Source organism: Comamonas aquatica, from assembly GCF_018064205.1.
Taxonomy (GTDB): Bacteria; Pseudomonadota; Gammaproteobacteria; order Burkholderiales; family Burkholderiaceae_C; genus Comamonas; species Comamonas aquatica.
In genome coordinates this window covers 3,400,172-3,456,640 of the sequence record NZ_CP072916.1, presented here as the reverse complement: position 1 = coordinate 3,456,640, position 56,469 = coordinate 3,400,172, and the positions used below count along the sequence as shown (strand labels likewise).

At 67.0% G+C, this 56,469-nt stretch carries 49 protein-coding genes (2 of these 49 only partly in view); 28 read left to right on the top strand and 21 right to left on the bottom strand.

The annotated features are described in order from the left end of the window. From purB to glnE, 3 genes are all read right to left on the bottom strand, one after another. On the bottom strand, positions 1–105 hold the 5' portion of the coding sequence (gene purB / locus KAQ61_RS16235) for an adenylosuccinate lyase (protein ID WP_210929826.1). Its footprint begins 1,275 nt before the window's first position; 105 of the gene's 1,380 nt are visible here — the first part of the coding sequence; it begins with the start codon at positions 103–105; the stop codon falls past the left edge of the window. 309 nt (positions 106–414) lie between these two features. Continuing rightward, positions 415–1,614, bottom strand: a complete 1,200-nt coding sequence (locus tag KAQ61_RS16230; protein WP_210929825.1) for an HD-GYP domain-containing protein — start codon at positions 1,612–1,614, stop codon at positions 415–417. A gap of 80 nt (positions 1,615–1,694) precedes the next feature. Continuing rightward, positions 1,695–4,433 (bottom strand): bifunctional [glutamate--ammonia ligase]-adenylyl-L-tyrosine phosphorylase/[glutamate--ammonia-ligase] adenylyltransferase, encoded by a 2,739-nt coding sequence (gene glnE, locus KAQ61_RS16225; protein ID WP_210929824.1) that lies wholly within the window; start codon positions 4,431–4,433, stop codon positions 1,695–1,697. A 153-nt stretch (positions 4,434–4,586) separates the two neighbouring features. On the opposite strand from glnE, the gene KAQ61_RS16220 reads away from it, so the two are divergent. From KAQ61_RS16220 to KAQ61_RS16205, 4 genes are read left to right on the top strand one after another with little or no spacing between them, the layout of a single operon-like run. Then, positions 4,587–8,537 (top strand): YhdP family protein, encoded by a 3,951-nt coding sequence (locus KAQ61_RS16220; protein WP_210929823.1) that lies wholly within the window; start codon positions 4,587–4,589, stop codon positions 8,535–8,537. Continuing rightward, positions 8,534–9,352, top strand: coding sequence for a carbon-nitrogen hydrolase family protein (locus KAQ61_RS16215; protein ID WP_210929822.1), 819 nt, complete (start codon positions 8,534–8,536; stop codon positions 9,350–9,352). Before KAQ61_RS16220 ends, KAQ61_RS16215 begins: the two co-directional genes overlap by 4 nt. Continuing rightward, positions 9,343–11,394, top strand: coding sequence for a two-component system sensor histidine kinase NtrB (locus KAQ61_RS16210; RefSeq protein ID WP_244982921.1), 2,052 nt, complete (start codon positions 9,343–9,345; stop codon positions 11,392–11,394). The genes KAQ61_RS16215 and KAQ61_RS16210 overlap by 10 nt, the downstream gene beginning before the upstream one ends. Positions 11,395–11,399: 5 nt before the next feature. Continuing rightward, complete coding sequence (locus tag KAQ61_RS16205; RefSeq protein WP_210929821.1) at positions 11,400–12,038, top strand: response regulator transcription factor; 639 nt, start codon at positions 11,400–11,402, stop codon at positions 12,036–12,038. Positions 12,039–12,146: 108 nt separating this feature from the next. Here the strand turns inward: KAQ61_RS16205 and KAQ61_RS16200 are convergent, their stop codons facing one another. Continuing rightward, complete coding sequence (locus KAQ61_RS16200; protein WP_043378535.1) at positions 12,147–12,809, bottom strand: YiaD family glycine zipper/OmpA-like lipoprotein; 663 nt, start codon at positions 12,807–12,809, stop codon at positions 12,147–12,149. Between the two features lie 129 nt (positions 12,810–12,938). Next, the gene (locus KAQ61_RS18990) at positions 12,939–13,067 is read right to left on the bottom strand and encodes a hypothetical protein (RefSeq protein ID WP_255446749.1); all 129 of its coding nucleotides are present in this window, start codon (positions 13,065–13,067) and stop codon (positions 12,939–12,941) included. On the opposite strand from KAQ61_RS18990, the gene mltA reads away from it, so the two are divergent. Then, positions 13,015–14,241 (top strand): murein transglycosylase A, encoded by a 1,227-nt coding sequence (gene mltA / locus KAQ61_RS16195; RefSeq protein ID WP_244982920.1) that lies wholly within the window; start codon positions 13,015–13,017, stop codon positions 14,239–14,241. The two genes, KAQ61_RS18990 and mltA, sit on opposite strands and share 53 nt — an antisense overlap. A 343-nt stretch (positions 14,242–14,584) precedes the next feature. Here the strand turns inward: mltA and KAQ61_RS16190 are convergent, their stop codons facing one another. Next, positions 14,585–16,273 carry an MFS transporter gene (locus KAQ61_RS16190; RefSeq protein ID WP_210929819.1) on the bottom strand — a complete coding sequence of 563 codons (1,689 nt, stop codon included), beginning with the start codon at positions 16,271–16,273 and terminating at the stop codon, positions 14,585–14,587. A gap of 43 nt (positions 16,274–16,316) precedes the next feature. Next, positions 16,317–16,799, bottom strand: a complete 483-nt coding sequence (locus tag KAQ61_RS16185; RefSeq protein WP_042418590.1) for an Lrp/AsnC family transcriptional regulator — start codon at positions 16,797–16,799, stop codon at positions 16,317–16,319. A gap of 260 nt (positions 16,800–17,059) precedes the next feature. On the opposite strand from KAQ61_RS16185, the gene KAQ61_RS16180 reads away from it, so the two are divergent. From KAQ61_RS16180 to secF, 4 genes are all read left to right on the top strand, one after another. Continuing rightward, a complete protein-coding gene (locus tag KAQ61_RS16180; protein WP_210929818.1) occupies positions 17,060–20,683 on the top strand; it encodes an indolepyruvate ferredoxin oxidoreductase family protein in 3,624 nt (1,207 codons plus the stop codon). Positions 20,684–20,974: 291 nt separating this feature from the next. Then, positions 20,975–21,310 (top strand): preprotein translocase subunit YajC, encoded by a 336-nt coding sequence (gene yajC / locus KAQ61_RS16175; RefSeq protein WP_042418583.1) that lies wholly within the window; start codon positions 20,975–20,977, stop codon positions 21,308–21,310. 86 nt (positions 21,311–21,396) lie between these two features. Continuing rightward, entirely contained in the window at positions 21,397–23,277 is a 1,881-nt protein-coding gene (secD, locus tag KAQ61_RS16170) for a protein translocase subunit SecD (protein WP_210929817.1), read from the top strand. Between the two features lie 11 nt (positions 23,278–23,288). Next, positions 23,289–24,239 (top strand): protein translocase subunit SecF, encoded by a 951-nt coding sequence (secF, locus tag KAQ61_RS16165; protein ID WP_043378545.1) that lies wholly within the window; start codon positions 23,289–23,291, stop codon positions 24,237–24,239. A gap of 67 nt (positions 24,240–24,306) precedes the next feature. On the opposite strand, the gene dprA is transcribed toward secF, so the two are convergent. Together dprA and KAQ61_RS16155 are read right to left on the bottom strand one after the other, a co-directional pair. Beyond that, a complete protein-coding gene (gene dprA / locus KAQ61_RS16160; protein ID WP_210931958.1) occupies positions 24,307–25,455 on the bottom strand; it encodes a DNA-processing protein DprA in 1,149 nt (382 codons plus the stop codon). Between the two features lie 26 nt (positions 25,456–25,481). Next, positions 25,482–26,672 carry a LysM peptidoglycan-binding domain-containing protein gene (locus KAQ61_RS16155; RefSeq protein ID WP_210929816.1) on the bottom strand — a complete coding sequence of 397 codons (1,191 nt, stop codon included), beginning with the start codon at positions 26,670–26,672 and terminating at the stop codon, positions 25,482–25,484. A 160-nt stretch (positions 26,673–26,832) separates the two neighbouring features. Here KAQ61_RS16155 and def point away from each other — a divergent pair, with 160 nt between their 5' ends. From def to KAQ61_RS16130, 5 genes are all read left to right on the top strand, one after another. Continuing rightward, positions 26,833–27,342: a peptide deformylase gene (gene def / locus KAQ61_RS16150; protein WP_043378551.1), complete on the top strand. Its 510-nt coding sequence runs from the start codon at positions 26,833–26,835 to the stop codon at positions 27,340–27,342. Then, on the top strand, positions 27,342–27,851 hold the full coding sequence (locus KAQ61_RS16145; protein ID WP_210929815.1) for a hypothetical protein: 510 nt from the start codon (positions 27,342–27,344) through the stop codon (positions 27,849–27,851). Before def ends, KAQ61_RS16145 begins: the two co-directional genes overlap by 1 nt. A gap of 71 nt (positions 27,852–27,922) precedes the next feature. Then, complete coding sequence (gene fmt, locus KAQ61_RS16140; protein WP_210929814.1) at positions 27,923–28,891, top strand: methionyl-tRNA formyltransferase; 969 nt, start codon at positions 27,923–27,925, stop codon at positions 28,889–28,891. Between the two features lie 2 nt (positions 28,892–28,893). Next, entirely contained in the window at positions 28,894–29,730 is an 837-nt protein-coding gene (locus KAQ61_RS16135) for an AzlC family ABC transporter permease (protein ID WP_210929813.1), read from the top strand. Beyond that, positions 29,727–30,071 carry an AzlD domain-containing protein gene (locus KAQ61_RS16130; RefSeq protein WP_225890643.1) on the top strand — a complete coding sequence of 115 codons (345 nt, stop codon included), beginning with the start codon at positions 29,727–29,729 and terminating at the stop codon, positions 30,069–30,071. The genes KAQ61_RS16135 and KAQ61_RS16130 overlap by 4 nt, the downstream gene beginning before the upstream one ends. A gap of 102 nt (positions 30,072–30,173) precedes the next feature. On the opposite strand, the gene KAQ61_RS16125 is transcribed toward KAQ61_RS16130, so the two are convergent. Further along, complete coding sequence (locus tag KAQ61_RS16125) at positions 30,174–30,587, bottom strand: DUF3717 domain-containing protein (protein WP_210929812.1); 414 nt, start codon at positions 30,585–30,587, stop codon at positions 30,174–30,176. A gap of 386 nt (positions 30,588–30,973) precedes the next feature. On the opposite strand from KAQ61_RS16125, the gene KAQ61_RS16120 reads away from it, so the two are divergent. From KAQ61_RS16120 to KAQ61_RS16110, 3 genes are all read left to right on the top strand, one after another. Continuing rightward, positions 30,974–31,741 carry a TerC family protein gene (locus KAQ61_RS16120; RefSeq protein ID WP_042418560.1) on the top strand — a complete coding sequence of 256 codons (768 nt, stop codon included), beginning with the start codon at positions 30,974–30,976 and terminating at the stop codon, positions 31,739–31,741. A gap of 145 nt (positions 31,742–31,886) precedes the next feature. After that, positions 31,887–32,342 carry a hypothetical protein gene (locus tag KAQ61_RS16115; RefSeq protein ID WP_210929811.1) on the top strand — a complete coding sequence of 152 codons (456 nt, stop codon included), beginning with the start codon at positions 31,887–31,889 and terminating at the stop codon, positions 32,340–32,342. Positions 32,343–32,529: 187 nt separating this feature from the next. Next, positions 32,530–32,880: a phage holin family protein gene (locus KAQ61_RS16110; RefSeq protein ID WP_043378824.1), complete on the top strand. Its 351-nt coding sequence runs from the start codon at positions 32,530–32,532 to the stop codon at positions 32,878–32,880. On the opposite strand, the gene KAQ61_RS16105 is transcribed toward KAQ61_RS16110, so the two are convergent. Then, positions 32,851–34,395: a M48 family metalloprotease gene (locus tag KAQ61_RS16105; protein ID WP_210929810.1), complete on the bottom strand. Its 1,545-nt coding sequence runs from the start codon at positions 34,393–34,395 to the stop codon at positions 32,851–32,853. The two genes, KAQ61_RS16110 and KAQ61_RS16105, sit on opposite strands and share 30 nt — an antisense overlap. Positions 34,396–34,603: 208 nt before the next feature. On the opposite strand from KAQ61_RS16105, the gene moaC reads away from it, so the two are divergent. Further along, positions 34,604–35,125 carry a cyclic pyranopterin monophosphate synthase MoaC gene (gene moaC / locus KAQ61_RS16100; RefSeq protein ID WP_244982918.1) on the top strand — a complete coding sequence of 174 codons (522 nt, stop codon included), beginning with the start codon at positions 34,604–34,606 and terminating at the stop codon, positions 35,123–35,125. A 127-nt stretch (positions 35,126–35,252) separates the two neighbouring features. On the opposite strand, the gene KAQ61_RS16095 is transcribed toward moaC, so the two are convergent. From KAQ61_RS16095 to sucC, 4 genes are all read right to left on the bottom strand, one after another. Then, on the bottom strand, positions 35,253–35,807 hold the full coding sequence (locus KAQ61_RS16095; RefSeq protein ID WP_210929809.1) for a pilin: 555 nt from the start codon (positions 35,805–35,807) through the stop codon (positions 35,253–35,255). 400 nt (positions 35,808–36,207) lie between these two features. Further along, the gene (locus tag KAQ61_RS16090; protein WP_210929808.1) at positions 36,208–36,891 is read right to left on the bottom strand and encodes a TerC family protein; all 684 of its coding nucleotides are present in this window, start codon (positions 36,889–36,891) and stop codon (positions 36,208–36,210) included. Between the two features lie 326 nt (positions 36,892–37,217). Continuing rightward, positions 37,218–38,117, bottom strand: a complete 900-nt coding sequence (gene sucD / locus KAQ61_RS16085) for a succinate--CoA ligase subunit alpha (protein WP_042415991.1) — start codon at positions 38,115–38,117, stop codon at positions 37,218–37,220. A gap of 21 nt (positions 38,118–38,138) precedes the next feature. Continuing rightward, positions 38,139–39,299: an ADP-forming succinate--CoA ligase subunit beta gene (gene sucC / locus KAQ61_RS16080; protein ID WP_042415987.1), complete on the bottom strand. Its 1,161-nt coding sequence runs from the start codon at positions 39,297–39,299 to the stop codon at positions 38,139–38,141. A 320-nt stretch (positions 39,300–39,619) separates the two neighbouring features. On the opposite strand from sucC, the gene argC reads away from it, so the two are divergent. The 3 genes from argC (at position 39,620) to KAQ61_RS16065 (ending at position 42,976) form a co-directional block, all read left to right on the top strand. Beyond that, positions 39,620–40,552 carry an N-acetyl-gamma-glutamyl-phosphate reductase gene (argC, locus tag KAQ61_RS16075; RefSeq protein WP_210929807.1) on the top strand — a complete coding sequence of 311 codons (933 nt, stop codon included), beginning with the start codon at positions 39,620–39,622 and terminating at the stop codon, positions 40,550–40,552. Positions 40,553–40,718: 166 nt separating this feature from the next. Beyond that, positions 40,719–41,645, top strand: coding sequence for an aromatic amino acid DMT transporter YddG (gene yddG / locus KAQ61_RS16070; RefSeq protein WP_210929806.1), 927 nt, complete (start codon positions 40,719–40,721; stop codon positions 41,643–41,645). A gap of 86 nt (positions 41,646–41,731) precedes the next feature. Beyond that, entirely contained in the window at positions 41,732–42,976 is a 1,245-nt protein-coding gene (locus KAQ61_RS16065; RefSeq protein ID WP_210929805.1) for an MgtC/SapB family protein, read from the top strand. Between the two features lie 60 nt (positions 42,977–43,036). On the opposite strand, the gene recX is transcribed toward KAQ61_RS16065, so the two are convergent. Beyond that, positions 43,037–43,498, bottom strand: a complete 462-nt coding sequence (gene recX, locus KAQ61_RS16060) for a recombination regulator RecX (protein ID WP_043378583.1) — start codon at positions 43,496–43,498, stop codon at positions 43,037–43,039. Between the two features lie 76 nt (positions 43,499–43,574). Beyond that, positions 43,575–44,687, bottom strand: a complete 1,113-nt coding sequence (gene recA / locus KAQ61_RS16055) for a recombinase RecA (RefSeq protein WP_042415972.1) — start codon at positions 44,685–44,687, stop codon at positions 43,575–43,577. Positions 44,688–44,827: 140 nt separating this feature from the next. On the opposite strand from recA, the gene KAQ61_RS16050 reads away from it, so the two are divergent. From KAQ61_RS16050 to KAQ61_RS16040, 3 genes are all read left to right on the top strand, one after another. Continuing rightward, positions 44,828–45,331 carry a MarR family winged helix-turn-helix transcriptional regulator gene (locus KAQ61_RS16050; RefSeq protein WP_210929804.1) on the top strand — a complete coding sequence of 168 codons (504 nt, stop codon included), beginning with the start codon at positions 44,828–44,830 and terminating at the stop codon, positions 45,329–45,331. Positions 45,332–45,523: 192 nt separating this feature from the next. Next, on the top strand, positions 45,524–46,198 hold the full coding sequence (locus tag KAQ61_RS16045; protein WP_042415966.1) for a response regulator: 675 nt from the start codon (positions 45,524–45,526) through the stop codon (positions 46,196–46,198). A gap of 69 nt (positions 46,199–46,267) precedes the next feature. After that, the gene (locus KAQ61_RS16040) at positions 46,268–47,740 is read left to right on the top strand and encodes a sensor histidine kinase N-terminal domain-containing protein (protein ID WP_210929803.1); all 1,473 of its coding nucleotides are present in this window, start codon (positions 46,268–46,270) and stop codon (positions 47,738–47,740) included. 22 nt (positions 47,741–47,762) lie between these two features. On the opposite strand, the gene KAQ61_RS16035 is transcribed toward KAQ61_RS16040, so the two are convergent. Continuing rightward, positions 47,763–48,749, bottom strand: coding sequence for a LysR substrate-binding domain-containing protein (locus KAQ61_RS16035; RefSeq protein ID WP_154163118.1), 987 nt, complete (start codon positions 48,747–48,749; stop codon positions 47,763–47,765). A gap of 124 nt (positions 48,750–48,873) precedes the next feature. Here KAQ61_RS16035 and KAQ61_RS16030 point away from each other — a divergent pair, with 124 nt between their 5' ends. Then, positions 48,874–49,842 carry a tripartite tricarboxylate transporter substrate binding protein BugE gene (locus KAQ61_RS16030; protein ID WP_154163119.1) on the top strand — a complete coding sequence of 323 codons (969 nt, stop codon included), beginning with the start codon at positions 48,874–48,876 and terminating at the stop codon, positions 49,840–49,842. 155 nt (positions 49,843–49,997) lie between these two features. Further along, positions 49,998–50,969 (top strand): Bug family tripartite tricarboxylate transporter substrate binding protein, encoded by a 972-nt coding sequence (locus KAQ61_RS16025; protein ID WP_210929802.1) that lies wholly within the window; start codon positions 49,998–50,000, stop codon positions 50,967–50,969. A gap of 81 nt (positions 50,970–51,050) precedes the next feature. Here KAQ61_RS16025 and KAQ61_RS16020 read toward each other — a convergent pair whose 3' ends face one another. The 3 genes from KAQ61_RS16020 to KAQ61_RS16010 are packed head-to-tail and all read right to left on the bottom strand — an operon-like array spanning position 51,051 to position 53,196. Beyond that, positions 51,051–51,800 (bottom strand): SPOR domain-containing protein, encoded by a 750-nt coding sequence (locus tag KAQ61_RS16020; RefSeq protein WP_210929801.1) that lies wholly within the window; start codon positions 51,798–51,800, stop codon positions 51,051–51,053. 17 nt (positions 51,801–51,817) lie between these two features. Beyond that, positions 51,818–52,675 carry a biotin--[acetyl-CoA-carboxylase] ligase gene (locus KAQ61_RS16015; RefSeq protein WP_210929800.1) on the bottom strand — a complete coding sequence of 286 codons (858 nt, stop codon included), beginning with the start codon at positions 52,673–52,675 and terminating at the stop codon, positions 51,818–51,820. Further along, entirely contained in the window at positions 52,672–53,196 is a 525-nt protein-coding gene (locus KAQ61_RS16010; protein ID WP_154163122.1) for an SET domain-containing protein, read from the bottom strand. The genes KAQ61_RS16015 and KAQ61_RS16010 overlap by 4 nt, the downstream gene beginning before the upstream one ends. A gap of 143 nt (positions 53,197–53,339) precedes the next feature. Between KAQ61_RS16010 and KAQ61_RS16005 the strand changes: the two genes are divergently transcribed. Both KAQ61_RS16005 and KAQ61_RS16000 read left to right on the top strand, forming a co-directional pair. Then, positions 53,340–56,270 (top strand): DNA topoisomerase III, encoded by a 2,931-nt coding sequence (locus KAQ61_RS16005; RefSeq protein WP_210929799.1) that lies wholly within the window; start codon positions 53,340–53,342, stop codon positions 56,268–56,270. A 138-nt stretch (positions 56,271–56,408) separates the two neighbouring features. After that, on the top strand, positions 56,409–56,469 hold the 5' portion of the coding sequence (locus KAQ61_RS16000; protein WP_045265867.1) for a tyrosine-protein phosphatase. Its footprint extends 716 nt past the window's final position; 61 of the gene's 777 nt are visible here — the first part of the coding sequence; the start codon lies at positions 56,409–56,411; the stop codon falls past the right edge of the window.

Below are 56,469 nucleotides of genomic sequence, written 5' to 3'. Positions count from 1 at the left end.
GCGGTGCATGTAACCCTGCTCGCTCATGATGGGGCGCAGGGCAGAAAGTTTGGCGGCGTAGCGGCCGTCGAGCGGGGAGAGGGCGGAGATGGTGGACAGACTCATGGGGCGTGATTGTAGGTGGCCCGGCTTTGATCTGCACTGCCGGGTCTCCACATCCCATGGACGCGGCCCCGGAAAAAACAAGGGCACCGCGGCGGGTGCCCTTCGTCGAAATAAAAAGGTTGCGAAGCGTCCTGAAGCGAATTAAGAGAGGGAGGGAGGAGATGCACCCCAAGACGGACAGCCACCGCTCAAGTCGGGGCAGGCTTCGCAACACTAAAACTGGCAGGATCCAATCCCTGTCAAGCAGTCAGAGCAGGCAGTTCGGGGAAAGTTCCCAAAATTTTTCTGCCTGGGTGTTGCTTCGGGCCATCATAGAGCCAGCAGTTTTTCCAGTGGTAGGCGAACACGCACTTCTTTGTGTGCGACGGGGCTGACAATCTTCCAGGCCGCCTGGGCGGTGTCGCGCGGGATCGGCTCTCCGGTGGCCATGCCATCGCGATTGAGCAGCACCGCCACGCGCGGCGTGGCCGCCGAGGCACCGCGGCGGATGACCACGCCGGTCTCCCCGCTGGCCAGCCGGACCCAGGCGCCGGGTGGGTAGATGCCCAGGGCCTTGACCAGGGCGGCGCCGGCTTCGTCCATGGACTTGGTCTCGTCGTAGTAGCTGGCCTGCATGGCCGAGGTGACGGACATGGGGTCGCGGTTGGCGCGCGGGGCGATCCGGGCGCCGAAGATGTCGGCGCGCTGGATCAGCCGGGCCATCTGCTGCCCCAGGGTCTTTTCCGCCAGCTTGCCGGGCGCGCGGTGGTGGTGGGCGCGGATGGCGTCCAGCCACAGCGGGTCGCTGATGCCCATGCGGCGCAGGATGGCGACCGAGCTGTCCGAGTGGGTGTCGATCTCCTGGGCCTGCTGCGGGCTCAGCGGCGCGGTCTGCTGCGCCAGGTCATCCTGCAACTGGGCCATGCCGATGTTCATGCTCAGCGCGGCGCGCCCCAACGGCAGCACCCGGTTGTCCGGCCAGCGCAGGGTTTCGCGGGCGGCCGTCATGCAGACCACGGCCGTCAGCATGGCATGCGTGGCGCTGTAGTAGCGCGTTTCCTCGGCCGACATCTGCATCAGGGCCAGCAAGGTGCCGTCCGTGGTTTTGAGCAGGTACTGGTTCAGTGCGCTGAACAGGTCTTCAAAGCGCTGGGCAAAGTCGCCGGGCTGGGGGTTGCGCAGCAGCTGGGTCAGGCCCAGCTGCCACTCACGCCAGGCCGGAGGCCCGGAATCACGCAGACTTTCCACGGGGGGCGCGGTGGTCTGCATGGTCATGTTGGCGATCTGGTTCAGCGGCTTGTCCGACAGCAGCAGCGACTGGATCTGGGCCAGAAAGGCACGGTAGCTGTCGCCGGACTCGTCGGTGTCGACGAACAAGGTTTGCCCGCGGGCCAGCAGGATGCGCAGATCCTCGGCCGAGCGGATGACGAAGCCCTTGTTGGCCAGCAGGCTGCCGCCAACGCCCCGCAGTGCGAACGGGATGGGCTGACCAAAAGGGATGGTCGCTAAATTGAGTTCAACGAGTTTCATTGCAACAACAAACAGGGTTGAACATATTTTTACATTTTTGGGCGAGCGTCTTTAGCGGGCAGACCCCGCAATGCCAGGTTTCAACGCTGGAAGACGGCATGCCACAGCGCCAGGATGGCGTCACGGTGCTGGGCCACGGTGGCCTCGGGGACCTGGCCATTGCCCTCATCCAGGCGCGATTTGTGCTGGATGCGGCGCAGTTCGCGGTATGCGGTGGCGGCGTGCTGGCCCACCCCTTCGGGCAGCAGCCCGGCTGCTTCGGCGCGCTGCAACAAGGCAATATTGCCGACGTTGCCGATCAATTCAGGGTGTTGGCCCGACTGGGACAGCACCAAGTATTGCACGGCAAATTCCGCATCCACCATGCCGCCCGGGCTGTGCTTGACGTCGAACAGGGCGCTGCGCACCGGGTGGGCGCCACGCACGCGTTCGCGCATGCTGACGATTTCTTCCTGCAGCGACTGGGGATCGCGTGGGGCAGTGATCACGGCCTCGCGCACGGCATCGAAGCGCTGGCGCAGGTCATCGCTGCCCAGCACGAAGCGCGCGCGGGTCATGGCCTGGTGCTCCCAGGTCCAGGCGGTGTTGCTGCCGCGCTGCTGCTGGTAGTCGGAGTAGGACTGGAAGCTGCTGACCAGCAGGCCGGAATTGCCGTTGGGGCGCAGCGCCGTGTCGATCTCGAACAGGTCGCCCTCACCGGTCTTGACGGTCAGCCAGTTGATCAGTTTGCGCACCCAGGCGGTGTAGATCTCCGGGGCGTTCTCATCGGCATCGTCGAAGATGAAGACGATGTCCAGGTCGCTGCCGTAGCCCAGCTCCTTGCCGCCCAGCTTGCCGTAGCCCACGATGGCGAAGTTGGGGGTGTCGCGGTGGCGCTGCTTGAGGCGCTTCCAGCACCACTGGGCGGTCACGCGCAGCACGCTGTCGGCCAGGGCGCTGAGGTCGTCGGCCACCTGCTCCACCGTGATGGCCCCTTCCACGTCGCGGGCCAGGGTGCGGAAGGTTTCCGCATGGTGGGCGCGGCGCAGCAGGTTCAGCAGGTTCTCGTCGTCGTCCTCGCCGGTGCTCTCCAGGGCGGCCAGGCGCAGCGCCATCTCGTGCTCGAAGTCGGCGGCGACAAAGCGTTCGGTGAACAGCTGCTCGCTGGCCAGCTCGTCGATCACCCCGGGGTGCTGCAGCAGGTAGCGCGCCGGCCATTTGGCGGCCCCCAGCAGGTGCAGCAGCCGGTCGATGACGGAGGGACGTTCGAGCAGCAGTGCCAGGTAGCTTTCACGGCGCAGCAAGGGCTCCAGCCAGTTGATGAAGCGGATGGCGGCCGTCTCCTCCAGCTGTCCCTGGCTGACGCGCTGGGCGGTTTGTTGCACCAGGCGGAACAGGCGGCTGCGGGCTTCGTCGCGCAGGCCCCGCACCTTGGGGTGCTCGCGCCATTCGGCCACGCGCGCGGCCATCAGCGGCGGAATCTGCTCGATCAGGGTGTCCAGCTCGGGGGCCGGGGTCTTCTGCGGCGCGCGCGGTCCGCCGCACATGCCGCTGCTGCAGCCGTCGGACTGGTTGCTGCCCAGCAGGGTGTCGAACTCCTGGGCCACCAGCTCGCGATGGGCATCCAGCTGCAGCAGGAAGCTGCGGGTGTCGGCATAGCCCATGGTGTGGGCGATCCATTCCAGGTCTTCGTCGCGCGTCGGCAGCACGTGGGTTTGCTGGTCGTCCAGGTACTGGATGCGGTGCTCCACGTTGCGCAGGAAGGTGTAGGCCTGGGCCAGCTGGTCGGCGGTGTCCTGCGGCATCAGGTTGGCGCGGGCCAGGCGCTGCAGGGCTTCGAGGGTGGGGCGGCAGCGCAGTTCCGGGAACTGACCGCCGCGCACCACCTGCAGCAGCTGGACCGTGAATTCGATCTCCCGGATGCCACCGCGCGAGAGCTTGACGTCGTTGGCACGCTCCGGGTGGCCGGCACTGCGGCGGGCCGCATGTTCGCGGATCTGGCGGTGCAGGCTGCGCAGCGCGTCAAAGACGTTGTAGTCCAGGTAGCGGCGGAACACGAAGGGCAGGACCACGGAGCGCAGGGCCTGGACATTAGGCGCCTTGATGCTGGCGGTCGGCGCCACGACGCGGCTCTTGAGCCAGGCAAAGCGCTCCCACTCGCGGCCATGGACCTGGAGGTAGTCCTCCAGCGCCGACAGGCTGATGGCCGCCGGGCCGGAGTTGCCGTGGGGCCGCAGCGCCAAGTCCACACGGAAGACGAAGCCATGTTCCGTGGTGTCGCCGATCAGGCTGTAGATCGCCTTGACGGCCTTGCCGAAGTATTCGTGGCTGCTGATCTTGCCGCGTCCGTCGGGCTGGCCCTGGGTCTCGCCTTCGTGCTCGTAGACATAGATCAGGTCGATGTCGCTGGAGACATTCAGCTCGCGGGCGCCCAACTTGCCCATGCCGATGATCCACAGGGGCACGGCCTGGCCGTCGGCGCCCAGCAGCGGGCCATGGCGCTCGTCAAGTTCCTGGCGCGTCTGCTGGCAGGCGCGGTCCAGCGCCAGTTCGGCCAGGGCGGTGACCCCCTGGGTGATGGTGGCCAGGTCGGCCTGCTGGCTGCAGTCCAGCGCCATGAGGCGCTCCATCGCCAGTTGCCGCAGCATGCGCAGGGCGGCCGACAGCGGGTGGCCCTGCGCCTGCAGCGCCTGCAGCGCCTGTTCCAGGGTCTGCCGTGTGGGCGCCCCGGGGGGCAGCAACGCCAGCACGTCGCCATAGCGGCGGTGGAGGCGCTGCCAGAAGCGCGAATGGGCGGCGGGGCTTGTCGCGGGCGTCGGAATATGGTCGGCGATCTGCATGCTTGGCGCTGGTTGTGCGAGTTCACGGCGTCCTGTGGACGTTACCCGGGATGTCCTGCCCTGGTCGGAGCAAGCGGGCGATAATTCCAGCCACTGGTGAACCCACGAATGATCGATCTGAGCCCTCCCCCTCCTTCAAGAAAGCTGCACCTCGTGGCCCGCGTGGCTCGCTGGACCCAGGGGCTGGTGCTGGCGTTCTGGCTGGTGCTGGTCGGCGTGTGGGGGACTCTGCACGGATTCATTGTGCCGCGAATTGGTGAGTGGCGCGGGCAAGTGGAACGTTTGGCGACGCAAGCCCTGGGGGCTCCGGTGCGCATCGATGCTCTCACGGCGCACTCGGAAGGCCTGTTCCCGACCATCGAGCTGTCCGGTGTGTCCATCCTGGACCCGCAGCAGCGCCAGGCGCTGAAGCTGCAGCGCGTGGTGGTGACGGTGTCGGCGCGCTCGGTGCTGCGCCTGGGGCTGGAGCAGCTGTATATCGACGCCCCCGAGCTGGACGTGCGCCACCTGCAGGACGGGCGCTGGCAGGTCGCGGGCCTGGACGTGGTTTCCAGCGACGCCACGCAGGACAACCGGGCCCTGGAGTGGCTGCTGGAGCAGCCCGAGCTGGTGATCCAGCGTGGCGTGGTGCAGTTCACCGATGAACAGCAGTCCCCCGAGGCCACGCAATGGCGCGATGTGGAGGTGGTGGTGCGCAACCGCCACTGGCACCACGTGCTGCGCATGGACGCCACCCCCGTGGCAGGGGAGGGCGAGCGCATGCAGGTGGTGGGGGAATTCCGCCAGCCGCTGCTGCCTTCGTCCCTGCCCCCGTGGCAGCGCTGGAATGGCCAGTGGTATGCCGCCTTGCAGATGCGCCAGGTACCGGCCTTGCCCTGGCCCCAGGCCTGGGGCATCCAGGCGATCGAGGCCCGCGGCGCGGTGCGCGTCTGGGTCGATGTGGCCCGCGGTCAACCGGTGGGCGTGTCGGCCGACGTGGCCCTGCCCCAGGCTCAGATCCAGTGGCGCGACCGCCAGGTACCGGCCTTGCAGCTGCAGCAGTTGCACGGCCGGCTGCAGGCCGACTGGCAGGACCAGGCCTGGCGGCTGTCCGGCCAGAATTTCAGCTTTGTCCAGGTGGATGGCCAGCACTGGCCCAGCAGCAACTGGGAGGTACGCACCTCGGGGCCTGCGGCACAACCGCGCACCCAGGTGTCCCTGGACTATGCCGACATCGCCATGGCCGCGCAGGTGGTTCAGGCCTTGCCGGTGCCGGCCGAGGTGCTGGCCCCTTTGCAGCGCTGGAAGCCCGAAGGCGCCGTGCGGCAACTGCAACTGGAATGGGCCTCGCCCACCGACTACCAGGCGCGTGGACGTGTCAGCGGCCTGGTGGTCCAACCGCAGCCGGCTGAGCATGGGACCGGATTGCCCGGGGTCGAGGGCTTGAATGCCACCTTTGAGCTGGACGAGCGCGGTGGCAAGGCCAGCCTGGATCTGCAATCCGGGGTGTTGCACTTCCCCGGGGTGTTCGAGGAGCCGGCGATCCCGATGGACACGCTGCAGGCGCAGGTGCGCTGGCGGGTGGACCGTGGCCACCTCCGGCTGGATGTGCCCACCCTCCGCTTTGCCAATGCCGATGCCCAGGGCCAGGCGCAAGGCAGCTGGCGCATGGGCGAGACACCGGAAGACCGCCTGCCCGGCTACCTGCAGCTGACTGGGGAGCTGGAGCGGGCCGACGGTGCGCGCGTGCACCGCTACCTGCCGCTGGAGGTGCCGGAGCTGGCGCGCCACTATGTGCGCGACAGCGTGCGCCAGGGCGAGGGCCGCAAGGTCCAGTTCGAGGTGCGCGGCAACCTGCACGACATGCCGTTCGAGCAGCCGGGCAGCGGGCGTTTCTACATCCAGGCGCCGGTGCGCAACGTGGTCTACGACTTCGCCCCGCAGCGGCTGCTGGGGGCGGGTCACCTTCCGTGGCCGGTGCTGCAGGATCTGAGCGGCACGCTGGTGTTCGAGGGCAACGGCATGGTGGTGCAGCAGGCGCACACCGGCTTCCAGGGGCAGGGCGCCTTGCGCATGGACAGCATCGAGGCGCGCATTCCCGATCTGAACCACCCGCACCTGACGCTCAAGGTCGCGGGCCAGGCACCGCTGCAGGCGCTGCTGGGCGTGGTGCAGACCTCGCCCCTGGCCGCCATGACCGAGCATGCGCTGGACACGGCCAAGGCCCAGGGTCCGGCCAGCCTGGCGTTTGAGCTGGACCTGCCGATTGACCACCTGGAGCGCACCCGGGTGCAGGGGCGCCTGGGCTTGCGCGGCAACAGCCTGCAATTGACCGCCTCCACGCCGCTGCTGCAGCAGTTGGGGGGCGAGGTGCGCTTCAGCGACCAGGGCTTTGCCCTGGCCGGGGTGCAGGGGCAGTCATTGGGCGGAACGATCAAGCTGGACGGCGGCATGGCCTCGGTGAAGGACGGCGTGCGCATCCAGGCCCAGGGGCAGGCCACGGCCCAGGGGCTAAAGAAGGATGGCAGCTTGCCGGTGGCCACGCAGCTGGCGGAGCATGCCGAGGGCCGGGCCGCCTACAGCGTCAGCGTGGTGGCCAAGCAAGGGCAGCAGACGGTGGTCGTACGTTCGGACCTGCGCGGCCTGGCCCTGCGTTTGCCGGCTCCGCTGAACAAGCCTGCCGAGGACAGCCTGGGGCTCGAAGTGACGCAGACGCTGGATGCCGCCCATCGCCAGGAGCTGCGGGTGGAGGTGGCCGGGCGCGGCCAGGTGGTGTATGCCCAGGACGTGTCCGTCGAACCGGCCCGGGTGCTCGCCGGGCGCATCGTGCTGGGCGACTGGCCCAAGCAGGGCCTGCCCGACAGCGGTGTGGTGGCCCAGGTGCAGTGGCCCACGCTGGATGCCGATGCCTGGCTGGCGGTGCTGGACGCGGGCGGCGGCAGTGGCGCCAGCGCCGTGCCGGCACAGGCACAGGGCTACCTGCCCCAGCGCCTGGAGCTGCGCGTGCCGCGCCTGCTGCTGCGCCAGCGCGAGCTGGTCGGCGTCCAGGCCGACCTGGTGCACAGCGGCGACACCTGGCGCGGCCAATTGCAGGCCCAGCAGTTTGGCGGCTATGTCGAATACCGCTCCGCCAGTGCGGGCGGCAGCACGGGGCGCTTGTTTGCGCGCCTGTCCCACTTGTCGATCCCCAAGGCCGAGGCGCAGCGCCTGGACCAGGCACCGCCCGACGACGTAGATCCGGACAGCCTGCCGGCCCTGGATATCCAGGTGGAGCGCCTGGAGATTGCGGGCAAGGCCCTGGGGCAGCTGTCGCTGCAGGCCCGCAACCGCGCCGGCGAGGCAGGGCGGGAGTGGCTGCTGGAGCAATTCCAGCTCACCACCAAGGAGGCCCGCTGGAAGGCGAATGGCTATTGGGGCGCGGCACGCCCGGGTGCTGCGCGCACCACGCACCTGAGCTTTCTGCTGGACATGGACAGCGCCGGGCAACTGCTGGACCGCTTCGGCATGGAAGGTGTGATCCGCGATGGCCGCGGCCAGCTGAGCGGCCACATCGCCTGGCGCGGTTCGCCCATCACGCCGCATTGGCCGAGCATGGACGGGGCAGTGCACCTGCAGGTGGACAAGGGGCAGTTCCTGAAGGCGGAGCCCGGCATGGGCAAGCTGCTCAGCGTGCTCAGCCTGCAGTCACTCTCGCGCCGGGTGACCCTGGATTTCCGCGATGTCTTCAGCCAGGGCTTTGCCTTTGACTTCATCCGCGGCGACGTGAACGTGGTCCAGGGCGTGGCGCGCACCAACAACCTGCAGATGAAGGGTTTGAACGCCGCCGTGCTGATGGAAGGCCAGGCCAGCCTGGTGGACGAGACGCAGGACGTGACCGTGGTGGTGGTGCCCGAGATCAACGCCATGACGGCGTCGCTGGCGGCCACGGCCATCAACCCGGTGATCGGTCTGGGCAGCTTCCTGGCCCAGGTCTTCTTGCGCGGGCCGCTGATGGAGGCGGCCACGCGCACCTTCCACCTGCACGGCACCTGGAGCGACCCCGTGTTCGATCCCGTGCGCAAACGCCCGGCCGCCGCCCCGGCGGCCAGTGAGGCCCCTACCACCCCACCCGGAGGACGCCCATGAAAGTCGCGGTCTTGCAAATGGTCTCCACCCCCGACGTCGCGGAGAACCTGCGTGCGGCGCAGCAACTGGTGGCCCAGGCCAGCAGCGAAGGGGCCGAGCTGCTGGTGCTGCCCGAGTATTTTTGCGGCATGGGCTGGCGCGACACCGACAAGCTGGCATGGGCCGAGCCGCTGGGCACCGGCCCGGTTCAGCAGGCGCTGGGGCAGATGGCCGCCACGCACGGCGTGTGGCTGGTGGCCGGCACGGTGCCGATCCGCGGCGCGGACGCCCGCAAGGTGCGCAACACCAGCCTGCTGTACGACCCGCAAGGCCGGCAGGTGGCGCATTACGACAAGATCCACCTGTTCCGCTTTGCGACGGACAGCGAGCGCTACGACGAGACCGCCGTGATCGAGCCCGGGGCCACGCCCGTGGTGGCGGCGATCACGGACCGCAGCGGCCAGATCTGGAAGCTGGGGTTGAGCGTGTGCTACGACCTGCGCTTCCCTGAGCTGTACCGCCAGCATGCGGCCCTGGGGGCCGACATTCTGCTGGTGCCGGCGGCCTTCACCCACACCACGGGCCAGGCGCACTGGGAGGTGCTGCTGCGCGCGCGGGCGATTGAAAACCAGTGCTGGCTGCTGGCGGCCGCCCAGGGCGGCAAGCACCCGAACGGGCGCCAGACCTGGGGCCAGAGCATGGTGGTCGATCCCTGGGGGCAGATCGTGGCCCAGCAGGAACAAGCCGGGCCGGGCATCAGCTACGCCGTCTTGGAACTCTCATTTTTGCAGCAGGTGCGCCAGCGCCTGCCTGCCCTGGAGCACCGTTGTTTGTAAATCCGCTGCAACCTTGGCCCTGGCAGCGCTGGCACAGTGCCTGGCGCCGCTGGTCCCTGTGGACCCTGCTGGTCGTGCTGGTGGCCGGCATGCTCATCATCATGGTCTGGCTGGCCGGGCGCTACGAAGCCTCGCAGGTGCAGGACAAGCTGGAGCGCGACGCCGCGCAGGCGGTGGTCGAGATCCGCTCCGCGCTGGGGCGCAACCTGCAGGACCTGCAGGCGGTGAACGCCCTGCACGTCACGCCCGAGCAGTGGAGCGTGCGCGTGGCCGAGATGCTGCAGGTGCGCCGTGAACTGCTGCGCGTGGAGTGGCGCGGCGAGGACATGGACATCCGCCAGGTGGCGGAAACACCCTACCGCTCGGTGGTGTGGGACACCGACCTGCGCGAGGAATCCTTCAGCCACGCGGTGACGGCCTGCGCCAACGCCAAGCGCACCAGCAGCCCGTCGTATTCGCCCAGCTACTTCCAGATCCTGGGCGAGGCCATGGGCGCCGAGCTGATGGAGGTGTGCCTGCCGCAGATGGAGGCCGGCCACATCAAGGGCTACATGGTGGGCACCTATTCGCTGCAGAACATCCTGACCACCCAGGTCAGCAAGAACCTTACACAGAGCCAGGAAGTCTCGTTCACCGAGCCCGACGGCACGCGCCTGGCCCTGGTCGGCGCGGCCTGGCGCGGCTCGCGCGTGTTCACGGCCCAGCACCTGCTGGACCTGCCGGGTAACACCATGGTGCTGCGGATGGACAGTTGGCACCGTGCGCCCAGCGTGTTCCCGAACGTGCTGACGGCCCTGGTCACCGGCATGGCGATTGCCCTGGGCTCGGTGCTGGTGGTGCTGGTGCGCGACAACCGCCGCCGCCTGCGGGCCGAGCGCGACCTGGGCGACGCCCTGGCCTTCCGCAAGGCGATGGAGGACTCGCTCATCACCGGGCTGCGCGCGCGCGACCTGCAGGGCCGCATCAGCTACGTCAACCCGGCGTTCTGTGCCATGGTGGGCTTCAGCGCTGAAGAGCTGCTGGGGCAGAGCTTTGCCCCCTACTGGCCGCCCGAGCTGGCCGAGGAATACGTGCGCCGGCAGGCGCGGCGCCTGGCCGGGGCCATTCCGGCGGCGCGCGAAGGCCATGAGTCGGTGTTCATGCGCAAGGATGGCACGCGTTTTCCGGTGCTGATCTTCGAAGCCCCGCTGATCAATGCCCAGGGCCAGCAGACCGGCTGGATGAGTGCCTTCATCGACATCACCGAGCAGCGCCGCATGGAGGAGCTGACCCGGGCCTCCCACGAACGCCTGCAGGCCACGGCGCGCCTGGCCACGGTGGGGGAAATGGCCTCGCTGCTCAGCCACGAGCTGACCCAGCCGCTGATGGCCATGTCCAGCTACGCCAATGGTTCGCTGAACCTGCTGGCGCAGGATGGCGACCTGGACCGGCTGGAGGCTGGGGCCCTGCGCCAGCGCCTGCACGAGCTGCGCTCGGCCATGCAGCGCATCGCCTTCCAGGCTGACCGTGCGGGCAAGGTCATCAAGAGCGTGCGCGACTTTGTGCGCCGCCGCAGCCAGACGCACGAAGGCATCACCGCCACCGAGCTGCTGGATGCCGTCATGCCCCTGGTGCGCATGCAGGCCAGCAAGCTGGGCGTGCAGGTGCAGGTGGACATCGAGCCGCGCCTGCCACCCGTGGTCTGCGACGCCACCATGATCGAGCAGGTGCTGCTGAACCTGGCGCGCAACGCCATGCAGGCCATGGAGCAGGCGCCGCCATCGCACAAGGCGCTGCACATGCGCGCCTTGTGGGACGACGCCGCGCAGCGCGTGGTGTTCGCGGTCGAGGACCAGGGCTGCGGCATTCCGCCCGAGGTGGCCGAGCAGCTGTTCACCCCCTTCTTCACCACCAAGGACGAGGGCATGGGCCTGGGGTTGAGCATGTGCCGCACCGTGCTGGAGCAGCACGGTGGAGAATTGCGCCATGCCGCGAATGCCCCACGGGGCACGGTGTTTACCTTCAGCCTGCCGGTGGCGGGCCTTCAAGACCAGTTAAGCTGATTCCCATGGAACCTGTGACCAATGCCACGGTGTATATCGTGGATGACGATGCGGATGTGCGTGACGCCCTGGCGTGGCTGCTGCGTTCGCGGCGCCTGTACAGCGAGAGCTTTGCCAGCGCCGAAGACTTTCTGTCCATGCTGGCCGAGCGCCCCGTGCCCCGCCATCCCCAGTGCCTGTTGCTGGACGTGCGCATGACGGGCATGACCGGCCTGTCGCTGTTCGACCTGCTCAAGCAGCGCGAGGGCCTGATCCAGACCGTGCCCGTGATCTTTCTGACCGGCCACGCCGATGTGCCGACCGCCGTGCAGACCGTCAAGCAGGGCGCCTTCGACTTCTGTGAAAAACCGTTTTCGGACAATGTGCTGGTCGACCGCATCGAGCAGGCGCTGCAGCAGTCGGCCCAGTACCTGGAGGCCACGGCCCTGCGCCATGTGCTGCTCAGCCGCCTGAGCGAGCTGACCGACCGCGAGCGCGGCGTGATGCAGCTGGTGGTCGAGGGCGTGCCCAACAAGCTGATTGCCGACCAGCTGGACATCAGCGTGCGCACGGTGGAAGTGCACCGCGCCCGCGTCTTCGACAAGATGCAGGTCAAATCGGCCGTGGAACTGGCCAACCTGCTGCGCGCGCACGGCCAGCTGTAACGCGGCCTGGGGCGCCCCCGCCATCAAAAAAGGCTCTGAAATCATTCAGAGCCTTTTTGCTGTCTGGCGCTTGTCTGTCAAGCGCCAATAGCTATGCTTTTTGGTGCGTTACTGCGCGCGCTCGCCGACAAAAATTTCCACGCGGCGGTTGCGGGCGCGGCCTTCGTTCGTGCTGTTGGAGGCAATCGGCTGGTAGGAGCCGCGGCCCTCGGTGTGGATGCGGCTGCCGCTGACGCCGCGCATCATCAGGTAGTCGCGCGTGCTGTTGGCACGGTTGAGCGACAGCGGGTTGTTGATGGCGTCCGAGCCGGTGCTGTCGGTGTGGCCGACGATGCGCACTTCGGCATTCGGGCTGGTGCGCAGGCCTTCGGCAAAGCGGTCCAGGATGGGGGCGAAGTTGGTCTTGATGTCGTAGCGGCCGGTGTCGAACGAGATGTCGCTGGGGATCTCCAGCTTCAACTGGTTGTCCGCGGTCTGCACCACGTTGACGCCGGTGCCCTGGGTGGCCGCCTGCATTTCCTGCTTGCGCTTTTCCTGGTTCTGCGACCAGATGTAGGTGCCAATGCCGCCCACGGCGGCGCCCGCCACGGCGCCGACACCGGCCTTGCCCCCGGTGGCCGCGCTGATGGCGGCGCCGGCGAGTGCGCCCACCCCGGTGCCGATGGCGGTGCGTTTTTGGGTGTCACTCATGCCCGAGGTGCCGTCCGCGGCACAGCCGGAGAGGATGAGGGCGGCCGCCACGGTGGCGGCCAGGGTCAGATTCTTGCGCATGGTTGTATTCCTTTTCATGGTGGCACGGCGGTGTCGCGCCGTGCGTGGGACCATTGTGTGAATCGCCATGGTCAGGTCTATCGGTCACACCTGATGCCGGGCGTAGGAATTTGCCCTCGCCGTGCGGCCTCAGTGCGGGTCGCGGGGCTCGTCCTGGGGGGGCAGTTCCCCCTTGCTGCGACCCTGGAACATGGTCCACCAGACAATGCCCAGCAAAATCACCAAAGCCAGCAAAGCTTCAAGCAAAATCAGGCCCATGACCGTATCTCTCCTGCTTCGTGTGTCGATGGCGCTGATTGTAGGCACCCTCGCCGCCTGCTCCTCCGGCCCCCGCGTCCCCCCTGCCACCTCCTCCCAAGACGGTCCGAGCACCAGTTTCCCCACGGGGGCGGTCATTGATACGGCCCCGCTGGGCCCGCCCTCGCAGCGCGCCAAGAGCCGTTGGCTGCCGGTGCGCTGGGCCGAGCTGCCGGGCTTTGACGACGATGCCCTGCACGAAGCCTGGAACGCCTGGCTGCGCAACTGCGAGCGGCCCCACGCCGCCCTGGCGGGCCTGTGCAAGGACGTGCGCCGCCTGAGCATTGCCAGCCCGGCCGAGCAGCGCCACTGGCTGCAGACGCAGCTGCAGCCGTACCGCGTGGAGTCGCTGGATGGCCGCTCGGAAGGCATGCTGACCTCGTACTACGAGCCCGAGATGGTCGGCTCGCGCGTGCGCACGGCCGAGTTCAACATCCCGCTGTACCGCACGCCGCAGAGCTTGGGCACACGCAAGCCCTGGTACACGCGCCAGCAGATCGAGACGTTGCCGGAGGCCCAGGCCGCGCTGGCCGGGCGCGAGATCGCCTGGCTGAACGACCCGGTCGAGGCCCTGGTGCTGCACATCCAGGGCTCGGGCCGGCTGCGCATCACCGAGCCCGATGGCAGCGTGCGCCAGATCCGTCTGGCGTATGCGGGCACCAACGACCAGCCCTACAAGAGCGTGGGCCGCTGGCTGCTGGACCGGGGCCTGATCACCGACGCCAGCTGGCCCGGCATCAGTGCCTGGATTGCTGCGAACCCGGGGCGGGTGCAGGAAATGCTGTGGAGCAACCCGCGCTATGTGTTCTTCAAGGAAGAGCCGCTGGAAGGCCTGGACGCGGCCTTCGGCCCCAAGGGCGCGCAGGGCGTGCCGCTGACGCCGGGGCGCTCCATCGCGGTGGACCGCGGCAGCATCCCCTATGGCACGCCGGTGTGGCTGTATTCCAAGGGCATGGAGGTGGAGTACAAGCGCCTGGTGATGGCGCAGGACACGGGCAGCGCCATCGTGGGCGCGGTGCGGGCCGACTATTTCATGGGCTGGGGCAAGAGCGCCGGGGATCTGGCCGGGCGCATCAAGCAGCCGCTGCGGCTGTGGGCGCTGTGGCCCAAGGGCCTGCCGGTGCCGCAGCAATAAACAGAGCGGCTGGCGCGCGTCTGCTGGCGCTTTCAAGGTGTTTTTTCTTTGAAAGCATGGTGGGATGAGCGCTGCCAGCTCTCATTTCTGCGAATCTTTCCCCCTCTGCACCCAGGCTGCTTCGGCAGCCTTTTATGTGCCGCGCCAGCGCGGCGCACGGCCATGCGCACCGCAGGAAGGTGGTCACGATGGCGCCGCAAGCGGCAAGCGGCAAGCGGCAAGCGGCAAGCAGGCAGGCGGGCAGGCGGGCAGGCGGGCAGGCACCGTACGAGCTTGCGGCCCCGCCGCGCAGCGCGGGTGGCGTTGGTGTCTTGCTGCGCCAGCAGGGGCGACCGGGCGTGCTTCAGTCGGTTTCGAAGAAGCGGCTCACGCGCGGCGGCTGGTCCAGCACGTGGAAGGCCAGCTTGCGCTCGCGCAGGGCCACGTCGGCGGCCGTGACGCGTTCAAAGCGGCGCAGGTGCTCGGTCCAGGACTCGTCCACGATCTGCTCCACATAGCGCTCGGGCTGTTCCATGCTGTGCAGCAGGCTCCAACCCACGGCGCCCTGGCGCAGGCGGCTGCGGCGGCTTTCCTGCATCAGCGTGCGAAAGCGTTTGGCCTTGGCCGGGTTGATGCGGTATTCAATCTGCACCACCACGCGGCCGCTTTCGGGCTGGTCGTGCGTGGGCGGTGTCCAGGCCTTGGAGGGGCTCAGGTCTTCCAGCGCCTGGCGCTCGGTCACCAGGCGCTGCACCAGCAGCATCACCAGCACGCCGGTGGCCGCGGCGCACAGCAGGCTGGTGGGCACGCTGGTCAGCGAGGCCACCTTGCCCCACAGCGCCGCGCCGATGGCCGTGCCGCCCATGATGGACATCTGGTAGGCAGCCATGCCGCGCGCGCGCACCCAGTTGGGCAGGGCCATCTGGGCCTTCACGCCCAGGCTGTTGGCTGTGGAGATCAGCGCCATGCCTGCGACCATCATGCAGGCGATGGCCAGCAGCAGGTGCGGCACCAGGGCGATGCCCACGGTGGCCAGCGCCATGGTGCAGGTGCCGACGATGACCAGCTTCTCGCCCAGCGCCTGGCGCAGGCGCGGCAGGAACATGGCGCTGACGATGGCGCCCGCGCCCATGGAGGCCAGCAGGATGGTGAAGGTGCCGGCGCCGCCGACGAAGTGCCCCTCGAAGCGCTGGGCCGTCAGCGGCAGCAGCGCCATGATGGCCGTGGACATGAAGAAGAAGGCCACGGTGCGCGCGATCACGGCGCGCATGCGCGGCGATTCCTTGACGAACTGCAGGCCCACGCGCATGGCGCTGTGCAGGCGCTCGCGGCCCAGCGGGTTCTCGGGCTGGTGGCGCTTCCAGCGCACCAGCACGATGCCCGAGATGATGGACAGCACGGCATTCAGCACAAACACCCAGGCGCTGCCCAGGCTGGCGATGATGCCGCCGGCCACCAGCGGGCCGATGATGCGCGAGGCGTTCATGGCCACGCCGTTGAGGGCCATGGCCGAGGGCAGGTGGGACTTGCTGACCATCTCCGGCAGCAGGGCCGAGAACACCGGCCAGCGCATGGCCGTGCCGATGCCGTTGGCAAACGTGAGGGCCAGCAGCAGCGGCGCCGTCATCCAGCCCATGGCCACGGTGATGCACAGCAGCACCGCCACCGTGGCCACCAGGAATTGCGTGGCAATCACGTAGCGGCGGCGGTCCAGGATGTCGGCCAGCGCGCCGCTGGGCAGGCCCAGCAAAAAGACCGGCAGCGTGGAGGCCGTCTGCACCAGGGCCACCAGCACCGGCGAGGTGGTCAGCGAGGTCATCATCCAGGCCGCGGCCACATCGTTCATCCACATGCAGATATTGGCCGCCAGCGTGACGCCCCAGAGCATGCGGAAGCTGGGCGAGGCCGCCAGCGGCGCCCAGGTGGACACGGGCTTGCTGGCCTGCGTGCTGGGCGTGGCACCCGGTTCTTCAAGAATCCGCCCCGGCTGGGGCGTGTGTGACGGAGGGGCTTGGTGGTCTGGCATCACCGGCGATTGTCGCGGCAGCGGCATTTTCTTGCAGTCCAGGTTTGGACAGGGTCCAAGCCCTGGGGCGCTATAGCCCGGAGGGGACGGGGGGCATTGGCCAGACGGGGCTGGCCTTGACCTCGCCCAGCGAAAAGCTGGTGTGCATGTCCTTCACGTTCGGCAGGTTCAGCAGCACGCGGCGCGTGAACTGCGAAAAGCTCTCCAGGTCCTTGGCCACCACCTGCAACTCGAACATGCCCTTGCCGCTGATGTAGTGGCAGGTCACCACCTCCGGGATGGCGCGGATGGCCTCTTCCATTTCACGCGTGCGGGCGCCGGAGCTGATTTCCGCATCGATGCGCACAAAGGCCAGCACGCCCAGGCCGATCTTGTGGCGATCGATGGCGGCGTGGTAGCCCAGGATGTAGCCGGCCGCCTCCAGTGCCCGCACGCGGCGCCAGCAGGGGGCGGCGGACAGGCCGACGCGCTGCGCCAGCTCGGCGTTGGTGAGGCGTCCGTCGGCCTGCAGGTGGGTCAGGATGGCCAGGTCAAATTTGTCCAATTGATTCACGTTAACCCTTGTTTGAGAAAGATTCTTGCTCAATACTGGATTTGGAGGGCAAAAAAAGCAATCACTTACCTGAACGGGACTTCTACACTTGATTCACGTCATCGACACAGACACAAGAAGAGGCCGGTCCTGAGCCAGGCCTCACACCAGGAGACACAGATGAAGGCCCCACGCAATGACGTCGCGCTGCGCGCGCACGCCCCCGCCCGTTTTGGCGACCTCTGGCACCACGGTGCACACCCCTGCGCAGGAGGTGTGCAATGAACGCCCCGCTGGACGACGTCACCCGCCGGGCGCTGGAAAGCATCACGCTCGATGACAAATACACCCTGGAGCGCGGCCGCGCCTTCATGAGTGGCGTGCAGGCCCTGGTGCGCCTGCCCATGCTGCAGCGCCAGCGCGATGCCAAGCACGGCCTGAACACCGCCGGTTTCATCAGCGGCTACCGGGGCTCGCCACTGGGCACCTACGACCAGTCGCTGTGGGCGGCCAAAAAGCACCTGGAGGCCCAGCACATCGTCTTCCAGCCCGGCGTCAACGAGGAACTGGCCGCCACGGCCGTCTGGGGCACGCAGCAGCTGGACCTGTACCCGCAGACCAAGAAATACGACGGCGTGTTCGGCATCTGGTACGGCAAGGGCCCGGGCGTGGACCGCTGCTCCGACGTGTTCAAGCACGCCAACATGGCAGGCACGGCCCAGCATGGCGGCGTGATCGCGATTGCGGGCGACGACCACATCAGCAAGTCGTCCACCGCCGCCCACCAGAGCGACCACATCTTCAAGGCCTGCGGCACGCCGGTGTTCTTCCCCAGCAATGTGCAGGACATCCTGGACATGGGGCTGCACGCCTTCGCCATGAGCCGCTTCTCGGGCCTGTGGTCGGGCATGAAAACCATCCAGGAGGTGGTGGAGTCCTCGGCCAGCATTGCCGTCGATCCGGACCGCGTGAACATCGTCCTGCCCGAAGACTTCCAGATGCCACCCGGTGGCCTGCACATCCGCTGGCCCGATGCGCCGCTGGAGCAGGAAGCGCGGCTCATGGACTACAAGTGGTACGCCGCGCTGGCCTATGTGCGCGCCAACAAGCTGAACTACAACGTGGTGCAGGGCGCCAACGACCGCTTTGGCCTGATCGCCAGCGGCAAGGCCTACAACGACATGCGCCAGGCCCTGGTCGACCTGGGGCTGGACGATGCTGTCTGCCGCCAGCTGGGCATCCGCGTGCACAAGGTGAACGTGGTCTGGCCGCTGGAGGCGTCGATCACCCGCGACTTCGCCCAGGGCCTGCAGGAAATCCTGGTGGTCGAGGAAAAGCGCCAGGTCATCGAATACCAGCTCAAGGAAGAGCTCTACAACTGGCGGCCCGACGTGCGCCCCAACGTGCTGGGCAAGTTCGACGAGCAGCCCGGCGAAGATTCCGGTGGCGAATGGAGCATGCCCAACCCCAGCCAGAACTGGCTGTTGCGCCCCAAGGCCGACCTGACGCCGGCCATCATTGCCCAGGCCATCGCCAAGCGCCTGAAGAAGCTGGGCGTGCCGGCCGACATCGAGGCGCGCATGGAGCAGCGCCTGGCCGTGATCGCCGCGCGCGAGCGGGCCCTGGCCGAGCTGCCCGCCGGCGGCAATGACCGCACGCCCTGGTTCTGCAGCGGCTGCCCGCACAACACCAGCACCCGCGTGCCCGAAGGTTCGCGCGCCGTGGCCGGCATTGGCTGCCACTACATGACCACCTGGATGCCCGACCGCAACACCAGCACCTTCACGCAGATGGGCGGCGAGGGCGTGACCTGGGTCGGCCAGTCGCCCTTCACCCAGGAAGCGCATGTGTTTGCCAACCTGGGCGACGGCACCTACTTCCACAGCGGGCTGCTGGCCATCCGGCAGAGCATTGCGGCCGGGGTGAACATCACCTACAAGATCCTGTACAACGACGCCGTGGCCATGACCGGCGGCCAGACCGTGGGCGAGCGGCCCGAGGGCCACTCCGTGGCGCAGATCGCGCACAGCCTGCGCGCCGAGGGCGTGGTCAAGCTGGTGGTGGTGACCGACGACCCCAGCAAATACCATGGCCGCACGCACCACATCGACGCCAACCCGGCGCGCGCCCAGCACCAGGAGCTGATCAACGACCTGCCCGCCGGCATCGAGGTCTTCCACCGCGACGAGCTGGACCGCATCCAGCGCGAGTTCCGCGCCATCCCCGGTTGCACGGCCATCATCTACGACCAGACCTGCGCCACCGAAAAGCGCCGCCGCCGCAAGCGCGGCACCTTGGCCACGCCGGACAAGACCGTGGTTATCAACGAGCTGGTCTGCGAGGGCTGCGGCGACTGTTCGGTGCAGTCCAACTGCCTGTCGGTGGAACCCGTGGAAACCCCGTTCGGGCGCAAGCGCCGCATCAACCAGAACACCTGCAACAAGGACTATTCCTGCGTCAACGGCTTCTGCCCCAGCTTCGTCACCGTCGAGGGCGGGACCTTGAAGAAGCCCAAGAAGGAAAAGAAGGGCGATCTGTCGTCCCTGCCCGCCATCCCCGAACCCCAGTTGCCCAAGGCCCACACCGCCTGGGGCATCGTGGTCGGCGGTGTCGGCGGCACCGGCGTGATCACCATTGGCTCCCTGCTGGGCATGGCCGCGCACCTGGAGGGCAAGGGCGTGATCACGCAGGACGCCGGGGGGCTGGCGCAAAAGGGCGGCGCCACCTGGAGCCACATCCAGATCGCCAACCGCCCCGAGGCCATCTACACCACCAAGGTCGACATGGCCAAGGCCGACCTGGTGATCGGCTGCGACCCCATCGTGGCGGCCAACAAGGCCTCGCTGGCGGTCATGCAAAACGGCCGCACCTTCGTGGCGCTGAACAGCCATGGCACGCCCACGGCGGCGTTCGTGCACAACCCCGACTGGCAGTTCCCCGGTGGCAGCTGCGAGGCGGCGATCGCCGGGGCCGTGGGCCCGGGTCTGGTCGGCTGCTTTGACGCCGAGCAGGCCGCCGTGCAGCTGCTGGGCGACAGCATCTACACCAACCCGCTGATGCTGGGCTATGCCTGGCAAAAGGGCCGGGTGCCACTGACCCGCGCTGCGCTGATGCGCGCCATGGAGCTCAACGGCGTGCAGGTGGCGAACAACCAGGCCGCTTTCGAGTGGGGACGCCGCTGCGCCCACAACCTGGCTGAGGTCGAGGCCCTGTACCGCACGGCCCAGGTCATCCAGTTCGTGAAGAAGACCGGCCTGCAGGAGCTGGTGGCCCAGCGCGAGCAGTTCCTGACGGGCTACCAGAACGCGGCCTATGCGGCGCAGTACCGCAGCTTCGTGGACCAGGTGCAGGCGGCGGAAGGGCGGCTGGGCAGCTCCACCCGGCTGACCGAGGCCGTGGCCCGCTACCTGTTCAAGCTGATGGCGTACAAGGACGAGTACGAGGTGGCACGCCTGCACACCGACCCGGCCTTCACCGCCAAGATCGCCGACATGTTCGACGGTGACTACAAGCTGGTGCACCACCTGGCGCCCCCGCTGTCGGCCGCCAAGGACGCCCAGGGCCACCTGGTGAAAAAGTCCTACCAGCCCTGGATCCGCAGCGCGTTCGGCGTGCTGGCCAAGCTCAAGGGGCTGCGTGGCACCCCGCTGGACCTGTTTGGCCGCACGGCCGAGCGCCGGACCGAGCGGGCGCTGATCGTCGAGTACCGCGACTGCATCATGCAGCTGCTGCCGCAGTTGACGGCCGACAAGCTGGAGCTGGCGGTGCAGATTGCGCGCATCCCCGAGGACATCCGCGGCTACGGCCACGTGAAGGAGCGCCACCTGGTGGCCGCGCGCAGCAAATGGCAGGGGCTGATGCAGCAGTGGCAAGCCCCGCAGCCCGGCGCCCAGCACCGGGCCTGAAACGGGTGGGGCGCGGGGGGCACCGTGCCCCGTCCGGCGGACGGCGGCGTGGCCGTGCCGGCTGAAAATATTTAAACCATAGCTGCTCACGCATGCTGGATGCGCGTCAGAGCACGATTTGGCTTGAAAAACCCGGGCCGGCAAACACCGGCCCGGACTCAGGTTTAGCCCCGGCGGCTCCCAAGGCGCACGCATACAATGCTTCGTTGACTTGTGCTCGGCTATGCTGTAGCGCTTGGCAGGCCGGATGGCCTGTTCTTTTTTTGACCCATTCCGCTTTGGAGTTCGTCCGTGTTTATTTCCTCTGCCTTTGCCCAAACCGCCCCTGCTGCTGCCGCTGGTGGCGGTGACATGATGTCCTCGCTGACCGGCATGCTGCCCCTGGTGCTGATGTTCGTGGTGCTGTACTTCGTGATGATCCGTCCCCAGATGAAGCGCCAGAAGGAACACCGCTCCATGGTGGAAGCCTTGGCCAAGGGCGACGAAGTGGCCACCGCCGGTGGCATCCTGGGCCGCGTGGTGGACCTGGACGAGCAGTTCCTGTTCATCGAGATCGCGTCTGGCGTGAAGGTGCAGATCCAGCGCAGCGCCGTGGTGCAGGTGCTGCCCAAGGGCTCTGTCAAGTAATCAGCCGCATTCGCTGATCGAGTGGGCCGGTGGGCTTTCCCAGGCATGCCGCGCCCTGTTTCCTGCGTGAGAGATAGAGCGCGATCATGAACCGATACCCGGTCTGGAAGTACGCGATCCTTGTGGTCGCGCTACTCATTGGGGTGATCTACACCCTGCCCAATTTCTTCGGCGAGGCCCCTGCGGTGCAGGTGTCCTCGGCCAAATCCACCGTCAAGGTCGACGAGGGCGTGCTGGCCCGCGTGCAAAGCGCGCTGCAGGCGGCCTCGCTGTCGCCCGACATCCTGAGCCTGGAAGGCACGTCCGTGCGCGCGCGCTTCAACACGCCGGACGAACAGCTCAAGGCCAAGGACGTGATCGAGCGTGCGCTGATCACCGACGCCTCCGACCCCACCTACATCGTGGCGCTGAACCTGGTGTCGCGTTCGCCGCAGTGGCTGTCGTCCCTGGGCGCACACCCCATGTACCTGGGCCTGGACTTGCGCGGTGGCGTGCACTTCATGCTGCAGGTGGACATGCAGGCCGCGCTGACCAAGCGTGCCGATTCGCTGGCCGGTGACCTGCGCACCATGATGCGCGACAAGAACATCCGCCACGGCGGCATCAACCGCGATGGCCAGGCGATCGAGATCCGCCTGCGCGACGAAGCCAGCATGACGGCGGCCCGCAACCTGATTGCGGACCAGTTCCCGGACCTGCAAGTGGCCGAAGCCAGCACCGGCGCCGATGGCCGCCTGCGCGCCACCATCAAGCCCGAATCCCTGCGCAAGGTGCAGGAGCAGGCGCTCAAGCAGAACATCACCACGCTGCACAACCGGATCAACGAGCTGGGCGTGGCCGAGCCCGTGATCCAGCAGCAGGGCCTGGACCGCATCGTGGTCCAGCTGCCGGGCGTGCAGGACACGGCCAAGGCCAAGGACATCCTGGGCCGCACTGCCACCCTGGAGCTGCGCCTGGTCGACGAATCCACCGAGGGCCGCGCCGCCGAGATGGGCTCGGGCAACGTGCCGTTTGGCTCCGAGCGCTACCTGGACCGCAACGGCAACGCCGTGATCGTCAAGAAGCAGGTCATCCTGACCGGCGAGAACCTGACCGACGCCCAGCCCGGCTTCGACAGCCAGACCCAGGAGCCCACGGTGAACCTGGTGCTGGACGCCAAGGGCGCCCGCATCTTCAAGGACATCACGCGCGAGAACATCAACAAGCGCATGGCCATCATCCTGTTCGAAAAGGGCAAGGGCGAGGTCGTGACGGCACCGGTGATCCGCTCGGAAATCGGTGGCGGCCGCGTGCAGATCTCGGGCCGCATGACCACCGTGGAAGCCAATGACACCTCGCTGCTGCTGCGTGCGGGTTCGCTGGCAGCGCCCATGGAAATCATCGAGGAATACACCATCGGTCCCAGCCTGGGTGCCGAGAACATCGACCGTGGCATCAACTCGGTGGTCTGGGGCTTCATCGCCATCGCCATCTTCATGTGCATCTACTACCACCTGTTCGGGGTGTTCTCCACCGTGGCGCTGGGGGTGAACGTGTTGCTGCTGATGGCCATCCTGTCCATGCTGCAGGCCACGCTGACGCTGCCCGGCATTGCCGCGATGGCGCTGGCGATTGGTGTGGCGATCGACTCCAACGTGCTGATCAACGAGCGCATCCGCGAAGAGCTGCGCTCGGGCATGTCGCCGCAGGCGGCGATCCACGCCGGCTATGACCGTGCCTGGGCCACCATCCTGGACTCGAACCTGACCACCCTGATCGTGGGCCTGGCCCTGCTGGCCTTCGGCTCCGGCGCGGTGCGCGGCTTTGCCGTGGTGCACTGCATCGGCATCGCCACCAGCATGTTCTCGGCCGTGTTCTTCTCGCGCGGCCTGGTGAACCTGTGGTACGGCCGCCAGAAGAAGCTCAAGAGCGTGTCCATCGGCACCATCTGGCGCCCTGACGGCTCGGCCGTCGAAGAAGCGAAGTAAAGGAGGAAGACATGGAACTCTTCCGTATCCGCAAAGACATTCCGTTCATGAAGCACGCGTTGGTGCTCAACGCGATCTCCATCGTCACTTTCGTGCTGGCGGTGTTTTTCCTGGTGACCAAGGGGCTGCACCTGTCCGTGGAATTCACCGGTGGCACGGTCATGGAGGTGGCGTACAGCCAGCCTGCCGACCTGGAGAAGGTGCGCAACACCATCCAGGCCAAGGGCTACACCGACGTGACGGTGCAGAACTTCGGGACGGCGCGCGACGTGATGATCCGCATGCCTGTGCAAAAGGGCGTGACCTCGGCCCAGCAGAGCGAGCAGGTCATGGCGGCGCTGAAGGCCGAGGACCCCGAGGTGACCCTGCGTCGTACCGAGTTCGTCGGCCCGTCCGTGGGCGAGGAACTGGTGACCAACGGTTTGCTGGCCCTGGGCGTGGTGATGCTGGGCATCATCGTCTACTTGGCCTTCCGCTTCGAGTGGAAGTTCGGCGTGGCCGCCGCATTCGCCAACTTCCACGACGTGGTGATCATCCTTGGCTTCTTCGCGTTCTTCCAGTGGGAGTTCTCGCTGCCCGTGCTGGCCGGCGTGCTGGCGGTGCTGGGTTACTCGGTCAACGAGTCGGTGGTGGTGTTCGACCGGATCCGCGAAACCTTCCGCAAGCAGCGCAAGATGGACACCAAGGCCGTGATCAACCACGCCATCACCTCCACCATGAGCCGGACCATCATCACCCACGCGTCGACCGAAGCCATGGTGCTGGCCATGTTCTTCTTTGGGGGGCCCAGCCTGCACTACTTCTCGCTGGCGCTGACCATCGGCATCTTGTTCGGTATCTATTCGTCCATCTTCGTGGGCGCCGCCATCGTGATGTGGCTGGGCGTCAAGCGCGAAGACCTGGTCAAGCCGACCAAGCAGGAGCAGGATCCGAACGACCCCAACGCTGGGGCCGTGGTCTGACCCCGCGGCGGCCCACCGGTCGTCGGCAGCAAAAAGGCACCCCAGGGTGCCTTTTTTCATGGCCGCGTCAGCCGTGCGCCGTGCGCTGAAACAGCCCGCCGGGCAGGCGGGACAGCCAGCCCTCCAGTTCCAGTTCCAGCAACTGGGCCTGCAACTCGGCCGCCCCCCAGCCGGTGCGGGCGGACAAGGCATCCAGGCCGATGGGGTCGTAGCCCATGGCCTGCAGCAGCAGGGACTCTGCGGCCGCTGGGGGGCGGGTCGTGGCATCGCTCGCTGCTGGGGGCCGCTGGCTGCTGGGGCCCTGCAGTTCCTCCAGGATGTCCTGCGCGCAGGTGACCAGCTTGGCGCCCTGCTGGATCAGGGCATGGTAGCCGCGGGACTGTGGGGCGTGGATGGAGCCCGGAATGGCAAACACCTCCCGCCCTTGCTCGGAGGCGGTGCGAGCCGTGATCAGCGAGCCGGATGCCAGCGCCGCCTCAACCACCAGGGTGCCGCAGGACAGCCCCGAGATGATGCGGTTGCGCTTGGGGAAGTTGCTGGCAATCGGCGGCGTGCCCAGCGGGAACTCGCTGAGCATGAGTCCGTGCGCGGCAATCTGGTGGGCCAGCTGCTTGTGCTGGCGCGGGTAGACCCGGTCCACCCCGGTGCCGACGACGGCGATGGTCGGCACTTCCGTGGTGTCGGCGGCCAGGGCTCCGGCGTGCGCGGCGGCGTCGATGCCCAGGGCCATGCCCGAGACGATGCACCAGCCCATGTCGGCTAGGCTGTGGGCAAACTGCCGGGCGTTGTCAGCCCCCTGGGGCGTGGGGTTGCGGGAGCCAACCATCGCCAGGCTGCGGGCGCTGTGTGTCAATGGCTGTGGCCGCTGCAGCCAGCGTGCCGGCCCGGTCACATACAGCATCAACGGGGGATCGGCAATGTGCAGCAGGCTGTCCGGGTAGCGGACGTCACCCAGTGTGACCAGGGCGTGGCTGCAACCCTCAGCGGCCCCCTGCAGCCACTGCCAAGTGGTGGACAGGGCCTGGGCAAATTCTTCGGGCGCATGGCGCAGCTGGGCGGCCTGGGCCAGGCTGACGCAGTCCTGCAGCTCGGCGACCGAGGCATGGAAGATGGCGGGTGCGGAGCCGAAACGTGCCAGCAGGCGGCGTGCGGCCGCGTTACCCACGCCGGGCGTGAGGGACAGGCGCAGCCAGGCTTCCAGCTCCGGGTGTTCCAGGGGCGGAAGCGCGGCGGCCATGGGCATCACTGCGGAGAGATCAGTCGATCACCGATTTGAACGCCGTGCTGGATGTCCATGATGAGGACGTAGGACACACGGTCGAAGCTGCGGAACACCATGGCCAGCCCGTTTTCCTCGTCGGGCAGCTTGACGGTGGCGCGTTGCGGGTCGGTCTTGTCGACCATGGTCTGGCCCTGGGTCATCAGCGACAGCACCATGCCGGGAACCACCCCGTCCTGGGTGCCCTTGTTGATGGCCACCACCTGGTGCTGGGTGCCGTAGCGCACGGCGGTGCTGCTGTACAGCGAGGCCACGTGGGCGGTCACCGGCTCCTTGGGGGCGTGCGGAACAAAGCTGAGGTACTGGCGGGGCGGCTCGGGCAGCAGGCGGTCACCGGCCAGGATTTCTTCCTTGATCCTGGTGATGTGCACGCTGGCCGGCAGGGTGGGGCTGCGCTGGGCCTTGTCGGGTGCGGGCGGGGCCGGGGTCTCGCTGCGCTCCAGTTCGGCCTGGCCCAGGTACTGGGCTTCGTAGCCCAGGATTTCCTTGGTGATCGGGTCGCGCACGGGCGTGGCCTGGCGGAACAGACGGTAGCTGCGTGACGTGCCGGGGCTGTGCAGCAAGGGGGCGTCGACCGGGCCGCGGGCATAGGCCCGATCCCCGGGCGAGAGCATGATGCGTTCGTTGTCGCCGGCGATGATGCGGGGTGCACGTTGCAGCGTATCGGTGTCGACGACCAGAGGCTCGCTCAGGAACGGCTCGATCAGGTGCATCTGCAGTGTGGGCAGAGCCAGGTCGGACAGGCTCTCGCTGCGCACCCGGGGGGTCAGCTTCACGGTGGGGGTGCCGGTGCCGCGCGTGCTGCTCAGGCGGGCGTAGCCCCCGGATTTCTCCAGGTACAGCACCTGGCCGGGGTAGATCAGGTGCGGGTTGGCAATCGCCTGCAGGTTCATGCCCCACAGCTCCGGCCAGCGCCAGGGCTGGCGCAGGTACAGCCCGGCAATGCGCCACAGCGTGTCGCCGGACTGCACGGTGTAGCTGTCGGGGGCATTCGGGTTCAGCGCGGCCAGGGGCACGCCTTGCTGCGCCACTTGCTGGGCGGTGGCGCGCTGCGCCGCGGTGACCGGAAAGGAGGGCTGGGCCTGTGCCGCAGTCGTGGCACCGCAAAGCAGGGTCCCAATGGCCCAGACCCACGTGGTGGCAGTTCCCTTCATGTTTCTTCCCTCTCCTTGGTGTAGGCTTTTGGCTGCTGTGCAACGAATCATCCTGGCAGATTCTCATTCCAAGGCCTTGATTGGGCAATGCATATCGGTGCCAGGGGCTGCGTCATTTCGTGAAAGTGGCGAAAATAGCGACAAATTTTCTGAACTTGCCATGGCCTTACTTCCGATTCTTTGCTTCCCCGATCCCCGCCTGCACAAGGTCGCCCAACCTGTGAAGCAGGTGGACGCGCGCATCCGCAAGCAGATCGAGGACATGTTTGAGACCATGTATGACGCCAACGGCATCGGTCTGGCGGCCACGCAGGTGGATTTCCACGAGCGCCTGATCGTCATCGATGTCTCGCAGGACCGCGACCAGCCCCTGGTGCTGATCAATCCGGAGCTGGTCTGGGCCAGCGACGACAAGCAGGTGGGCGAGGAAGGCTGCCTGTCCGTGCCCGGCATTTACGACGGTGTGGAGCGCTCCACGGCCGTCAAGGTGCGGGCCCTGGACGAAAACGGCAACAGCCGCGAGATCGAGGCCGAAGGCCTGCTGGCCATCTGCATCCAGCACGAGATGGACCACCTGATGGGCAAGGTGTTCGTGGAATACCTGTCGCCCCTCAAGCGCAACCGCATCAAGACCAAGCTGGTCAAGATGCAGAAGCAGGCGGCCCACTGATGACGGCGCGCCCAGGGCAGGCCCAAGGGTGGCGCTGGGCGTGGGTGGTGGCCGGCTGCATGGCCTTGTCCGCGTGCATGGTGCCGCAGTGGCAAAAGCCCGGCACCCCGGCCGCGCAGATTGCGCAGGGCATGGGGGCGCCGCAGATCCAGGTGCCCCTGGCCGATGGCGGCGAGCGCTGGGTCTACAGCTTCCAGCCTGCGGGCCAGCAGGTCTACCACATGGTGATGGATGGGCAGCAGCGCCTGCTGCGCGTGGAGCAGGTGCTGCAGGAGGCCTATTTCCAGCGTTTGCGCGTGGGGGTGGACGACCGCCAGAGCGTGCGGGATTTCTTTGGACGCCCTGCGCTGGTCGAGGGCGTCGCCAACTTCAAAGGCGATATCTGGACCTACCGGATTCGCGAAAATGGCATTGACCGCCAGGCGCACGTGTTCCTCGATCCGCAGGGTGTGGTGCGCCGCGTCATGTTCACCGACGAGCGGCGCCTGGACGACGATACGCGCCCTTGAAGACTCCGCCTGCGGCACCGGTGGTCGGCCCGGCAGCGCGGCAACTGGCAGTTTTGCCTTGGATGGAACGCATGAGAGTGATTTTTGCTGGCACGCCCGATTTTGCGCGGGTGGCGCTGGAACGCCTGCTGCAGGCAGGTTTTGAGGTCCCGCTGGTGCTGACCCAGCCCGACCGCCCCGCAGGCCGCGGCATGAAGCTGCAGGCCTCGCCCGTCAAGCAGTGCGCCCAGGCGCACGGCATTCCCGTGGCACAGCCCCTGAGCCTGCGCCTGGACGGCAAATACCCCGAGGACGCCGCCGCCGCGCGCCAGGCCCTGCTGGAGGCCCGCGCCGATGTGATGGTGGTGGCCGCGTACGGCCTGATCTTGCCGCAGTGGGTGCTGGACCTGCCCCCCCGCGGCTGCCTGAACATCCACGCCTCGCTGCTGCCGCGCTGGCGCGGGGCGGCGCCCATCCACCGCGCCATTGAGGCCGGTGATGCCGAGACCGGTGTGACCATCATGCAGATGGACATCGGCCTGGACACCGGTGACATGTGCCTGATCGAGCGCCTGCCGATCACCGCCAGCGACACCACGGCCAGCCTGCACGACAAGCTGGCCGACCTGGGGGGGCGCATGATCGTCGAGGCGCTGGAGATGAGCGCCTGCGGCGGCCTGCCGCGCACCCCCCAGCCGGCCGAGGGCGTGACCTATGCCCACAAGATCGAGAAAGCCGAAAGCTGGATGGACTGGCGCCTGTCGGCCGACGCACTGGGCCGCCGCCTGCGCGCCTTCAACCCCTTCCCGGGGGGCGCCACGCAAGCGGGCGACGAGGTCATCAAGCTGTGGGCGGCCGTGCCCCAGGCCTATGCCGGATCGGCCCTGCCGGGCACCGTGCTGGCCGCGGACGCCGACGGCGTGGTGGTCGCCTGCGGCCAGGGGGCCCTGTGCCTGACGCAACTGCAGCGCGCGGGCGGCAAGCGCTTGCCGGCGGCGGATTTCCTGCGCGGCTTTGAGCTGCCCGTGGGCGCGGTGCTGACCCAGCCTGCCGACGCCTGAACATGTCGGTGCATTCCATGAGACAGCGCGTGCAGGGGATTGCGCGCGATCCGGCCTATCGCCAGGGTGTGCAGGCCGTGCTGGCCACCATGCTGGGGATTGCCGCCTGGGGCCTGGTGACGGGCGTGGCCATGGTCAAGAGCGGCATGTCGGTGCCGCTGGCGATCTTCATGTCGCTGATCGTCTACGCCGGCAGCGCCCAGCTGGCGGTGCTGCCGCTGATGGTGGTGGGCGCGCCGCTGTGGGTGGTGTGGTTCACGGCCATCTGCGTGAACCTGCGCTTCGTCATCCTGAGCAGCATGTGGCGCCACTATTTCAGCCACCTGCGCCGCGCGCACCGCTTGGCGCTGGGCTACTTCAGCGGGGACGTGATCTTCGTGGCCTTCAGCCAGCGGTTCAGCACCCCGGAGAAAACGCCGGAGCAGCTGCCCTTCTTCTGGGGCGCGGCCACGGTCAACTGGCTGTCGTGGCAGATCGCCTCGATTGCCGGCATCCTGCTGGCGCATGCCATCCCGCTGGAGTGGGGCCTGGGCTTTGCCGGCGTGCTGGCGCTGCTGGGCGTGCTGTACTCCATGCTCAAGGACGCGGCCACCTGGATGGCCTGCGTGGTGGCCTGCGGCGCGGCCGTGGCGGCGTTTGCGCTGCCGCTGAAGCTCAACATCCTGGTGGCGATTGCCGCGGCCGTGACGGCCGGGCTGTTGATGGAGGCGGCCGAGCGCCGCGCCCAGCGCCTGCGCCTGCGCCCGCAGCCGGCCATCCGCCCGCCCGACCCCGCACGGGGCGAAAAGCACCCGGTGATGCCCTTGCACGGGCATGCCGACACCAAGGAGCCGCGATGAGCACCGCTGTGATGACGGGCTGGGAGCCTTGGCTGGCCTCCGTCGGCCTGGCGCTGGTGACCCTGGTCACGCGCGCCTTCTTCATGATTCCCGAGCGCGAAGTGCCCATGCCCGAATGGTTCAAGCGCGGGCTCAAGTACGCGCCGCTGGCGGCGCTGGCGGCGGTGATCGCGCCCGAGTTGGTGATGCAGCAGGGCGCCCTCATCACCAGCCTGGCCGATGCCCGCCTGCCGGCCGCACTGTGCGCCACCGCCTACTTCTGGTGGCAGCGCGGCATCCTGGGCACCATCGTGATCGGCATGGCCGTGTACCTGCCGCTGCACATTGGCTGGGGCTGGTAGCTGTTGCTTTAGAAAAAAGAGCTGCCAGCGCGCGTCCATCCAACGTTTCGATGTTGAAAGCCTTGCAAATGACTGCAGGGCGCGCGCAGGCAGCTATACCTTTTAAGTCCGCCCATCGACGGCACGCTCGGCATAGCGCGTGAAGCGCCAGGCCTGGCCTTCGACGGTGATGCGCCGCCACACGGCACGTTTGGCGTACGGGCTCAGCCCGGGCCACAGCTGCACCTCGGCAAAGCTGCGGCCACAGCCCTTGCACTGGTCATCGCCCTGGCTGGTCGAGCAGATCGCGATGCAGGGCGTGTCCGGCTGCGTGTCGTACCAGGCCAGCCAAGCCTGCAGCGCGGCGTCGGGCAGGTCCTCAATGGCAATCGCTGTGGTTTTGGCGCAAATCATGCCGGCATACACCTCGGCGAGGTGGGTGGTGGCCGGCGCCAGTGCCGAGCCGGTGCCCGCAGGGCTGCGATCGCGCCAGTAATTGATGGCGGCTTCCAGGTCCGTGATGTGAATGCTTTCCATGACGGCGACAGCGTACGCCAGGCACAGGCCGCCCGCTGGCGGCATCCGCAAAATCCACATGCACATTTGTGCCCACAGGACTTTGACTTGTGTTTAAATTGCGGGCTTCAAAGGGGAGTAGCTCCCTGCTGGGAAGCGCAATTCTGCCGCTCCCCGGCAGATTGACAGGTCGTCAGTACGAAGCCCATGGCTTCCGGCTTGTCAGGCAAGGTTCTGCGGGAACTTGCGGGCAAGACCTTTGGGCGACTGACTACATATGGTCTCCCAAGAAGCTCCCACAGTGCCCGGGCATTCCGCCGGGGTGACTCCCGCTTCTCTTTGGTGAGCCATGCGTAACAACTGCCGCATGGCGCTTGCGCTCGTGCGGTCTTCTACAGAGGTTTTATATGGATTTGGATTTCCTGACCCATGCCCCTTTCTGGATTGCGCTGGGGCAAATCATCATCATCGACATCCTGCTGGGTGGCGACAACGCGGTCGTGATCGCGCTGGCCTGCCGCAAGCTGCCCCCTGAGCAGCGCCGCAAGGGCATCATCTACGGCACGGCCGGTGCCATCGTGCTGCGCGTCATCCTGATCGCGTTCGCCATGGTGCTGCTGCAGCTGCCGTTCCTGAAGGTGGTGGGTGCGCTGCTGCTGGTGTGGATCGGCATGAAGCTGATTGCCCCCGAAGAGGAAAGCCACGACAACATCGAAGGCAGCGACAAGCTGTTCGCCGCCATCAAGACCATCATCGTGGCCGACCTGGTGATGTCCGTGGACAACGTGATCGCCATCGCCGGCGCGGCCCAGAGCTCGGGCGAGCACCAGCTGCTGCTGATCATCCTGGGCCTGCTGATCTCGATCCCGATCATCGTGTGGGGTTCGCAGCTGGTCATCAAGCTGATGGAGCGTTACCCGCTGATCATCGTCGCCGGCGGCATGCTGCTGGGCTGGATTGCCGGCGGCATGCTGGTGACCGACCCGCTGTTCGTGAACCCCGACCAGTGGACCTGGGCGCCCAAGCTGCTGGACTACAACGCTGAAACCAAGATGGCCGTGTTCAACGCGTCCATGCCCATCTACTGGGTGGCCCACGTGGGTGGCGCACTGCTGGTGCTGGCCATCGGCAAGATGGTGGCGGCCAAGCAGAAGAAGTCTGAAGCGGCCCACTAAGCCCTGTGATCGGCCGGCAGCCCCCGTGTGCGGGCTGCTGGGCAGATCCCCGCAGCCCTGCTGGTGGCGGCAAATGGAACCTCAGGCCCATTTGTGAGTCCCAGCAGGGTTGTTTTTTCTTTACGAAGTCACCAAGGAGGGGTGCATGGACACCATCATCGTCTACGTAGATGACGCAGAGTACGCCAAACCATTGCTGCAGGCCATGGCCCAGGCACCGGGTGCTGACCGCCGCCACTGCGTGCTGGTGGCATGCGCGCCCCGCATCACGCACCGCGTCAGCCGCTTTGTCAGCAACCGCGCGCGCGAGAACTGGCGCAACAAGTGGGCCGACAAGCTGTTCGAAGCCTGTGCGCCCGCGCTGGCCCAGGGCAGTGGCCTGCAGGTCAGCACGATGCTGGCGCGTGGACCGCTGCCGGACGTGCTGGCCCAGCTGCAAGCCGAGCATGGCACGGCCGCACAGGTGGTGGACCTGCGCCGTCCCAAGCTGGAAGTGGCCGCCCCCAAGGCCGAGGCGCCGATGCTGCGCAAACTGGCCGGCACCCTGGCCGGCATTGGCGCGCTGTGGAGCGTGCTGATCGGCGAGACACTGGCGGCTTAAGCCCGCTGCGCCCAGGTGCTAGCCCGGGATGCCGTGATGGCATCGCCGGGCTTTTTTGTCGCCGGGCCGAGCCCCGTCAAAGCGGCTGCTTGGGGCCTGGGATCGCGCGCCAACAGCTGCACGGGGCGGCTGGCGCATGCCCAGGGTCCAGGCCTTGGGCGCGCACCATGCTGCTATGCTGTGGCGCATGAAACTCTTGCTCAAATGGTTGTTGAATGCCGGGGCCCTGCTCCTGGTGGCGGCGGTGTTCAGTGGCGTGCAAGTGGAAAGCTATGCCTCTGCCCTGTGGGCCGTGGTGGTGATCAGCCTGCTGAACACCCTGGTGCGGCCCTTGTTGGTGTTGCTGACCTTGCCGGTGACCTTGCTGACCGTGGGCCTGTTCCTTTTTGTCATCAACGGGCTGATGCTGTGGGCGGCCTCGGGCTTGCTGGGCGGGCTGCACGTGGCGGGCTTCTGGGCTGCCGTGTGGGGGGCGATTCTCTACTCCCTGCTGGGCATGGCCATCGACTCACTTCTCGCGCGCCTGTTCCCGCAATAAGGCCTCCACGGCACGCAGGCGCGTGTCGATGATCGAGACCTCGATGTAGTCGGCGGCGCCCTGGCTGCGTCGTGCGACATCCTGGCCGGCTTTGAAGCGGTCCACGGCCGCCGCGTAGTCGTAATGCGCCGCATGGGCTTCGGCTTCCGCACGGATGGCACGCAGCGTCTGGTGCTGCGCCTGCCAGGCCTGCGACAGCAGGCGCCAGGCGGCAGCATCGTGCGGGTGTGTGACCACCCAGGTCTGCAGGCGTTCCGCCACGGGCTGGGCCTGCCCGGTGGCCAGCAAGGCCTGGCCGGCCAGCAGCAGTTGAGGGCGTGGCACATCGCCCCGCAGGTTGGTATCACCCAGGGCGCGCATGGCCGCCTGGGGCTGCTGTGCAGCCAGCTCCAGCTCAGCACCCAGCCATCGCACCTGTTGCTGCGCCGCACGGTCACCCTGGGCTTGCGCATGGCGGCCCAACTGGGCCCAGGCCTGGCGCGCGGCTTCCCAGTCTTTGAGCTGGATCTGGCTCAGGGCCGCCGCGTACAGCTGTCCGGCTTGGTCAATCGCCGACAGTTGGGCGAATTCCGGCATCTGGGGCTGGCGGCTCCATTGGCGCAGCTTGTCTGTGCCTGGGCGGCTGAGCACCCGTGCGCGCGCCGCCATCATCGCGTGTTCCATGGTCGGCTGTGCCGCCTGCTGCTGGCCGTGCGGGATGCGCGCCTGCATGTCGGCAATGCGCTCGGTGGTCAGGGGGTGGCTGCGCAGATAGGGCCAGCTGCCGTTGTCGTTCAGGCGGCTGGCGTACTGCAGCTTCTCAAACATGCTGACAGCCCCCTGGGGGGCAAATCCGGCGGGTGCCAGCAGGCTGGAGCCAATGCGGTCGGCCTCGCGCTCCATGTCGCGGGAGAAGCCCAGCTGGTTCTGGATGGCGGCCGCCTGACCACCGACGATCATCGCATTGGCCGCGTCGGGGCTTTTGCTGGCGGCCAGGGCGCCCAGGATCATGCCGGCAATCAACAGCGGGGTGCTCTTCTTTTCCTCGCCGATCATGCGTGCAATGTGGCGCTGGGTGACGTGCGTCAGCTCGTGGGCCATGACCGAGGCCAGCTCATCGCGGCTGGTGACGGCGCCAATCAAGCCCAGGTGCACCCCAAGGTAGCCGCCGGGCAGCGCAAAGGCGTTGATGCTTTTGTCCCGGCCCAGCAGAACCTGCCAGGCAAAGCGCTCCTGTAGCTCCTGCGACATGTCGCCGCGGTCTTTGGAGGCCTGTACCAGGGGCAGCCAGATGTCCATCACATAGGCGTGCAGCTGGAGGTCGTCGATGTAGTCCGGGTCACGGTACAGCGAGCGGATGATGCGATCGCCCAGGCGGCGCTCCTCGCTGGTGGTGATGTCAGCGCCATCGCCCATGTTGGGGAGTGCCAATTGGGCTGACGCCGTGGGAAGGTGCAGCAAAGGGGTGGCGAGGGCCAGCACCAGCAGGGCATGGCGCAGGGCAGGCGTTGCCCGGCGAGAAAACGGAAATGTCATTGGCGATGTAAAGGCACAAGGCCGTCTGAGGCGGGGACAGACTCTTATGATGCCTGCATTGCGCCACCGTTCCCAGCTTTACCTGCCAATCTGGCAGCGGAGCGCGTGGACTTCGTGCGCGGTGCAGGCCTTGCGAGGCGCGGCACCCAAGATCCATCCCCTCTTCAGCGTCTGCCTGTATGCGCTGTTTCCGCTGAGGATGGTTTTTATGAACCCTGGACCCCTCCGAGCTATGAACCCCGACCAGCACCCCAACCAAGGCCTGACCCACTTTGATGCCCATGGCCAGGCGCACATGGTGGACGTAGGTGGAAAAAGCACAACCCACCGCATTGCCGTGGCCGAAGGGCGCATCGTGATGCAGCCCGCCACCTTGGCCATCATCCAGAGCGGCACGGCCAAGAAGGGGGACGTGCTGGGCATTGCCCGGGTTGCCAGCATCATGGCGGCCAAGCAGACCAGCCACCTCATTCCCCTGTGCCACCCCCTGGCACTGACCCGTGTGGCGGTGGATTTTGAGGTTTTGTCCGATCTGAACACCGTGCGCTGCACTGCCACTGTGGAAACCCACGGCCAAACCGGCGTGGAGATGGAAGCCTTGACAGCCGTCCAAATCGCCCTGCTCACGATTTACGACATGTGCAAGGCGGTGGACAAGGGCATGGTGATGGAGGGTGTCAAAGTGCTGGAGAAGCGGGGGGGGAAGTCCAGTGACTTTGGAGTACGTTGATAAACGTCTCTGCTTTAATCGGTGCCTGCTTGGTGCTATTGAGGAGTTGGGTGCATACGCGGCATTAATAAGTAATGCCCCCTATAGGGGGCATTACTCTGGTCGCCGAAATAGCCTTCGTAAAAAATTAGCGGCAGCTTGCGGGCTTGTATTTAGAGTTTAGTGTGCCTCCGCAAGACCAAACAATTGCAGAGGTCGGAACCGTGCCGGCTGCGAGGGGGGAAGCAGGGACAGCTGCTACAGCTCCAGAGCCACCATTACAACCAGGGGAGCCAGCAGCACAATCCGTTGTGCCATCAGCAAGCTTTCCAGGGACTGCGGCAACCGCATCAGAGCCCCCAGAAGCCGGCGTCAGGGTGAGTGTATTTGCGTTCGCGGTTCCGCCTGCTTTGTCTTTCAGGACTGCGGTGACTACGCCTGTGGTCGCGTTAATTGTCACTGATTGAATGGCTGCGGTAGGATTTGGTGCAGCCCAGCCTGCCCCGAGATCCGATGCGCCGTTTACTGCGTTTTCGGCCACGGTGACCTTTGCGCCTGACATTAGGCTCAAAGCTTCGCTGGCGCGGGCACGAACCATGTAATCTTGATAAGCAGGCAACGCGACTGCGGCCAGGATACCGACGATCGCCACCACGATCATCAGTTCGATCAGGGTGAAACCCTGTTGCATCGTACGCTTCATGAAAAGCTCCTTGGAGTGAAGAAAAATGAAATCCGCAGGACTTGGTGCAATTGGCGTGCCAGCAAGCGATGGTCGGGAAATGGGGCGGTAGCCCGTGCTTTTGAAAAATTTGCTTGCAATTTGGCGTGAAATGTCACTTCTTTGGGGTGGTCTGCGTCTGGAGGGTGACGTTTTTGTCATGCAGTTATGTGTCTATTGAAAAGATAGCTGTCTGCGCACATCGAGCAAGCTTTTAAAGCACCCATCGCGTTGCATTCCTTTTGCAAATTGAGGAGCCTGCTCTACTTTTTAATTCAATCGGATGCTGTTGGCCGGGTCGTTGCGCCAACTACTCTGTAGCGCGCACCCATGAAAAAAGCGCCCGAAGGCGCTTGGTGGGACTGAGGGGGCTGGTGGCCACTCAGGCGGCTTGGCTGCTTTGGCGGGTTTGCATCCACTTGCCCACGGCGACCACCAGCAGGGCGCCGGCGGCGGCTGCGGCGTAGTGCAGCCAGGGGTGGGCCAGGGTGTAGCCGTGCAGCAGGTTGTCGTTGACGATGGTCTCGCCGCCGACCCAGCCGATCAGGGCGGCGCCCAGGGTGATGATCACGGGGAAGCGTTCCATCAGCTTGATCATCAGGGTGGAGCCGAAGATCACCAGCGGGATGGAAATGGCCAGGCCGAGGACCAGCAGCACCATGTTGCCCTGGGCGGTGGCGGCGACGGCGATCACGTTGTCCAGGCTCATGACCAAGTCGGCGATCAGGATGGTGCGGATGGCGGCCACCATGGATCCATGGCCCTTGGCTTCGCCTTCTTCGTCTTCACCACCGCTGAGCAGCTGGTAGCCGATCCACAGCAGCAGCACGCCGCCGATGACCTGCAGGAACGACAGTTCCAGCAGCTTGGCGGCCACGATGGTCAGCACGATGCGCAGCACCACGGCGGCGCCGGAGCCGAACATGATGGCTTTTTTCTGTTGGGCGGGAGGCAGCGAGCGGGCGGCCAGGGCGATGACGACGGCGTTGTCGCCGGAGAGGATGATGTTGATCCAGACGATCTTCACCAGGCCGATCCAGAAGTCGGCGCTATTGAGAAACTCCATTTTTACTCCACTGTTATGAATTGAAAACGCCAGCCTGCGTGCGCAGACCGGCGTTTCTTGTTGGAAGTGGGCAGTTTACGCCCGGGTGGGGGGCGTGGCGTGCGTAGTTTTGCGTAACCACAGGCGCGGGGGCATCGCCAAATCCATGGGGGCATCACGCGCCTTCCGCACGCTCTGGGCGTGCAGCCAGGCCAGTGTGTGCCGGTCGCGGCCAGCCTTTCCTGCAGGGCAAGGGACAACCAGAGCACCTCGGTGGCCTGCGCACCGCACAAAAAAAGCCGCCCCGACAGGATCGGGGCGGCTGGGGGGCAGCAGGGCGCTGGGGCTTACTTCTTCAGCAGGCCTTGCAGCAGGCGGCCCATTTCGGAAGGATTGCGGGTGATGGTGAAACCGCACTCCTCCATGATGGCCAGCTTGGCGTCGGCCGTGTCGGCACCGCCAGAGATCAGCGCACCAGCGTGGCCCATGCGCTTGCCGGGAGGGGCGGTCACGCCAGCGATGAAGCCGACCACGGGCTTCTTCATATTGGCCTTGCACCACATGGCGGCTTCGGCTTCGTCGGGACCGCCGATTTCGCCGATCATGATCACGGCGTCGGTGTCAGGATCGTCGTTGAAGGCGCGCATCACGTCGATGTGCTTCAGGCCGTTGATGGGGTCGCCACCGATGCCGACGGCCGACGACTGGCCAATGCCCAGTTCGGTCAGCTGGGCCACGGCTTCGTAGGTCAGCGTGCCGGAGCGCGAGACCACGCCGATGCGGCCCTTCTTGTGGATGTGACCGGGCATGATGCCGATCTTGATTTCGTCGGGCGTGATCAGGCCGGGGCAGTTGGGGCCCAGCAGCAGGGTCTTCTTGCCGCCGGCGGCTTCCTTGGCCTTCATCTTGTTGCGCACTTCCAGCATGTCGCGCACAGGGATGCCTTCGGTGATGCAGATGGCCAGGTCCAGGTCGGCTTCTACGGCTTCCCAGATGGCAGCGGCAGCGCCTGCTGGGGGCACGTAGATCACGGACACGGTGGCGCCGGTTTCCTTGGCAGCGTCCTTGACGGAGCCGAAGATCGGGATGTCAAAAATGCGCTCGCCGGCCTTCTTGGGATTCACACCGGCCACGAAGCAGTTCTTGCCGTTCGCGTATTCCTGGCACTTTTCGGTGTGGAACTGACCGGTCTTGCCGGTAATGCCCTGGGTGATGACCTTGGTGTCTTTGTTGATAAAGATCGACATGTTTTTATCTCCGGGGGCGTATTACTTGACGGCAGCAACGATCTTGGTGGCGGCTTCGGCCATGGTGTCGGCCGAGATGATGGGCAGACCGGAATCAGCCAGGATCTGCTTGCCCAGCTGTTCGTTGGTGCCCTTCATGCGCACGACCAGTGGCACGCTCAGGTTCACGGCCTTGCAGGCGGTGACCACGCCGTTGGCGATGGTGTCGCACTTCATGATGCCGCCGAAGATGTTGACCAAGATGCCCTTGACTTCAGGGTTCTTGAGCATGATCTTGAAGGCTTCGGTGACCTTCTCGGCCGTGGCGCCACCGCCCACGTCCAGGAAGTTGGCGGGCTCGCCGCCGAACAGCTTGATGGTGTCCATGGTGGCCATGGCCAAACCGGCGCCGTTCACCAGGCAGCCGATGTTGCCTTCCAGGGAGATGTAGGCCAGGTCGAACTTGGAAGCTTCGATTTCGGCAGCGTCTTCTTCGTCCAGATCGCGGAAGGCCACGATTTCAGGGTGACGGAACAGCGCGTTGGGGTCGAAGTTGAACTTGGCGTCCAGGGCCATCAGGTCGCCCTTGGAGTCGCAGTTCAGGGGGTTGATTTCCACCAGCGACGCGTCGGTGTCCATGTAGCACTTGTAGATCTTGGCGAAGATGTCTACGGCTTGGTCGATGGACTTGCCTTCCAGACCGATGGCAGCTGCCACCTTGCGCGATTGCGCTTCGGTGATGCCGGTCAGGGGGTCGATCATCTCGGTGATGATCTTTTCGGGGGTGGAGTGGGCCACTTCCTCGATGTCCATGCCGCCTTCGCTGGAAGCGATCAGGGCCACCTTCTGGGTCGCGCGGTCGGTGACCAGCGACACATACAGTTCGTTCTTGATGTCGGCGCCGTCTTCGATGTACAGGCGACGGACCTTCTGGCCTTCGGGGCCGGTCTGGTGCGTGATCAGCTGCATGCCGAGGATTTGCTCGGCCAGCTTTTGCACATCTTCGATGGACTTGGCCACCTTGACGCCGCCGCCTTTACCGCGGCCGCCGGCATGGATCTGCGCCTTCACCACCCACACGGGGCCGCCAAGCTTTTGCGCTGCCTCTACAGCTTCCTGGACGGTGAATGCCGGAATGCCACGGGGGACTGGCACGCCGAATTGACGCAAGATTTCCTTGCCTTGGTATTCATGAATCTTCATGAGTTTTGTCTCTCTGAAACGGAGGGGAAATGCCCGTTTTCCTGCTGCCTAAACATGCGGAGCCGGGCTCGTATGACATGGCAATCGAAGAATGTACCATGGTGCAGTGCAACCAAAAAGTGCTTTGTCAAGCGTGATCTACGTATTTATGTACGTAGGTTAATACGTAGAAAACCTGTGCGGCTAGCGCAATTGCGCGCCATTTGCCGATGAGTGCGCGCACACCGCGAATGCAGTGGACAATCGGCGTTTTTGAGCAGATGGCGCCGCGGCATGTGGCCCAGACACAGATATGCGCCAGAGGGCGCGGGAGCGTTGAGATGTCCAAAGTCTTTATTGATGGCGAAGCCGGCACCACGGGTCTGCAGATTCGTGACCGCTTGCAGGGTATGGCTGGCGTGGAGCTGGTCAGCATTGCGCCCGAGCTGCGCAAGGACCCTGCCGCCAAGCGCGCGCTGATCGCCGGCGTGGATCTGGTGATCCTGTGCCTGCACGACGATGCCGCGCGCGAGACGGCGGCCATGGTGGACGGCATCACCGCCGAGACCGGCCGCGCCATCAAGATCATCGATGCCTCGACCGCGCACCGCGTGGCCCCGGGCTGGGTCTACGGCTTCCCCGAGCTGTGCGCTGGCCAGCTGGACGCCGTGAAGACCGCCACCCGCGTGTCCAACCCCGGCTGCTACGCCACGGGCGCGATCGCACTGCTGCGCCCGCTGGTGGATGCAGGCCTGATCCCGGCGGACTACGGCCTGAGCCTGCCCTCCGTGTCCGGCTACAGCGGCGGTGGCCGCAGCATGATCGAGGCCTATGAGGCGGGCGGCGCCGCGCCCTACGAAGCCTACGCGCTGGGCCTGTCGCACAAGCACATCCCCGAAATCCTGCAGTACACCGGCCTGACCCGCCGCCCCGTGTTCATCCCCGCCGTGGGCAACTACGCGCAGGGCATGCTGGTGCAGCTGCCCCTGCACCTGGACCTGCTGCCCGGCGCGCCCAAGGCCGCCGACCTGCACGATGCCCTGGCCAGCCACTACGCCCAGACCAATGCGCCCGCGCAGTGGGTCAAGGTGCTGCCGCCCACGGAGGACCACAAGCTGGCCGCCGACACGCTGGCCGGCACCAACCAGTTGGAGTTGCGCGTGTTCGCCAACGAGCAGTACCGCCAGGCCGTGCTGATCGCCCGCCTGGACAACCTGGGCAAGGGCGCCAGCGGCGCGGCCGTGCAGAACCTGCAGCTGATGCTGGGGCTCTGAACGGGTCGTTGGACCCTGCACACCAGCGGCCTGCGGGCCGCTTTTTTGCACCCGGTGCCTTGGCATCTGTATAGCGGCTGGCGTAGCACTGGCGAGGGTTTTGGGTGGTTATCAGCCTGAAGCCCTTGTTAGACCAGCGCAAACCGCTCCTTTTCTTGATTCATCCATGTCTGCACCGTCTGCCCGTTCTGCCGAAATCCGCCGTGCCACCCTGATTGGCCTGGTGGCCGTGTTGTGCTGGAGCGGCACCGTCGGCCTGATGCGCTCGGTGTCCGAAGCCCTGGGCGCCCTGGGCGGCGCGGCCGTGCTGTTCAGCGTCAGCACCGCCTTCGTGCTGCTGGTTCGCGGCCTGCCCACGCGCACCCAGTTGCGCAGCGTCTCGCGCGTGTACCTGGTGGCCTGCGGCCTGCTGTTCGCCTGCTACGAGATCAGCCTGTCCGTGGCCATCGGCCTGGCCCACGGCCGCCAGCAGGCCATGGAGCTGGGCATGATCAACTACCTCTGGCCCAGCCTGACCATCGTGCTGGCCGTGCTGTGCCGCCAGCAGGCCGCCCGCTGGTGGCTGTGGCCCGGCGCCGCGCTGTGCCTGTGGGGCCTGGGCCTGGTGATGGGCGATGGCGCCCCGGCGGGCGGTGCCCCCGGCTGGCAGAGCCTGGTGGCGCACATGGCGGCCAACCCCCTGGCCTATGCCCTGGCCTTTGGCGCGGCGCTGATGTGGCCCGCGTACTCGGTGCTGTCGCGCGTGCATGGTGGCGGCTTCAACGGGGTCGGGCTGTTCCTGCTGTTCACCTCCGGCCTGCTGTGGGCGCAGTGGCTGGCCCTGCCGACCGTGCCCATGCAGTGGAGCTGGGGCGTCGCCGCCCAGGTACTGGCCGTGGGCGGCTGCACGGCCCTGGCCTACAGCTGCTGGGAGCATGGCATCCAGCGCGGCAACCTGGCGGTGCTGGCCGCGGGCTCGTACTTCACGCCGGTGCTGTCGGCGCTGTGGGCCAGCGTCTGGCTGGCGGTGCGGCCTGGGCTGCCGTTCTGGCAGGGCGTGGTGCTGGTCACGCTGGGCTCCCTGGTCTGCTGGGGCGCCACGCGCGGGCGTTGATCCAGCGCAGCCCGGTCGTTTGCCCGGCGGCCTGCACTGCTCTAAGCTGCGGGCTCCTTCTTCCCTTGCTTTGGACCCCCTGGTTTATGGATTGGAATGCCACCAGCCTGGCCCTGCTGACCGCCCTGGGCGTCGGGCTCATGATCGGTGTGGTGCGCGAGCGCACCCAGCCCCCCCACCTGCTGCCGGCCGGCACGCGCACGCACGCGCTGGTGGCCTTGCTGGGCTGCATCACCTGGCTGCTGGGGCCCTGGGTGTTCATCGCGGCGCTGCTGGCGCTGGCGGCGCTGACCCTGGCCGCCTACCTGCAGTCGGCCCATGAGGACCCCGGGCTCACCGGCGAGGTGGCCCTGCTGCTGGCGGCCGTGCTGGGCGCCCTGGCTGCGCACGAGGCGGCGCTGTCCGGCGCCCTGGGGGTGCTGGTGGCCATCCTGCTGCAGGCCAAGGCGCCGCTGCAAAAGATCAGCCGCGAATGGATCAGCGAGCGGGAAATCCAGGATGCCCTGCTGCTGGGCGCGGCGGCCCTGGTGGTGATGCCGCTGCTGCCGCGCGAGCCGATTGACCCCTGGGGTGCCATCCGCCCCATGCTGGTCTGGCGCATCGTGGTGCTGGTGATGGCGGTGGGGGTGTTCGGCCACTTCGCGCAGCGCATCCTGGGGGCGCGCTGGGGGCTGGCCATCGCCGGCTTCTTCTCGGGCTTTGCCTCGTCCACCGCCGCGGTCAGCAGCCTGGGGCAGCAGGCGCGTGCCGATGCCGCCCTGGTCGTGCCCAGTGCGGCGGCGGCGCTGCTGGCCAACCTGGCCTCGCTGCTGCTGTTCGTGGCGGTGGTGGCGGCGGTGTCGCCCAGCCTGCTGCAGGCCACGCTGTGGAGCTGGGTGGCGGCCGTGCTGGGCTTGCTGGCGGCGATTGCCGCGCTGTGGTGGCTGGGCGGGGTGACGGCGCCGGCGGTGCAGGCCCCGCAGGAAGACCGGGCCTTCAAGCTCTCGCATGCCTTGCTGATTGCCGGCTTGATCGCCGGTGTCTCCTTGCTGGCGGCGTGGCTGGAGCAACTGTTCGGCCATACCGGGGCCCTGGCTGCGGCGGCCATGGTGGCGCTGGCGGAGGTGCAGGCCGCGGCCGCGGGCGTGGCCCAGCTGGTGGCCAAGGGCGGCATGCCGCTGGAGGTGGGGCGCTGGGGCACGCTGGCCGTGCTGGGCGCCAGCTGCGTCAGCAAGGGCGCGCTGGCGTTCGCGGTCGGTGGGGTGCGCTACGGGGTGCTGGTGGCGCTGGGCCTGCTGGCCATGCTGGCCGGGGGTGTGTTGGGCCTGTGGGCCAGCGGCGCGGGCGCCTAGGCCCCGCTGCCGGTGGAAGGGCCGTGGTGCATGGCCACGGCGCCTGTGGCTGGCACTGGCTCAGCCTTCCTCGCCGTCCGGGGACTGGCCGCGCAAGACCTTGTTGACCACGTCACCGCCAAAGCCGCGGCTGGCCAGAAAGCGCATCTGCTTCATGCGCTCCTGCGGCGTGGCGGCCACGGTGCCGAACTTGCGCTGCCAGACGTCCCAGGCGCGGGCGTGTTCCGTGTCCTTGAGCTGCTCGGCCGCCGCGCGCACGGTGGCATCGTCCAGGCCTTTGCTGCGCAGCTCGTGCAGCACGCGGGCATTGCCCAGCTTGCCGCTGCGCCGGTACAGCACGGACTGGGCCACGCGCTCGGGGCTGATGAAGCCTTTGGCCTCCAGCGCATCCAGCACGGCGGCCAGGTCGTCGCCGTCTTCCACGTGCGGGGCCAGCTTGCGTTCCAGCTCCAGGCGCGCATGTTCACGCTGACCCAGCAGCTTCAGGGCGCGACCGGTGAGCGAGAGTTTGTCGAATCCCATGGTGCGAAATTCTCAAAAAAATAGCTGCCCGCGCTTGCTAGGTCAGCGCTGGCAGCCATTTTGTTGACCTATGTGATCAGCCGATCACGCCGTCTTCATCGGCCACGGCCTTGTCGGCCTTCTTGCCCTTGGCGGGCTTGGCGGCGGCTTCGCCTTCGGCCACGGGGATCAGGCTGATGCCCAGGCTCTCGCGCACCTTGTTCTCGATTTCCACGGCCAGCGCGGGGTTTTCCTTCAGGAACTCGCGGGCGTTGTCACGGCCCTGGCCGATCTTCTCGCCGTTGTAGGCATACCAGGCGCCGGACTTTTCCAGCAGCTTGGCTTCCACGGCCATGTCCAGGATCTCGCCCTCGCGGCTGATGCCTTCGCCGAACAGGATGTCGAACTCGGCCGTCTTGAACGGGGGCGACACCTTGTTCTTCACCACCTTGACCTTGGTCTCGTTGCCGATGGCGTTGTCGCCCTTCTTGATGGTGCCGGTGCGGCGGATGTCCAGGCGCACCGAGGCGTAGAACTTCAGCGCATTGCCGCCGGTGGTGGTTTCGGGCGAGCCGAACATCACGCCGATCTTCATGCGGATCTGGTTGATGAAGATGACCGTGCAGTTGGTCTTCTTGATGGTCGCGGTCAGCTTGCGCAGCGCCTGGCTCATCAGGCGGGCCTGCAGGCCGGGCAGCTGGTCGCCCATTTCGCCTTCGATTTCGGCCTTGGGCACCAGGGCGGCCACCGAGTCGACGACGATCAGGTCCACGGCGCCGGAGCGCACCAGGCTGTCGACGATTTCCAGGGCCTGCTCGCCGGTGTCGGGCTGGCTGATCAGCACCTCGTTCAGGTTCACGCCCAGCTTCTGGGCATAGCTGGTGTCCAGCGCGTGCTCGGCGTCGATGAAGGCGCAGGTGCCGCCCAGCTTCTGCATCTCGGCCACGACCTGCAGGGTCAGCGTGGTCTTGCCGGACGACTCGGGGCCGTAGATCTCGATCACACGACCGCGGGGCAGGCCGCCCACGCCCAGAGCCACGTCCAGGCCCAGCGAGCCGGTGGACACAACCTGGATGTCCTCCACGGCCTCGCCCTCGCCCAGCTTCATGATGGTGCCCTTGCCAAACTGCTTTTCGATCTGGGCCAGGGCGGCGGCCAGGGCCTTGGCTTTTTCGCTGTTGGCGTCGGTGTTGCGGGCGATGGCGTTCATGGCGGTTTCCTTGCAAAAAGACAGAGAGGGGTGGGAGTTGGCACCCCTGTGCATGTTCACAGGCTGGATGCTTGAACAGTAGTGTAGGTGCTTTCTGAAAAATATATAGTCAGTTTGTTTGACGTTTATGAAAACTGACCATGTCGAAGAATGTGACTCCCTCGCTGCCCGATGAAGCCTGGCGCCACCTGCACCTGGGGCGCTTGCTGGGCCATGCCCAGCGCAAGTTCGATGCGCGCGTGCGCAGCCTGATGGCGCAGGACGACGAGACGCCGCTGGCCCTGTCCAACCTGGCGGCGCGCGACAAGGTGGGCGCGGCGCACATCCACATCACGCGGCACTTGTCGCTGCAGGGTGACCGCATCACCGACTTGGCCGAGCGTGCCGGCATGAGCAAGCAGGCCATGCTGGACCTGGTGGACCAGTGCGAGGCCTGGGGCCTGGTCACGCGCCAGGCCGATCCGCACGACCGCCGGGCCAAGCGCGTGGTCTACACCGAGGCCGGGCGCGAGTGGCACTGGGCCTTCCAGCGCGCCGTGCAGCAGGCCGAGGCGGAGTTCGTCGAGTCCGTCGGTCAGGAGGTGGCCACCGTGGTGCGCCTGGGGCTGGACGCCTATGGCAGCGAGGCCGGCGACCTGGCCTAGCGTGCGCGGCTTGACGTGGGTCAAGACGGCCGGGCTGCTGCACTGCAGCACCCGCGTAAACACCTGTAGGGCGCCTGCAGTGCGGCTCCTAGAATGGCCCGATGGACGGCGCAGGGAGTGCCGTTGGTGACAAGGCAGGCACGACGCCGCAGCCCGTGGCAGCAGATCGCGGCGCGGCAAGGAGACGAAGCGATGCGCATCCTGATAGCAGAAGATGACCAAGTGCTGGCCGACGGCCTGCTGCGCAGCCTGCGCGGCGCCGGGGCGGTGGTGGACCACGTGGCCAGCGGGACCGAGGCGGACACGGCCCTGGTCACCAACCACCATTTTGATTTGCTGATCCTGGACTTGGGCCTGCCGCGCATGCACGGGCTGGAAGTGCTCAAGCGCATGCGCGGGCGCGGTGATGCGCTGCCGGTGCTGATCCTCACCGCCGCCGACAGCGTGGAGGAGCGCGTGCAGGGCCTGGACTTCGGGGCCGATGACTACATGGCCAAGCCCTTTGCGCTGTCCGAGCTGGAGGCGCGCGTGCGTGCGCTGACGCGCCGTGGCATGGGCGGGGCCAGCAGCACCATCAAGCACGGGCCGCTGGTCTACGACCAGTCCGGGCGGGTGGCCACCATCGACGGCAAGATGGTGGAGCTGAGCGCGCGCGAGCTGGGCCTGCTGGAGGTGCTGCTGCAGCGCGCCGGGCGCCTGGTCAGCAAGGACCAACTGGTCGAGCGCCTGTGCGAGTGGGGCGAGGAGGTGAGCAACAATGCCATCGAGGTCTACATCCACCGCCTGCGCAAGAAGATCGAACGCGGGCCGATCCGCATCGCCACGGTGCGCGGCCTGGGCTATTGCCTGGAGAAAATCACCGAATAGTTGATAGCTGTCGGCGCTTGCTGCATCGGCGCTGGAGGCTGAAAACACCCACATTCCAGGTCGCAGCCCGTGAAAATCTTCCAGCGCGAGCAGCGCTCCCTGTTTGGTGAAATCCTGGACTGGATGCTCACCCCCTTGCTGCTGCTGTGGCCGGTGAGCCTGGTGCTGACCTGGCTGGTGGCGCAGTCGCTGGCCAACAAGCCCTTTGACCGCGCGCTCGAGTACAACGTCCACGCCCTGGCCCAGCTGATCATGGTCGAGGACGACGGGCGCATCCAGTTCAACCTGCCGCTGCCGGCCACCGAAATCCTGCGCGCCGACGAGTCGGACATGGTGTTCTACCAGGTGCTGAACAACAAGGGTGAGCACCTGTCGGGCGACCGCGACTTCCCCGCCGCGCACCCGCGCTACGAGGTGCCGGCCGGCGAGGTCGTGCTGCGCGACGACGAGCTGCGCGGCGTGGACATCCGCGTGGCCGCCATGTGGGTGCGCCTCCCCCTGGTGGGCGAAGACGAACTGGCTCTGGTGCAGGTGGCCGAGACCCGCGAAAAGCGCAGCGTGCTGGCGGCCGAAATCATCAAGGGCGTGATGCTGCCGCAGTTCGTCATCCTGCCGCTGGCTGTGCTGTTGGTGTGGTTGGCGCTGGCGCGCGGCATCAAGCCGCTGCACCGGCTGGAAGAGCGCATCCGTGCGCGCAAGCCCGAGGACCTGTCGCCCCTGAACCACCGTGGCGTACCCATGGAGGTGGTGCCGCTGGTGGACGCGGTGAACGACCTGCTGCGCCGCCTCAACGAATCGCTGGCCACGCAAAAACGTTTCCTGGCCGATGCGGCGCACCAGCTCAAGACGCCGCTGGCCGGCCTGCGCATGCAGGCCGACCTGGCACAGCGCGATGGCAACAGCACCGAGGAGCTCAAGCGCTCGCTGGAGCAGATCGGCCGCTCCAGCATCCGCGCCACCCACACCGTGAACCAGTTGCTGTCACTGGCGCGGGCCGAGGCCGCCGGGGCCGGCCTGCAGCGTGCGCCCTGCGACCTGGCGCAGCTGGTGATCGAGGTGGTGCAGGAGTTGCTGCCCCTGGCCATGGACCGGCATGTGGACATGGGCTACGAGGGCGCCGATCCGGGCAGCGCCGGCGTCTGGCTGCATGGCAATGCCACCTTGCTCAAGGAGCTGGTGCGCAACCTGCTGACGAATGCCATCCACTACAGTCCGTCCAGCGCCGAGCAGCCGGCGGTGGTGACGGCGCGCGTGCTGCCCGACCCGCTGGCGCGCATGGTGCTGCTGCAGGTGGAGGACACCGGGCCGGGCGTGCCGCCCGAGGAGCGCGAGCTGGTGTTCCAGCCGTTTTACCGCGCCCTGGGCACGGGCGCCGACGGCTCGGGCCTGGGCCTGCCCATCGTGCAGGAGATCGCCCGCCAGCATGGCGCCGAGGTGGTGCTGGACGATGCCCAGCCACAGCGCCAGCCGTGCGGCGCCTTGTTCAGCGTGCGCTTTCCGGCATTGCGCAAAGCGCCTGTTTTCGAAGCTGAAAACGATTGACTGGAAAGGGCTGGGGCCTGTTTTACGTGAAGTCCGAGCCGCTGCCGCGCAGCTTGGTGCGGCTTTTCTGCTGGGCGGCCAGGCTGGTGGTGGTCGGCTCCCTGTACGGGCGCGCCTGGGTCAGCAGCCAGTTGCGGAAGGCCACCAGCGGCGCGATGTTGGCGCGCGATTCGGGATAGCACAGCCAGTAGCCCAGGTTGCTGACCAGCCCGTGTTCGGGTAGGGGCTCGCTGACCAGGCCGGCGGCAATCTTGTCTTCCACCAGGCAGCGCGGCACCAGGGCCACGCCCATGCCGGCCATGACGGCCTGGATGATGGTCTGAAACTGGTCGAACTGCAGCCCGGCCAGCGGGTCCAGGTTCTCCACGTCCCAGGCGTGGGTCCAGGTCAGCCAGGCGTGCGGAATCGTCAGGTGGCGCAGGCGCGTGTACTGGGCCACGTCGTGCGGGCTGCGGATGGGCGGGCCGCCAAAGCTGGCCGGCGGCGCGATCAGGGCCACATCCTGGCCGTCGAGGTAGTGCGCACGGGCGCCAGGCCAGTGGCCTTCACCGAACAGGATGGAGCAGTCCAGGTTGGGGCTTTCCAGGTCGTAGCTGTAGGGCACGAAGTGCAGTGTCACCTGGGGGTGCTGCTGCTGGAACTGCGGCAGGCGCGGGATCAGCCAGGTGGCGCCGAACGTGGGTAGGCTGGACAGGTGCAGGGCGCCGCCGCCGTCGGTGCTGGTGATCAACTCCAGCGTGGCCGATTCCAGTTGCGACAGCAGCGCGCGCACGGCTTTTTCATAGCGCTCGCCCGCCGGCGTCAGCGTCAGGCGTTTGCGGCTGCGCTCGAACAGGTCCACGCCCACCCATTTCTCCAGCTCCTGGATCTGTTTGCTGACGGCGCTCTGCGTCAGGTGCAGGGCCTCGGCCGCGCGCGAGACGCCGCCGAACCGCGCGACCGTGGAGAAGGCGCGCAGCAGGTGGATGGGGGGCGTGAGCCGGCGAAGGGGGAGCAAGCTGGTGGACATGTTGATTCATTCCTTGCGGGAATAATAGCAATAGGAGTATTTGTTTGGTTGCAACCCGGATTTACCCTAACCTTATGTGCTGGTCTTATAGATAACCCGCTTTCTCGACATAGGAGCCCACACGATGCAACGTCGTCACTTCATCTCCGCTGTTGCCGCCGCTGCAGCAGTGTCTGTCTCCGGCATGGCTGTGGCCCAGGATACGCGCCCTCTGCGCATCATCGTGCCTTTCCCTGCCGGTGGCTCGACCGACATGGTGCCCCGTAACCTGCAGGACGTCCTGGGCAAGCTGCTGGGCCAGCCCGTGATCGTGGAAAACAAGGCCGGCGCCGGCGGCTCCATCGGCATGGCCGAAGTGGCCCGTGCCACCGACGGCCTGACCTTCGGCATCGCCACCTTGTCGACCCACGGCGTCAACCCCGCCGTCTACACCAAGCTGCCCTACAACGCAACCGAAGACTTCGTCGGTGTGACCGAGATCGTGAAGGCCCCGGGCGTCATCGTGATCAACCCCAAGCTGATTCCTGCCAAGAATTTTGCCGAACTGGTGGCCTACCTGAAGGCCAACCCCGGCAAGGTGAGCTACGCCACCCCCGGCAACGGCACCATCGGCCACATGTGGGGCGCGCAGTTCATCAAGGCCACGGGCGTGGACATGCTGCACATCCCCTACCGCGGTGCGGGCCCTGCCATCAACGACGTGCTGGGCGGCCAGGTGCCGGTGTACTTCGACCAGGTGGCATCGTCGCTGCCCCACATCCAGGGCGGCAAGCTGCGCGCGATCGCCGTGTCCTGGAACGAACGTCTGGCCGTGCTGCCCGATGTACCCACCTACAAGGAAGCCGGCCACCCCGAGCTGAACGATCCTTCGTGGTTCGGTCTGGTCGCCCCCAAGAGCACCCCGGCCGAGACCGTGGCCCGCGTGCAGAAGGCCGTGGCCGAAGCCCTGAAGGACCCCGCCGTGAAGAAGCGTATGGATGCCCAGGGCATGTACATCTCGGGCACGTCCAGCGCCGATTTCACCAAGCAGATCGCCAGCGAAGTCGCCAAGATGAAGAGCGTGGCCGCCTCGGCCAACATCAGCGTGAACTGATCCGGTCCGCCGGTCTCCCGCCCACCCGCAGCGCCCAGCGCCTGCGGGTTTTTTCATGCCCGGCGCAGCCGTGGGGCATGGCACGCGGCTTGCATACCAGCAGACCTCCAAGGCGCGCCGTCGCGCCGGTTTTGATGGTTTGAAAGGTCTGTCTGATGCAACGACGCACATGGTTTGCTTCCCTCTCCGCCGCGGTGCTGGCCGCCAGCCTGCCCCTGGGCGCGACCGCCCAGGAATCGGGCGCGCTGCGCATTGTGGTGCCCTTCCCACCGGGCGGGGCCACCGACATGGTGCCGCGCAACATGCAGGATGTGCTGTCCCGCCTGCTGGGCCAGCCCGTGGTGATCGAAAACAAGGCCGGCGCCGGCGGCTCCATCGGCATGACCGAGGTGGCGCGCGCCACCGATGGCCTGACCTTTGGTGTGGCCACCCTGTCCACGCACGGGGTGAACCCCGCCGTCTACAAGAAGCTGCCCTACGACGCGGTCAAGGACTTCGTCGGGGTGACGGAAGTGGTCAAGGCGCCGGGCGTCATCGTGATCAACCCGTCCATCATTCCGGTCAAGAACTTTGCCGAGTTGGTGGCCTACCTCAAGGCCCACCCCGGCAAGGTCAGCTATGCCACCCCCGGCAACGGCACCATCGGCCACATGTGGGGTGCGCAGTTCATCAAGGCCACCGGCGTGGACATGGTCCACATCCCCTACCGCGGTGCGGGCCCTGCCATCAACGACGTGCTGGGCGGCCAGGTGCCGGTGTACTTCGACCAGGTGGCATCCTCGCTGCCCCACGTCAAGGCGGGCAAGCTGCGCGCGATCGCCGTGTCCTGGAGCGAGCGCCTGGCCGTGCTGCCCGATGTACCGACCTACAAGGAGGTCGGCCACTCCGAGCTGAACGATCCTTCGTGGTTCGGTCTGGTTGCACCCAAGAGCACGCCGCCCGAGCAGGTGGAGCGCGTGCAGAAGGCCGTGGCCGAAGCCCTGAAGGACCCCGCCGTAAAGCAGCGCATGGATGCCCAGGGCCTGTTCGTGTCTGGTACGTCCAGTGCCGATTTCACCAAGCAGATCGCCAGCGAAGTCGCCAAGATGAAGGGCGTGGCGGCGGCGGCCGGCATCAGCATCGACTGAGCGCGAACCGCGCCCAACCCACCGCCACACGGCCCCGGCAACGGGGCCGTTTTTTGCAGGGCGCGGGCCTGTGGCGGGCGCTCAGTCGCCGCAGGGGCGCAGCGGCTTGGCCGCGAAGGCCGGGCGCAAGGCCTGCAGGCTGCTGCGCTGCGCGGGCGTCAGCTGGGCCAGGCGTAGGGTGTACAGCGTCTGTGCGGCGCGCTCCTGCACCACGCGGGCGCCACGCACGCCCTGGTTCAGCATGTTGGTCAGCTCGCGCGTGGCGGCTTCCTCGGTCGAGAAGCGGCCCAGGGACAGGCCGGGCTCCAGGCTGCCGCCCGCCCGGTCAAAACCGATCTTGCGCGCGCGCAACTCGGCCCGGCGCTTTTCCAGCGCCGTCTCGTTGGCGAACTTGCCGACGTAGACCATCCAGCGGCCCGCCACGGCGCTGGTCTGCCATTCCCAGCTGCTGGCGGGCAGCTCGCTCTGGCGCAGGGCCTGGCGCAGCCGGTTGGCCTGGGCTTCGTCCATGCTCTCGGTCTGCAGGCAGACCAGGGGTTCGGGCGCCGCGGCGGCTGCTGCCACTGGCGCGGTGGGGGCCGGCAGCGCCACGTCGTGCGCAGGGACGGCCGGTGTTGGGGCTGCGGGGGCGGTCTGAGGTGCAGGCGCAGGGGGCGCCGTGACGGTGGGCTCGCGCACCACGCTGAGCACGTCGGGCCGCACCTGGCGCGCCAGACGCTGGGGTTCGGACTGCACGGCCGGGGCCCAGCCCAAGGTCGCCATCCAGCCCTGGGTCCAGGCCAGGTAACCCGCATTGGCCAGCAGCAAGACAAGCAAGGCAAAACGCAACATGGCAGCAGCTCCGGGGGTTAGGGGCGGGCGGTGGGCAAGGCCATGTCGATCGGGCGCACGCTGACATCGCCGCTGATGACGGGGCGCAGTCCCTGGGGGGTGCGCAGCAACAGGCTGCCGTCGGCGGCAATGCCTTCGGCCACGCCCTGGCTGCCATCACTGAGGTGCACGCCCCGACCGCGCAGCACGTCGCGGTGTGCAAAGCGGTCCACGAATGGCGCCAGACCGTGGTCGGCGAACAGCAGCACGTCCTCCACCAGCCGTGGCAGCAATCGCTGCAGCGCCAGCGGGGCGCTCCAGCGCGGGTCCAGGTCCTGCAGGCAGGCGACCGGGGTGGGCAGGGCGTCGCTGCGGGACGGTGGCGGGCAGACGTTGATGCCGGTGCCGAGGATGACAAAGCGTGCCGGCCCGGGGCCGCTGCCATGGGCCGGGGCCAGTACGTCGACGGGCACGTTGGCGGTTTCGATCAGGGTGCCGGCCAGCTTGCGCCCGTCCCACAGCCACAGGTCGTTGGGCCACTTGACGCCGAGGCGCGGGGCGCTGGCGTCGGGCGCGGCCTGCAGCGACTCGGCAATGCTCAGTCCCACCACCAGGGACAGGCCGGACCAGTCGGCGGGCTGCAGCATCAGGCCCAGCGAATACATCAGGCAATCCCCGGGCTGGTTGATCCACTGGCGCCCCAGGCGTCCGCGGCCGGCGGTCTGCGATTCGGCGACCAGCACGATGGGATCGACCTGGCCGCTGCGCGCGCGGCGCATCAGCTCGGTGTTGGTGGAGTCGATCTCGGGCAGGACTTCGACCGTGAAGCCCGGCAGCCGCGGGGCGATCTCCAGCCACAGGTCTTCCGCGGGCCAGCGGGTCGGGGTGGTGCTCACGGGGTGGTTCCTTGCGCGGCGAAGTCCTCAGGCATGGGCGGGCGCCAGCCGCGCTTGGGCGCCAGCATGGTGCCGCGGCAGGTGGGGGCGCCGCACCAGCAGGCGTACTCGGCCTTGAGCTTGGGCGTGTAGCGCTCCTCGATGATCAGGCCGTAGTCGTAGTTCAGCTCTTCCCCGGCGGCAATGTTGCGCAGCGCCACGATGAAGATGCGCCCCCCGCGTTCGTCGGTGTAGCAGTTGGGCGCGCAGCTGTGGTTGATCCAGCGTGCCGAATTGCCGCCATGTGCCGCATCGATCACCACATCCTCGTCCACGTGGAAGTAGAAGGTGTGGTTGGGCTGGCTGGGGTCGTGCGGGTGGCGGCGCTGTGCCTCGTCCCAGCTGATGACCTCGCCCCGGTACTCGATGATGGTTTCGCCGGCCGCAATGTCCTGCACGGCGAACACGCCCTTGCCATGGACGCCGGAGCGGCGCGCCTGGATGCGCTTGCCGTGAGATGGGGGATTGGCAGTGCTGGGCATTGGAATCTCTGATAACTTAAATAGGCACACATGCGCACATGCGCGCACATATGCATGCGCACGCACGCGTGCGTGAAGATGGATTGTAGAAGCGGTGGCTGCCCGGCGTGGCGGCCAGCGCTGCAAAAAGACGAGAGCACTCAATGACAAAGACCTTGGTGATAGCGGAAAAACCGTCGGTGGCACAAGACATCGTGCGGGCCCTCACGCCCGCCTACGGCAAGTTTGACAAGCACGAGGACCATTTCGAGAACGAGCAATTCGTGGTCACCAGTGCCGTGGGCCACCTGGTGGAGATCCAGGCGCCCGAGGAGTTCGACGTCAAACGCGGCAAATGGAGTTTTGCCAACCTGCCGGTGATCCCCCCGCGCTTCGACCTCAAGCCCGTGGACAAGACCAAGAGCCGCCTGAATGCCGTGGTCAAGCAGGCCAAGCGCAAGGATGTGACGCAGCTGATCAACGCCTGTGACGCGGGCCGCGAAGGGGAGCTGATCTTCCGCCTGATCGAGCAGTACGCCGGCGGCGCCAAGGGCGGGCTGGGCAAGCCCATCCAGCGCCTGTGGCTGCAGTCGATGACTCCGCAGGCCATCCGCGAAGGCTTCGAGAAGCTGCGCAGCGAGCAGCAGATGCAGGGCCTGGCCGATGCGGCGCGCAGCCGCTCTGAGGCCGACTGGCTGGTGGGCATCAACGGCACGCGCGCCATGACGGCCTTCAACTCGCGCGATGGCGGCTTCTTCCTGACCACCGTGGGCCGCGTGCAGACGCCGACGCTGTCGCTGGTGGTGGACCGCGAGGACAAGATCCGCAAGTTCGTCAGCCGTGACTACTGGGAAGTGCACGGTACCTTCGATGCGCAGGCCGGCCAGTACCTGGGCAAGTGGTTCAACCCCCAGTGGAAGAAAACCGAAGACGCGGAAGCCAAGGCCGATCGCGTGTGGAGCGCTGCCGAAGCGCAAGCGATTGCCGCAGCGGTCAAAGGCAAGCCCGCCACTGTCACGGAAGAGAGCAAGCCCACCACCCAGGCCTCGCCCCTGTTGTTCGACCTCACCAGCCTGCAGCGCGAGGCCAACGGCAAGTTCGGCTTCTCGGCCAAGACCACGCTGGCGCTGGCGCAAAGCCTGTACGAGCGCCACAAGGCCCTGACCTACCCGCGTACCGATTCGCGCGCCCTGCCCGAGGACTATGTGCCCGTGGCCAAGCAGACCTTCGAGATGCTGGCCCACAGCGGCATGCGCCACCTGGAGCCATTTGCCCAGCAGGCCATCGGTGCGGGCTATGTGCGCCCCAGCAAGCGCATCTTCGACAACAGCAAGGTCTCGGACCACTTTGCCATCATCCCGACCACCCAGGCCCCATCGGGCCTGAGCGAGGCCGAACAGAAGCTCTACGACCTGGTCGTGCGCCGCTTCATGGCCGTGTTCTTCCCCAGCGCCGAATACCAGGTCACCACGCGCATCAGCAAGGTCGAGCAGCACCACTTCAAGACCGAGGGCAAGGTGCTGGTCAAACCGGGCTGGCTGGCCATCTACGGCAAGGAAGCCGCCAACGAGGTGGAAGATGCCAAGGAAGGCGACAAGGGCCAGCCCCTGGTGGCGGTGCAGCCCGGCGAGCAGCCGCGCACCAGCGATGCCCAGCCCAAGGGCCTGAAGACCAAGCCGCCCGCGCGCTACTCCGAAGCGACGCTGCTGGGCGCCATGGAAAGCGCCGGCAAGCAGATCGACGACGAAGAGCTGCGCAGCGCCATGCAGGAAAAGGGCCTGGGCACGCCTGCCACGCGCGCGGCCATCATCGAAGGCCTGCTGACGGAAAAGTACATGCTGCGCGAAGGCCGCGAGCTGATCCCCACGGCCAAAGCCTTCCAGCTGATGACGCTGTTGCGCGGTCTGGAGGTGGACGAACTGTGCCGCGCCGACCTGACCGGCGAGTGGGAGTACAAGCTGTCGCAGATGGAAAAGGGCGCGCTGTCGCGCGCCGCCTTCATGCAGGAAATTGCCGCCATGACCGAGCGCATGGTGAAGAAGGCCAAGGAATACGACCGCGACACCATCCCCGGGGACTACGCGACGCTGGCCACGCCCTGCCCGAACTGCGGCGGCATCGTCAAGGAAAACTACCGCCGCTACGCCTGCACCGGCGTGCACGGCACCAGCGAGGGCTGTGGCTTCTCCTTCACCAAGTCGCCCGCGGGCCGTACCTTCGAGACCGCCGAGGCCGAGCAGCTGCTGCGCGACCGCCGCATCGGCCCGCTGGAGGGCTTCCGCTCCAAGGCCGGCTGGCCCTTCGTGGCCGAGGTCGGCATCGTGCGCGATGAGGAGGCCGGCAACTTCAAGCTGGAGTTCGACTTCGGCGACGACAAGGACGAGGAGTCCGGCGAGATCGTCGACTTCAGCCACCAGCACAGCCTGGGCGCCTGCCCCAAGTGCGGCGCACCCGTGTTCGAGCATGGCGCCAACTACGTCTGCGCCAAGGCCGTGCCCACACCGCAGCAGACCGTGCCCAGCTGCGACTTCAAGAGCGGCCAGATCATCCTGCAGCAGCCCATCGAGCGCGAGCAGATGGGCAAGCTGCTGGCCACCGGCAAGACCGACCTGCTGGAGAAGTTCGTCTCCAACCGCACGCGCCGTGCCTTCAAGGCCTTCCTGGTCTGGGACAAGGACGCGGGCAAGGTGAACTTCGAGTTTGAGCAGCGCGAGTCCAAGTACCCGGCGCGCAAGACGGCGGCAGCAAAAACAGGAGCTGCTGGCGCAGCCAGGACGAGCGCTGCAGCCAAAAAAGCACCCGCTGCTAAGAAGGCCCCTGCGGCCAAGAAGACCGCGGCGCGCAAGCCCGCGGCCGCCAACTACCGTCCCGATGCCGCGCTGGCCGCCGTGATCGGTGACGGCGCCGTGGCGCGCACCGAGGTGGTCAAGAAGGTCTGGGACTACGTCAAGGCCCACAACCTGCAAGACCCCAAGGACAAGCGTGTCATCGTCGCCGATGCCAAGCTGTTGCCCGTGTTCGGCAAGGACCGGATCAACATGTTCGAGCTGACCGGCATCGTCGGCCAGCACCTGCACAGCCAGGGCGAGGCCTGAGCGCCGGCGCCAGCGCAGGACCCGGGCGCACAGGCTGTCGCCCGGGTGCATGCGCCGGACCCGGAATGCCGGCAGCATGCCGGTGTGCGTGGCCGCCTGGCGGCCTGTCTTGAACGTTCGCCCGAAGGAGTGGTTCGCATGGAACTGGCCCCCCTGACCCCCGTGTCGCTGCCGCGCAGCATCGCCCTGGACGGCACGA

Bases quoted from the DNA above. Each gene is read 5' to 3' on its own strand.
- sucC (WP_042415987.1), bottom strand. From the start codon at position 39,299: ATGAAGATTCATGAATACCAAGGCAAGGAAATCTTGCGTCAATTCGGC.
- moaC (WP_244982918.1), top strand. From the start codon at position 34,604: ATGAACCCTGGACCCCTCCGAGCTATGAACCCCGACCAGCACCCCAAC.
- KAQ61_RS16110 (WP_043378824.1), top strand. From the start codon at position 32,530: ATGAAACTCTTGCTCAAATGGTTGTTGAATGCCGGGGCCCTGCTCCTG.
- KAQ61_RS16215 (WP_210929822.1), top strand. From the start codon at position 8,534: ATGAAAGTCGCGGTCTTGCAAATGGTCTCCACCCCCGACGTCGCGGAG.
- KAQ61_RS16045 (WP_042415966.1), top strand. From the start codon at position 45,524: ATGCGCATCCTGATAGCAGAAGATGACCAAGTGCTGGCCGACGGCCTG.
- KAQ61_RS16035 (WP_154163118.1), bottom strand. From the start codon at position 48,749: ATGTCCACCAGCTTGCTCCCCCTTCGCCGGCTCACGCCCCCCATCCAC.
- KAQ61_RS16095 (WP_210929809.1), bottom strand. From the start codon at position 35,807: ATGAAGCGTACGATGCAACAGGGTTTCACCCTGATCGAACTGATGATC.
- secF (WP_043378545.1), top strand. From the start codon at position 23,289: ATGGAACTCTTCCGTATCCGCAAAGACATTCCGTTCATGAAGCACGCG.
- glnE (WP_210929824.1), bottom strand. From the start codon at position 4,433: ATGCAGATCGCCGACCATATTCCGACGCCCGCGACAAGCCCCGCCGCC.
- KAQ61_RS16105 (WP_210929810.1), bottom strand. From the start codon at position 34,395: ATGACATTTCCGTTTTCTCGCCGGGCAACGCCTGCCCTGCGCCATGCC.
- fmt (WP_210929814.1), top strand. From the start codon at position 27,923: ATGAGAGTGATTTTTGCTGGCACGCCCGATTTTGCGCGGGTGGCGCTG.
- def (WP_043378551.1), top strand. From the start codon at position 26,833: ATGGCCTTACTTCCGATTCTTTGCTTCCCCGATCCCCGCCTGCACAAG.
- KAQ61_RS16130 (WP_225890643.1), top strand. From the start codon at position 29,727: ATGAGCACCGCTGTGATGACGGGCTGGGAGCCTTGGCTGGCCTCCGTC.
- KAQ61_RS16135 (WP_210929813.1), top strand. From the start codon at position 28,894: ATGTCGGTGCATTCCATGAGACAGCGCGTGCAGGGGATTGCGCGCGAT.
- argC (WP_210929807.1), top strand. From the start codon at position 39,620: ATGTCCAAAGTCTTTATTGATGGCGAAGCCGGCACCACGGGTCTGCAG.
- KAQ61_RS16030 (WP_154163119.1), top strand. From the start codon at position 48,874: ATGCAACGTCGTCACTTCATCTCCGCTGTTGCCGCCGCTGCAGCAGTG.
- KAQ61_RS16180 (WP_210929818.1), top strand. From the start codon at position 17,060: ATGAACGCCCCGCTGGACGACGTCACCCGCCGGGCGCTGGAAAGCATC.
- KAQ61_RS16200 (WP_043378535.1), bottom strand. From the start codon at position 12,809: ATGCGCAAGAATCTGACCCTGGCCGCCACCGTGGCGGCCGCCCTCATC.
- KAQ61_RS16190 (WP_210929819.1), bottom strand. From the start codon at position 16,273: ATGCCGCTGCCGCGACAATCGCCGGTGATGCCAGACCACCAAGCCCCT.
- sucD (WP_042415991.1), bottom strand. From the start codon at position 38,117: ATGTCGATCTTTATCAACAAAGACACCAAGGTCATCACCCAGGGCATT.
- secD (WP_210929817.1), top strand. From the start codon at position 21,397: ATGAACCGATACCCGGTCTGGAAGTACGCGATCCTTGTGGTCGCGCTA.
- KAQ61_RS16065 (WP_210929805.1), top strand. From the start codon at position 41,732: ATGGATTGGAATGCCACCAGCCTGGCCCTGCTGACCGCCCTGGGCGTC.
- KAQ61_RS16020 (WP_210929801.1), bottom strand. From the start codon at position 51,800: ATGTTGCGTTTTGCCTTGCTTGTCTTGCTGCTGGCCAATGCGGGTTAC.
- KAQ61_RS16205 (WP_210929821.1), top strand. From the start codon at position 11,400: ATGGAACCTGTGACCAATGCCACGGTGTATATCGTGGATGACGATGCG.
- KAQ61_RS16115 (WP_210929811.1), top strand. From the start codon at position 31,887: ATGGACACCATCATCGTCTACGTAGATGACGCAGAGTACGCCAAACCA.
- KAQ61_RS16025 (WP_210929802.1), top strand. From the start codon at position 49,998: ATGCAACGACGCACATGGTTTGCTTCCCTCTCCGCCGCGGTGCTGGCC.
- mltA (WP_244982920.1), top strand. From the start codon at position 13,015: ATGCCCAGCAAAATCACCAAAGCCAGCAAAGCTTCAAGCAAAATCAGG.
- KAQ61_RS16145 (WP_210929815.1), top strand. From the start codon at position 27,342: ATGACGGCGCGCCCAGGGCAGGCCCAAGGGTGGCGCTGGGCGTGGGTG.
- KAQ61_RS16230 (WP_210929825.1), bottom strand. From the start codon at position 1,614: ATGAAACTCGTTGAACTCAATTTAGCGACCATCCCTTTTGGTCAGCCC.
- KAQ61_RS16010 (WP_154163122.1), bottom strand. From the start codon at position 53,196: ATGCCCAGCACTGCCAATCCCCCATCTCACGGCAAGCGCATCCAGGCG.
- KAQ61_RS16120 (WP_042418560.1), top strand. From the start codon at position 30,974: ATGGATTTGGATTTCCTGACCCATGCCCCTTTCTGGATTGCGCTGGGG.
- KAQ61_RS18990 (WP_255446749.1), bottom strand. From the start codon at position 13,067: ATGGGCCTGATTTTGCTTGAAGCTTTGCTGGCTTTGGTGATTTTGCTG.
- recA (WP_042415972.1), bottom strand. From the start codon at position 44,687: ATGAACGCCATCGCCCGCAACACCGACGCCAACAGCGAAAAAGCCAAG.
- yddG (WP_210929806.1), top strand. From the start codon at position 40,719: ATGTCTGCACCGTCTGCCCGTTCTGCCGAAATCCGCCGTGCCACCCTG.
- KAQ61_RS16090 (WP_210929808.1), bottom strand. From the start codon at position 36,891: ATGGAGTTTCTCAATAGCGCCGACTTCTGGATCGGCCTGGTGAAGATC.
- KAQ61_RS16125 (WP_210929812.1), bottom strand. From the start codon at position 30,587: ATGGAAAGCATTCACATCACGGACCTGGAAGCCGCCATCAATTACTGG.
- KAQ61_RS16005 (WP_210929799.1), top strand. From the start codon at position 53,340: ATGACAAAGACCTTGGTGATAGCGGAAAAACCGTCGGTGGCACAAGAC.
- KAQ61_RS16050 (WP_210929804.1), top strand. From the start codon at position 44,828: ATGTCGAAGAATGTGACTCCCTCGCTGCCCGATGAAGCCTGGCGCCAC.
- KAQ61_RS16155 (WP_210929816.1), bottom strand. From the start codon at position 26,672: ATGAAGGGAACTGCCACCACGTGGGTCTGGGCCATTGGGACCCTGCTT.
- recX (WP_043378583.1), bottom strand. From the start codon at position 43,498: ATGGGATTCGACAAACTCTCGCTCACCGGTCGCGCCCTGAAGCTGCTG.